Origin of the sequence: Pseudomonas sp. OF001 (assembly GCF_904426495.1) — a bacterium.
Lineage (GTDB): Bacteria > Pseudomonadota > Gammaproteobacteria > Pseudomonadales > Pseudomonadaceae > Geopseudomonas.
In genome coordinates this window covers 1-55,065 of record NZ_CAJGBM010000063.1, presented here as the reverse complement: position 1 = coordinate 55,065, position 55,065 = coordinate 1, and the positions used below count along the sequence as shown (strand labels likewise).

51 protein-coding genes and 1 pseudogene (1 of these 52 only partly in view) are annotated in these 55,065 nt (G+C 70.0%); 19 read left to right on the top strand and 33 right to left on the bottom strand.

Annotation, left to right across the window (positions count from 1 at the left end):
* The 3 genes in view from RA210_RS19735 to RA210_RS19725 are tightly spaced (each overlapping or abutting the next) and all read left to right on the top strand, a layout consistent with a single transcriptional unit that may run on beyond the window.
* Positions 1-62, top strand: partial view of a VOC family protein gene (locus RA210_RS19735; protein ID WP_201487756.1) — the end only. The gene continues 898 nt to the left of window position 1, outside the view; only the last 62 of its 960 coding nucleotides appear in the window; its start codon lies off the left edge, out of view; it ends in the stop codon at positions 60-62.
* The gene (locus tag RA210_RS19730; protein ID WP_201487755.1) at positions 59-916 is read left to right on the top strand and encodes an alpha/beta fold hydrolase; all 858 of its coding nucleotides are present in this window, start codon (positions 59-61) and stop codon (positions 914-916) included. The genes RA210_RS19735 and RA210_RS19730 overlap by 4 nt, the downstream gene beginning before the upstream one ends.
* A complete protein-coding gene (locus tag RA210_RS19725) occupies positions 913-1,350 on the top strand; it encodes a lipocalin-like domain-containing protein (RefSeq protein WP_201487754.1) in 438 nt (145 codons plus the stop codon). Before RA210_RS19730 ends, RA210_RS19725 begins: the two co-directional genes overlap by 4 nt.
* A 1-nt stretch (position 1,351) precedes the next feature.
* Here RA210_RS19725 and RA210_RS19720 read toward each other — a convergent pair whose 3' ends face one another.
* The 6 genes from RA210_RS19720 to groL are packed head-to-tail and all read right to left on the bottom strand — an operon-like array spanning position 1,352 to position 8,125.
* A complete protein-coding gene (locus tag RA210_RS19720; RefSeq protein WP_201487753.1) occupies positions 1,352-1,600 on the bottom strand; it encodes an acyl carrier protein in 249 nt (82 codons plus the stop codon).
* 14 nt (positions 1,601-1,614) lie between these two features.
* On the bottom strand, positions 1,615-2,790 hold the full coding sequence (locus RA210_RS19715) for a dihydrolipoamide acetyltransferase family protein (protein WP_201487752.1): 1,176 nt from the start codon (positions 2,788-2,790) through the stop codon (positions 1,615-1,617).
* Complete coding sequence (locus tag RA210_RS19710; RefSeq protein ID WP_201487751.1) at positions 2,787-3,758, bottom strand: alpha-ketoacid dehydrogenase subunit beta; 972 nt, start codon at positions 3,756-3,758, stop codon at positions 2,787-2,789. The genes RA210_RS19715 and RA210_RS19710 overlap by 4 nt, the downstream gene beginning before the upstream one ends.
* Complete coding sequence (pdhA, locus tag RA210_RS19705; protein ID WP_201487750.1) at positions 3,755-4,738, bottom strand: pyruvate dehydrogenase (acetyl-transferring) E1 component subunit alpha; 984 nt, start codon at positions 4,736-4,738, stop codon at positions 3,755-3,757. The genes RA210_RS19710 and pdhA overlap by 4 nt, the downstream gene beginning before the upstream one ends.
* Positions 4,735-6,495: an acetate--CoA ligase gene (gene acsA, locus RA210_RS19700; protein WP_201487749.1), complete on the bottom strand. Its 1,761-nt coding sequence runs from the start codon at positions 6,493-6,495 to the stop codon at positions 4,735-4,737. The genes pdhA and acsA overlap by 4 nt, the downstream gene beginning before the upstream one ends.
* 4 nt (positions 6,496-6,499) lie before the next feature.
* Entirely contained in the window at positions 6,500-8,125 is a 1,626-nt protein-coding gene (gene groL / locus RA210_RS19695) for a chaperonin GroEL (protein WP_201487748.1), read from the bottom strand.
* 140 nt (positions 8,126-8,265) lie between these two features.
* Between groL and rloA3 the strand changes: the two genes are divergently transcribed.
* Positions 8,266-8,796, top strand: coding sequence for an ATP-dependent zinc protease family protein (rloA3, locus tag RA210_RS19690; RefSeq protein ID WP_442963412.1), 531 nt, complete (start codon positions 8,266-8,268; stop codon positions 8,794-8,796).
* Positions 8,797-8,808: 12 nt separating this feature from the next.
* On the opposite strand, the gene RA210_RS19685 is transcribed toward rloA3, so the two are convergent.
* The 4 genes from RA210_RS19685 to ppk2 form a co-directional block, all read right to left on the bottom strand.
* Entirely contained in the window at positions 8,809-9,222 is a 414-nt protein-coding gene (locus RA210_RS19685; protein ID WP_201487747.1) for an archease, read from the bottom strand.
* A gap of 54 nt (positions 9,223-9,276) precedes the next feature.
* Positions 9,277-10,605, bottom strand: a complete 1,329-nt coding sequence (locus RA210_RS19680) for a hemolysin family protein (RefSeq protein ID WP_201487746.1) — start codon at positions 10,603-10,605, stop codon at positions 9,277-9,279.
* Between the two features lie 137 nt (positions 10,606-10,742).
* Positions 10,743-12,464 (bottom strand): SulP family inorganic anion transporter, encoded by a 1,722-nt coding sequence (locus RA210_RS19675; RefSeq protein ID WP_201487745.1) that lies wholly within the window; start codon positions 12,462-12,464, stop codon positions 10,743-10,745.
* A 40-nt stretch (positions 12,465-12,504) separates the two neighbouring features.
* On the bottom strand, positions 12,505-13,311 hold the full coding sequence (ppk2, locus tag RA210_RS19670; protein ID WP_136488669.1) for a polyphosphate kinase 2: 807 nt from the start codon (positions 13,309-13,311) through the stop codon (positions 12,505-12,507).
* Between the two features lie 229 nt (positions 13,312-13,540).
* Here ppk2 and RA210_RS19665 point away from each other — a divergent pair, with 229 nt between their 5' ends.
* On the top strand, positions 13,541-13,897 hold the full coding sequence (locus RA210_RS19665; RefSeq protein WP_136488668.1) for a diacylglycerol kinase: 357 nt from the start codon (positions 13,541-13,543) through the stop codon (positions 13,895-13,897).
* 261 nt (positions 13,898-14,158) lie between these two features.
* On the opposite strand, the gene paaZ is transcribed toward RA210_RS19665, so the two are convergent.
* From paaZ to paaF, 12 genes are all read right to left on the bottom strand, one after another.
* Positions 14,159-16,195 carry a phenylacetic acid degradation bifunctional protein PaaZ gene (gene paaZ / locus RA210_RS19660; protein ID WP_201487744.1) on the bottom strand — a complete coding sequence of 679 codons (2,037 nt, stop codon included), beginning with the start codon at positions 16,193-16,195 and terminating at the stop codon, positions 14,159-14,161.
* A gap of 99 nt (positions 16,196-16,294) precedes the next feature.
* Positions 16,295-17,380 (bottom strand): 1,2-phenylacetyl-CoA epoxidase subunit PaaE, encoded by a 1,086-nt coding sequence (gene paaE, locus RA210_RS19655; RefSeq protein WP_201487743.1) that lies wholly within the window; start codon positions 17,378-17,380, stop codon positions 16,295-16,297.
* Between the two features lie 43 nt (positions 17,381-17,423).
* Positions 17,424-17,969 (bottom strand): 1,2-phenylacetyl-CoA epoxidase subunit PaaD, encoded by a 546-nt coding sequence (gene paaD, locus RA210_RS19650; RefSeq protein ID WP_201487809.1) that lies wholly within the window; start codon positions 17,967-17,969, stop codon positions 17,424-17,426.
* Positions 17,970-18,057: 88 nt separating this feature from the next.
* Entirely contained in the window at positions 18,058-18,822 is a 765-nt protein-coding gene (gene paaC, locus RA210_RS19645) for a 1,2-phenylacetyl-CoA epoxidase subunit PaaC (RefSeq protein ID WP_201487742.1), read from the bottom strand.
* A gap of 11 nt (positions 18,823-18,833) precedes the next feature.
* Complete coding sequence (paaB, locus tag RA210_RS19640; RefSeq protein ID WP_090351251.1) at positions 18,834-19,115, bottom strand: 1,2-phenylacetyl-CoA epoxidase subunit PaaB; 282 nt, start codon at positions 19,113-19,115, stop codon at positions 18,834-18,836.
* Positions 19,116-19,142: 27 nt separating this feature from the next.
* Entirely contained in the window at positions 19,143-20,135 is a 993-nt protein-coding gene (gene paaA, locus RA210_RS19635) for a 1,2-phenylacetyl-CoA epoxidase subunit PaaA (protein ID WP_201487741.1), read from the bottom strand.
* 322 nt (positions 20,136-20,457) lie between these two features.
* Positions 20,458-21,783, bottom strand: a complete 1,326-nt coding sequence (gene paaK, locus RA210_RS19630; protein ID WP_201487740.1) for a phenylacetate--CoA ligase PaaK — start codon at positions 21,781-21,783, stop codon at positions 20,458-20,460.
* Between the two features lie 122 nt (positions 21,784-21,905).
* The gene (pcaF, locus tag RA210_RS19625; protein ID WP_201487739.1) at positions 21,906-23,111 is read right to left on the bottom strand and encodes a 3-oxoadipyl-CoA thiolase; all 1,206 of its coding nucleotides are present in this window, start codon (positions 23,109-23,111) and stop codon (positions 21,906-21,908) included.
* Complete coding sequence (gene paaI / locus RA210_RS19620; protein WP_201487738.1) at positions 23,108-23,572, bottom strand: hydroxyphenylacetyl-CoA thioesterase PaaI; 465 nt, start codon at positions 23,570-23,572, stop codon at positions 23,108-23,110. Before paaI ends, pcaF begins: the two co-directional genes overlap by 4 nt.
* Entirely contained in the window at positions 23,565-25,082 is a 1,518-nt protein-coding gene (gene paaH, locus RA210_RS19615) for a 3-hydroxyacyl-CoA dehydrogenase PaaH (protein ID WP_201487737.1), read from the bottom strand. Before paaH ends, paaI begins: the two co-directional genes overlap by 8 nt.
* 1 nt (position 25,083) lies before the next feature.
* On the bottom strand, positions 25,084-25,875 hold the full coding sequence (gene paaG / locus RA210_RS19610; RefSeq protein WP_201487736.1) for a 2-(1,2-epoxy-1,2-dihydrophenyl)acetyl-CoA isomerase PaaG: 792 nt from the start codon (positions 25,873-25,875) through the stop codon (positions 25,084-25,086).
* Between the two features lie 101 nt (positions 25,876-25,976).
* Positions 25,977-26,750, bottom strand: coding sequence for a 2,3-dehydroadipyl-CoA hydratase PaaF (gene paaF, locus RA210_RS19605; RefSeq protein ID WP_201487735.1), 774 nt, complete (start codon positions 26,748-26,750; stop codon positions 25,977-25,979).
* A gap of 421 nt (positions 26,751-27,171) precedes the next feature.
* On the opposite strand from paaF, the gene paaN reads away from it, so the two are divergent.
* The 4 genes from paaN (at position 27,172) to RA210_RS19585 (ending at position 32,215) form a co-directional block, all read left to right on the top strand.
* Entirely contained in the window at positions 27,172-28,854 is a 1,683-nt protein-coding gene (paaN, locus tag RA210_RS19600; protein WP_136488657.1) for a phenylacetic acid degradation protein PaaN, read from the top strand.
* 68 nt (positions 28,855-28,922) lie between these two features.
* The gene (gene paaY / locus RA210_RS19595) at positions 28,923-29,516 is read left to right on the top strand and encodes a phenylacetic acid degradation protein PaaY (protein ID WP_136488656.1); all 594 of its coding nucleotides are present in this window, start codon (positions 28,923-28,925) and stop codon (positions 29,514-29,516) included.
* Positions 29,517-29,564: 48 nt separating this feature from the next.
* A complete protein-coding gene (feaR, locus tag RA210_RS19590) occupies positions 29,565-30,479 on the top strand; it encodes a transcriptional regulator FeaR (RefSeq protein ID WP_201487734.1) in 915 nt (304 codons plus the stop codon).
* Positions 30,480-30,724: 245 nt separating this feature from the next.
* Entirely contained in the window at positions 30,725-32,215 is a 1,491-nt protein-coding gene (locus RA210_RS19585; RefSeq protein ID WP_201487733.1) for an aldehyde dehydrogenase family protein, read from the top strand.
* 49 nt (positions 32,216-32,264) lie between these two features.
* On the opposite strand, the gene RA210_RS19580 is transcribed toward RA210_RS19585, so the two are convergent.
* Positions 32,265-32,993 carry a DUF4198 domain-containing protein gene (locus tag RA210_RS19580; RefSeq protein ID WP_201487732.1) on the bottom strand — a complete coding sequence of 243 codons (729 nt, stop codon included), beginning with the start codon at positions 32,991-32,993 and terminating at the stop codon, positions 32,265-32,267.
* A gap of 13 nt (positions 32,994-33,006) precedes the next feature.
* Positions 33,007-35,100 (bottom strand): TonB-dependent siderophore receptor, encoded by a 2,094-nt coding sequence (locus RA210_RS19575; protein ID WP_201487731.1) that lies wholly within the window; start codon positions 35,098-35,100, stop codon positions 33,007-33,009.
* 350 nt (positions 35,101-35,450) lie between these two features.
* Between RA210_RS19575 and RA210_RS19570 the strand changes: the two genes are divergently transcribed.
* Genes RA210_RS19570 through qhpG form a run of 4 tightly spaced genes read left to right on the top strand, consistent with a single transcriptional unit; the run spans position 35,451 to position 41,071 of the window.
* Positions 35,451-37,367, top strand: a complete 1,917-nt coding sequence (locus tag RA210_RS19570; protein WP_201487730.1) for a sigma-54-dependent Fis family transcriptional regulator — start codon at positions 35,451-35,453, stop codon at positions 37,365-37,367.
* Positions 37,361-39,094, top strand: a complete 1,734-nt coding sequence (locus RA210_RS19565; protein WP_201487729.1) for an ABC transporter ATP-binding protein — start codon at positions 37,361-37,363, stop codon at positions 39,092-39,094. The genes RA210_RS19570 and RA210_RS19565 overlap by 7 nt, the downstream gene beginning before the upstream one ends.
* Complete coding sequence (gene qhpE, locus RA210_RS19560) at positions 39,084-39,758, top strand: subtilisin-like serine protease QhpE (RefSeq protein ID WP_201487728.1); 675 nt, start codon at positions 39,084-39,086, stop codon at positions 39,756-39,758. Before RA210_RS19565 ends, qhpE begins: the two co-directional genes overlap by 11 nt.
* Entirely contained in the window at positions 39,755-41,071 is a 1,317-nt protein-coding gene (gene qhpG / locus RA210_RS19555) for a flavin-dependent monooxygenase QhpG (RefSeq protein WP_201487727.1), read from the top strand. Before qhpE ends, qhpG begins: the two co-directional genes overlap by 4 nt.
* Positions 41,072-41,229: 158 nt before the next feature.
* Here qhpG and RA210_RS19550 read toward each other — a convergent pair whose 3' ends face one another.
* Both RA210_RS19550 and RA210_RS19545 read right to left on the bottom strand, forming a co-directional pair.
* Entirely contained in the window at positions 41,230-42,576 is a 1,347-nt protein-coding gene (locus RA210_RS19550) for a hypothetical protein (RefSeq protein WP_442963411.1), read from the bottom strand.
* A gap of 55 nt (positions 42,577-42,631) precedes the next feature.
* Entirely contained in the window at positions 42,632-44,125 is a 1,494-nt protein-coding gene (locus RA210_RS19545) for an aldehyde dehydrogenase family protein (RefSeq protein WP_201487726.1), read from the bottom strand.
* A gap of 398 nt (positions 44,126-44,523) precedes the next feature.
* On the opposite strand from RA210_RS19545, the gene peaA reads away from it, so the two are divergent.
* From peaA to peaD, 4 genes are all read left to right on the top strand, one after another.
* The gene (peaA, locus tag RA210_RS19540) at positions 44,524-46,098 is read left to right on the top strand and encodes a quinohemoprotein amine dehydrogenase subunit alpha (RefSeq protein ID WP_136491519.1); all 1,575 of its coding nucleotides are present in this window, start codon (positions 44,524-44,526) and stop codon (positions 46,096-46,098) included.
* Between the two features lie 70 nt (positions 46,099-46,168).
* Complete coding sequence (peaB, locus tag RA210_RS19535) at positions 46,169-47,599, top strand: quinohemoprotein amine dehydrogenase maturation protein (protein WP_136491520.1); 1,431 nt, start codon at positions 46,169-46,171, stop codon at positions 47,597-47,599.
* A gap of 1 nt (position 47,600) precedes the next feature.
* Positions 47,601-47,924: a quinohemoprotein amine dehydrogenase subunit gamma gene (qhpC, locus tag RA210_RS19530; protein ID WP_136491521.1), complete on the top strand. Its 324-nt coding sequence runs from the start codon at positions 47,601-47,603 to the stop codon at positions 47,922-47,924.
* Between the two features lie 28 nt (positions 47,925-47,952).
* The gene (peaD, locus tag RA210_RS19525) at positions 47,953-49,077 is read left to right on the top strand and encodes a quinohemoprotein amine dehydrogenase subunit beta (RefSeq protein WP_201487725.1); all 1,125 of its coding nucleotides are present in this window, start codon (positions 47,953-47,955) and stop codon (positions 49,075-49,077) included.
* A 259-nt stretch (positions 49,078-49,336) separates the two neighbouring features.
* Here the strand turns inward: peaD and RA210_RS19520 are convergent, their stop codons facing one another.
* Genes RA210_RS19520 through RA210_RS19500 form a run of 5 tightly spaced genes read right to left on the bottom strand, consistent with a single transcriptional unit; the run spans position 49,337 to position 52,751 of the window.
* A complete protein-coding gene (locus tag RA210_RS19520; RefSeq protein WP_201487724.1) occupies positions 49,337-49,876 on the bottom strand; it encodes a cytochrome C in 540 nt (179 codons plus the stop codon).
* 14 nt (positions 49,877-49,890) lie between these two features.
* Positions 49,891-50,415, bottom strand: coding sequence for a methylamine dehydrogenase light chain (locus RA210_RS19515; RefSeq protein WP_136491524.1), 525 nt, complete (start codon positions 50,413-50,415; stop codon positions 49,891-49,893).
* Positions 50,416-50,436: 21 nt separating this feature from the next.
* Positions 50,437-51,054 carry a methylamine dehydrogenase accessory protein MauD gene (gene mauD, locus RA210_RS19510; protein ID WP_136491525.1) on the bottom strand — a complete coding sequence of 206 codons (618 nt, stop codon included), beginning with the start codon at positions 51,052-51,054 and terminating at the stop codon, positions 50,437-50,439.
* A 4-nt stretch (positions 51,055-51,058) separates the two neighbouring features.
* Positions 51,059-51,598: a MauE/DoxX family redox-associated membrane protein gene (locus tag RA210_RS19505; protein ID WP_201487723.1), complete on the bottom strand. Its 540-nt coding sequence runs from the start codon at positions 51,596-51,598 to the stop codon at positions 51,059-51,061.
* A gap of 10 nt (positions 51,599-51,608) precedes the next feature.
* The gene (locus tag RA210_RS19500; protein WP_201487722.1) at positions 51,609-52,751 is read right to left on the bottom strand and encodes an amine dehydrogenase large subunit; all 1,143 of its coding nucleotides are present in this window, start codon (positions 52,749-52,751) and stop codon (positions 51,609-51,611) included.
* 227 nt (positions 52,752-52,978) lie between these two features.
* On the opposite strand from RA210_RS19500, the gene paaX reads away from it, so the two are divergent.
* Positions 52,979-53,905, top strand: a complete 927-nt coding sequence (paaX, locus tag RA210_RS19495; RefSeq protein ID WP_136491747.1) for a phenylacetic acid degradation operon negative regulatory protein PaaX — start codon at positions 52,979-52,981, stop codon at positions 53,903-53,905.
* Positions 53,906-53,963: 58 nt separating this feature from the next.
* Here paaX and RA210_RS19490 read toward each other — a convergent pair whose 3' ends face one another.
* Positions 53,964-54,461 (bottom strand): calcium-binding protein, encoded by a 498-nt coding sequence (locus tag RA210_RS19490; protein WP_136491746.1) that lies wholly within the window; start codon positions 54,459-54,461, stop codon positions 53,964-53,966.
* Here RA210_RS19490 and RA210_RS19485 point away from each other — a divergent pair.
* Positions 54,378-54,731: pseudogene (locus tag RA210_RS19485) on the top strand (IS30 family transposase); the annotation flags it as partial. The gene RA210_RS19490 and the pseudogene RA210_RS19485 overlap by 84 nt on opposite strands.
* 210 nt (positions 54,732-54,941) lie before the next feature.
* Here the strand turns inward: RA210_RS19485 and RA210_RS19480 are convergent.
* A partial coding sequence (locus RA210_RS19480) for a transposase (RefSeq protein ID WP_201485414.1) occupies positions 54,942-55,065 on the bottom strand: 124 nt, incomplete at its 5' end.

The following is a 55,065-nucleotide window of genomic DNA, read 5'->3' as shown; positions in this document are numbered from 1 at the left end:
CCAAGCGCGGCCTGCGCGCCCCCGTAGTAACCAACAGCCAAACCGCCAAGGTGAGCCAATGACGACCCTCAACACCGGCGCCTCTCCGGAGGTGGCCAACAGCCTCCAGGTCGGCGACTGCACGATCAACTACCACGACCGCGGCCAGGGCGAAGCCATCCTGCTGATCCACGGCTCCGGTCCCGGCGTCACCGCCTGGGCCAACTGGCGCGGGGTGATCCCGGCGCTCGCCGAGAAGGCGCGGGTGATCGCCCCGGACATGCTCGGCTTCGGCTACACCCGCTGCCCGATGGACCGCCCGCTCGACCCGCAGGCCTGGGTGGCGCAACTGGTCGGCCTGCTCGATGCGCTGGACATCCCCAGGGTGGCGGTGGTCGGCAACTCCTTCGGCGGCGCCATCGCCCTGGCCTTCGCCCTGCGCCATCCCGAGCGGGTCAGCCGCCTGGTGCTGATGGGCTCGGCGGGCCTGTCGTTCCAGCTCACCGAAGGGCTGGACAAGGTGTGGGGCTACCAGCCGTCGCTGCAGGCGATGCGCGAGCTGATGCAGGTGTTCGCCTGGGACCACGGCATCATCACCGACGACCTGGTGCGCATGCGCTATGAGGCGAGCATCCGTGACGACGTGCAGAGCCGCTTCGCCCAGCTGTTCCCGGCGCCGCGCCAGCAGGGCATCGAGATGCTCGCGGTGGACGAGGCCGCGCTGCGCCAGCTGCCGCAGCCGACCCTGATCATCCATGGCCGCGACGACCAGGTGATCCCGCTGGAGGCTTCCGAGCGACTGCTCCGCCTGATCCCCCACGCCCAGCTGCACGTGTTCGGCGAGTGCGGCCACTGGGTGCAGATCGAGAAGGCCGCCGACTTCACCCGACTGCTCATCGACTTTTTGTGTTCCGGCCGCGAGGAGAACCAGGCATGAACAAGGAAACCATCCGCGGACGCTGGAACATCCTGTCCTGGGAACAGCTGTACGACGACGGCCGCGTGGTCCATCCGATGGGCACCGAGCTGGAGGGCTTCATCGAGTACGGCCCCTACGGCATGTTCTGCGTGATCGCCAGGAAGGACCGCGAAGCCTTCACCACCGGCGGCCAGTGGTCGGCCAGCGACGCCGAGAAGGCCGCCGCCTACGGCAGCTACCTGACCTACGCCGGGCCCTACGACGTCGAGGGCGACACCGTCCGCCACCACGTGCGCCACAGCCTGTTCCCCAACTGGGAAGGTGGCTCGCAGAAGCGCGTCGCGGTACTGGACGGCGGCGTGCTGTCGCTCACCGCGCGCCTGGAGGAGGGCACCCCGGAGGCGCGCACCGCCAAGCTGGTGTGGACCCGCGCGCTGCCGGCGCAGGGCTGAGTCACTCCGCCAGACGCCGGTACAGGTAGGCCAGCAGCACATCCAGGGTGGTGAGCTGCTGGTAGTCGGCCTCGGGGATGTTCACCCCGAGGCGCTGGTGCAGGGCGGCGAGGAAGCGCAGCCAGTCCATCGAGTCGAGGTCGACCTCGTCGCGCAGCGGGCGGTCGCCGCGCAGCGTTTCCGGTTCCACCTCCGGGGCGATGCCCTGCAGGGCTTCGAGCACCTCGCGGCGCAGCTGGGCGTCATCCATCGGTTTTTCCCTCCTCACAGGCTGTCGGGCTCCTGCAGGCGGCGGCGCACCTCGGCGAGAAAGCGCGCGCCGTAGTGGCCGTCGCTGGCGCGGTGGTCGGCGGCCAGGCTGAACTGCGCGGTGGCCAGCGCGCGCACCTTGCCGTCTGCCACCCAGGGCCGTTCGGCGATGCGGCCGACGCCGACCAGCGCCACCTGCGGCGGGTAGATCACGCCGAACACGCCATCCACGCCCTGGTCGCCGAGCTGGGTGACGGTGAGGGTGGCCTCGGACAGCTCCGAGCTGCGCAGCGAGTAGCTGCGCGCGCGCTGCACCAGATCGCCCAGCTCGGCCATCAGCTGGTCGAGCGGCTTGGCGGCGACGTCGTGCAGCGCCGGGGCGATCAGCCCGCCCTGGCGCAGCGCCACCGCCACGCCGAGGTGGATGCCCGGCCCCGGCTGGAAGGCGCCGTCGATCCAGTGGCCGTTGAGCTGCGGATAGTCGCGCAGGGCCAGGGCGACCGCCTTGAGCACCAGCACGCCGGACAGCAGGCGCCGCTCGAGCGGCAGCTCGGCGTTGTAGGCGGCGAGCCAGTCCAGCGCCGTGCCCATGGGCACCGTCTCGCTCAGGTAGTAGTGCGGAATCTCGCGCTTGGAACGGCTCATCGCCGCGGCGATGGCCTGGCGCATGGCGGCGTGGCGCTGCTGCGCCGTGGCCGGCACTGCTGCGGGCCGGCTCGCCGCCGCGGCCTCGACGTCGGCGAGGGTCACCGAATCCTGCGGACCCGTGCCGCTCAGCGCGCTGGCATCGAGGCCCAGCTCGGCGGCGCGCCGGCGTGCGGCGGGGCTGATGCGCGGGCGGCCGGTCGGCGCCGTGCCGGTCGTGGCCGCTGCCGGTGCTGGTTGCGGTTGGGCGGGTTTCGGCGTTGCGGCAATGGTGGGACGCGGGGTGCGCGGCGCGGTTTCCGCCGACTCGCCGGCTTCCAGCAGGGTGGCGATGGGCGTGCCCACCGCCACCTTGTCGCCGGGCTGGATCAGCAGCTCGAACAGCGTGCCTTCCTGCCAGCACTCGATCTCCACCGCCGCCTTGGCGGTGTCGACCACGGCGACCACCTGGCCGCGCCTAACCGAATCGCCCGGCGCCACCTGCCATTCGAGCAGGGTGCCGGCGTCCATGTCGGCGCCGAGGGCGGGCATGCGGAATTCGATCATCCCAGCAGGCCCTTGGCTGCCGCCACGATGGCCGGCACCTGCGGCAGCGCCGCGTCCTCCAGATGTTTCGCATAGGGCGTCGGCACCTCGGCACTGCACACCCGCGCGGGCGGGGCGTCGAGGTCGAAGAAGGCCTGCTCGACGATGCGCGCCATCACCTCGGCGGCCAGGCTGCCGCTGCGCCAGCCCTCGTCGACCACCAGGGCGCGGCGGGTGCGGCGCACCGATTCCATCAGCGTGGCGTCGTCCAGCGGGCGCAGCACGCGCAGGTCGAGCACCTCGGCGGCGATGCCGTCGCCGGCCAGCTGTTCGGCGGCCTCCAGCGCCTTGCCCAGGGTGCCGCCGTAGGCGATCAGGGTCAGATCCGAGCCCGGCCGGCGCACCCGCGCCGAGCGGATGTCGACCACCATCGTCTCGTCCAGCTCGCCCTCCATGTTGTACAGCGCACCCTGCTCGAACAGCAGCACCGGGTCGGGGTCCTCGAGCGCCGGCCAGAGCATGCCGCGGGCGTCCTCCAGGGTGGCCGGGGCGAGGATCTTCAGGCCGGGGATGTGCGCCAGCCAGCCCTCCAGGCTGTGCGAGTGCTGCGCCGCCAGCTGGCGCCCGGCGCCGGTGGTCATGCGCACCACCAGCGGCACCGAGAACTGCCCGCCGGACATGTGGCGCAGGGTGGCGGCGGTGTTCACCAGCTGGTCGAGGGCCAGCAGGCTGAAGTTCACCGTCATCACCTCGACGATCGGCCGCAGGCCGCCGAGCGCCGCGCCGATGCCGGCGCCGACGAAGGCCAGCTCGGACAGCGGCGTGTCGCGTACCCGCTGCTCGCCGAACTCGTCGACCAGGCCCTTGCTCACCGCGAAGGTGCCGCCGTAGCGGCCGACGTCCTCGCCCATCAGGAACACCCGCGGATCGCGGGCCAGCGCCTCGCGCATCGCTTCGCGCAGCGCCTCGCGGTAGCTGGTGCGGCTCATGGCTGCTGCTCCGGGGTGTACACGTCGGTCAGCAGCGACTCGACTGGCTCCAGCGTGCCGGCCTCGGCGCAGGCCACCGCCGCTTCCACCTCGGCGGCCGCCTCGGCCTCCAGCGCCGCCACGCCGGCGGTATCGAGCAGGCCGTCGGCGATCAGCCGCGCGCTGTAAGTGGCGATCGGGTCGCGCTGCCGCCAGGCCTCGACCTCGGCCTTGTCGCGGTACAGCTCGGGGTCGAACATCGAGTGGGCGCGGAAGCGGTAGGTCCGGTATTCGAGGAACACCGGGCCGTGGCCGGCGCGCACCTGCTTGGCGGCCAGGCGGGTGGCCTGGTGCACGGCGACCACGTCCATGCCGTCCACCGCGCGCGCCGGCACGCCGAAGGCCGCGGCCTTGGCGGCCAGGTCGGTCTGCGCCTGGGAGCGGGCCAGCGCGGTGCCCATGGCGTAGAGGTTGTTCTCGCAGCAGAACAGCACCGGCAGTCGCCACAGCGCGGCCAGATTCAGCGACTCGGCGGCGGCGCCCTCGGCCATGGCGCCGTCGCCGAAGAAGCAGGCAGTGATGCGCTTGCCGCCCTGCATGCGTTCGGCCAGCGCCAGGCCCACCGCCAGCGGGATGCCGCCGGCGACTATGGCGTTGCCGCCGAAGAAGCGCCGGGCGGCGTCGAACAGGTGCATGGAGCCGCCGCGCCCCCGGCAGCAGCCCTCCAGCCGGCCGTACATCTCGGCCATGATCGCCGCCATCGGCACGCCCCACAGCAGGGCGTGGCCGTGCTCGCGGTAGGTGGCGACCACGGCGTCCCCGGCCTCCAGCGCGTGCAGCGCGCCGGTGGCCACCGCCTCCTCGCCGATGTACAGGTGCAGGAAGCCGCGGATCTTGCTCTCTCCGTACAGCTCGGCGCAGCGCTCCTCCAGGCGGCGGATGCGCAGCATGTCGCGCAGCAGGCTGACGGCGAACTCGGCCGGGTAGGGCACCGAACTCATGTCGGGTTCTCCACGGTCGAGGTGTCGCCCTCGGGCAGGCCCAGCTCGCGGGCCTTGAGCAGGCGGCGCATCAGCTTGCCGCTGCGGGTGCGCGGAAGACTCTCCAGGATATCCAGCTCCTTGGGCGCCACCGCCGCGCCGAGGCGCTTGCGCGCGTGACCGAGCAGCTCGTCGTGCAGCTCGGCGCTGGCGGTGAAGTCGCCCTTGAGCGAGACGAAGGCCTTCACCGTCTCGCCGAGGATCGGGTCGGGCTTGCCGATCACTGCCGCCTCGGCCACCGCCGGGTGTTCGAGCAGCGCGCTCTCCACCTCGAACGGGCCGATCAGGTGGCCGGCCGACTTGATCACGTCGTCGCTGCGGCCGACGAACCAGTAGTAGCCGTCGGCGTCGCGGCGGGCCAGGTCGCCGCTCAGGTACCAGTCGCCGGCGAAGCAGCGCCGGTAGCGTTCCTCCTGGCCGAGATAGGCGCGGAACATCCCCGGCCACGGCTGCCTGAGCGCCAGCTCGCCGATGGCGTCATCACCGAGCATTTCCAGCGTGCCGTCATCTCTTTTATGGACGATGGCCGCCTCGATGCCCGGCAGCGGCTGGCCCATCGAGCCCGGCTTGATCGGCATGGCCGCGGTGTTGGCCAGCATGATCCCGCCGGTCTCGGTCTGCCACCAGTTGTCGTGGATCGGCAGGCCGAGCACTTCCTGGCCCCACCACACCGCCTCCGGGTTGAGCGGCTCGCCGACGCTGGCGACGAAGCGCAGCGCCGGATACTTGTGCGCGCGGGCCAGTTCGTCGCCGGCCTTGATCAGCAGGCGGATGGCGGTCGGCGCGGTGTACCAGACGCTGACGGCTTCGCTTCTGAGGATGCCGTACCAGCGCACCGCGTCGAAGTCGGCGCAGTCGACCACGCTGGTGACGCCGAGCAGCAGCGGGGCGAGGATGCCGTAGGAAGTGCCGGTGACCCAGCCGGGATCGGCGGTGCACCAGAACACGTCGTCCGGGTGCAGGTCGAGGGCGTAGCGGCCGGTGACCAGGTGGGTGAGCGCCGCGCCGTGCACGTGCAGCGCGCCCTTGGGCGTGCCGGTGGTGCCGCTGGTGAAGTGCAGCAGCGAGGGGCTGTCGGCGCTGGTCGGCGCCACGCTGAACTCGTCCGCAGCGGCGCTCATCAACTGGCGCAGGTCGTGGCTGCCGGCGATCTGCACGCTGCCGCCGTTGTCGTCGAACAGCAGCACGTGCCTGAGCAGCGGCAGCCGCTCGCGGATCGCCGCCACCTTGCGCCGGTACAGCGACTCGCTGGTCAGCAGCACGCTGCCTTCGCCCAGGCGCAGGCGGGTCTCCAGCGGCTCGGGGCCGAAGGCGGAGAACAGCGGCGACACCACGCAGCCGGCCTTGAGGCCACCGAGCACGCCGAGATACAGCTCCAGGCCGCGGTTGCACAGCACGAACAGCCGCGCGCCGGGCGGCACGCCGAGGTCGTGCAGCACATTGGCGAAGCGGCTGGTCTGCCGCGCCAGCTCGCCGTAGCTGACCTCGCGGCGGCAGCCGTCGCGCAGCAGCAGGCGCAGCGCGCAGTGCTCGCGCAGCGGCCCGGCGGCATGCCGGTCGACCGCCTCGAAGGCCAGATTCAGGCCGCCGCCGGGCAGGCCGCTGAGGCCCCTGGCTTCCTCCGCCCAGGAAAAGGCGGCGCGCGCCTGCGGCGTGGCCGGCCAGTTGGGCGTCACCCGCAGCGCGGCGGGCGTCTTGTCGATGCGGTCCGGGCGCATGGCGTCACTCCATGCCCGGCATGGGCGGCTCGTGTTCGTGCTCGTCCTTGCCGGGCACCTCGGTCAGGGTCGCCTCGGTGAGCAGCAGCACGCTGGCCACCGACACCGCGTTCTCCAGGGCGATGCGCACCACCTTGGTCGGGTCGACGATGCCGGCGTCGTACATGTCGACATACTGGTTGGTCGCCGCGTCGAAGCCCACCGGCCCGACCTCGCCTAGGATGCGCGCCACCACCACGCCGGCGTCCACCGCCGAGTTCTCGGCGATGGTGCGGGTCGGCGCCTCGAGGGCGCGACGGAGGATCTGCACGCCGGTCTTCTCGTCGCCGGCGCACTGCTCCTCCAGCGCGGTGAGCGCCGGCACCGCGCGCAGCAGGGCCATGCCGCCGCCGGGCACTATGCCTTCCTCGATGGCCGCGCGGGTGGCGGCGATGGCGTCGTCGAGGGCATCTTTTTTCGTCTTCATCTCCGCCTCGGTGGGCGCGCCGACGCGGATCACCCCGACCCCGCCGGCCAGCCGCGCCAGGCGCTCCTGCAGCTTCTCGCGGTCGTAGTCGCTGCTCGCCGCCTCGATCTGCGTGCGGATCTGCGCGATGCGCGCCTCGATGGCCTCCTTGCGCCCGCCGCCGCCGATCAGCGTGGTGCTCTCCTTGTCGACCACCACCCGCTTGGCGCGGCCGAGCTGGCGCAGCTCGGCCTGCTCCAGGCGCAGGCCCAGCTCGCTGGAGATCACCTGGCCGGCGGTGAGCACGGCGATGTCCTGGAGCATCTCCTTGCGCCGGTCGCCGAAGCCCGGCGCCTTGACCGCCACCGCGCGCAGCACGCCGCGGATCTGGTTGACGATCAGGGTGGCCAGCGCCTCGCCCTCGATGTCCTCGGCGATGAACAGCAGCGGCCGGCCGCTCTTGGCGATCTGCTCGAGCAGCGGCACCAGCTCCTTGAGCAGGCCGACCTTGTGGTCGCAGAGCAGCAGGAAGGGGTCTTCCAGAACCGCCTGCATCTTGTCGGCGTCGGTGATGAAGTAGGGCGAGATGTAGCCGCGGTCGAAGCGCATGCCCTCGACCACATCGACCACCGTCTCGGTGGTCTTCGATTCCTCGACGGTGATCACCCCCTCGCCGCCGACCCGCTCCAGGGCGTCGGCCACCAGTTCACCGATGGGCGCGTCGTTGTGCGCCGAGATGGCCGCCACCTGGGCCTTCTCCTTGCGCGTCTGCACGGTGCGCGACTGCGCCTTCAGCGACGCCACCGCCGCCTGCAGGCCGCGGTCCAGGCCGCGCTTGAGGTCGATGGCGCTGGCCCCGGCGACCACGTTGCGCACGCCGTCGGCGAGGATGGCGTGGGCCAGCACGGTGGCGGTGCTGGTGCCGTCGCCGACCGCCTCGCCGGTGCGCTCGGCGGCCTGGCGCAGCATCTGCGCGCCGAGGTTCTCCTCGGGGTCCTCCAGCTCGACCTGCTTGGCGATGGTCACCCCGTCGTTGCACACCGTCGGCGTGCCCCACTTCCTCTGGATCAGCACCGACTTGGATTTGGGCCCCAGGGTCACGCGGATCGCGTCGGCCAGCTGGGTGGCGCCGCGCAGCACCTTCTCGCGCGCGGCGTTGCGGAACAGCAGCTTGGTGTGGGGCATGGGCGGACCCTCCCTCATCGTGGTGCGGCGGCGAAGTCCTATCAGCGTAGCGAGGGGCCGGGGAGTTCGCCGGCCGGCTTGACGGATCGTTCACGCCGGACGGTCCATACTGGAGCCATCTCATCTCCGGAGGATTCGCCGTGCCTTGCAGACTGACAGGTTCGTTCGCCGCCGCAGCACTGGTGCTGCTGGCCGGCATGCCCATCGCGCAGGCGGGGACGCCGGAGATCTATGGCTGGGTCGAGGAGAGCCGGCTGCTGCCGGAGAACGTCACGGTGAAGAGCAAGCTCGACACCGGCGCGCTGACCTCGTCGCTGGACGCCCGGGCGCTGGAGCGCTTCGACAGGAACGGCGAGCCGTGGGTGCGCTTCAAGGTCGAGGTCAAGGACAGCGACACCGGCCAGCAGGTGAGCATCCCCTTCGAGCGCCGCGTCGAGCGCGACGTCAAGGTGCGCGGCGCCGGCGGTGCCGAGCGGCGCCCGGTGGTGCTGATGCGGATGTGCATCGGCAACCAGCTGCTCGACGAGCAGTTCTCCCTCAACGACCGCGGCGACATGCTCTACCCGGTGCTGATCGGCCGGCGCACCCTGGAGCACCTCGGCGCGGTGGACGTCTCGCGCACCTTCACCCACAAGCCGGACTGCCCGGCAACCAAGGCTCAGGGCAGGTAGCGCCGCGCGGCCTCAGACATCCACCACCGCCTGCGCCAGCCACTGGCCGTTCGCCTGTCGGCACACCTTCAGCTCGCAGTACGACACGCCCTTGGCCTCCGCCGCCGGCTGGTGGCGCGCCACGTCCACCGGCTCGCCCCAGGCGGTGGCGTGCAGGCGCGTGCCGTCGATCCTTACCTCGAAGCGCGAGAACAGCAGGTGGCGGGTGGCCATGCGGTAGATCAGCGCGTTGAGCCAGTCGACCAGCAGCAGCTCCAGGTCCGGGGCGGCGCAGTCGATGGTCAACGACTGCTTCGGCAGCACGGTGGCCGGGTCGCAGATCGCCGAGGTCAAGGCCAGCGCCGCGCCGGCGAACGCCTCCTCCAGCGTGGCGCCGCTGCCGCGTACGCCGATGTCGGCTTCGTGGGGGAAGGTCTGGGAGGGCATGGGCGGCTCCGTGATCGACAGGGAAATGGGCTCGCTACCTATGGAGTAGCCCAATCAGCCCTTGTGCGCCGGGCCGGCAGCCTCCGCGCCAGCCTGCGGTGTGGTGCGGGTGACCATCACCTGGTCGATGCGGTAGCTGTCGACGTCCATCACCTCGAAGGTGTAGCCGCCCCAGGTCACGCTGTCGGTGCGCTTGGGTACGCGGCGCAGCATGGTCATCAGGAAGCCGGCGAGGGTTTCGTACTCGTCCTCGTGGGGCACGCTGTCGATATCCAGCGCGCGGCGCACGTCCTGGATCGGGGTGACGCCGTCGATCAGCCAGGAGTTCTCGTCGCGGCGGACGATCTGCTCCTCGTACCAGGGCGAGACCATGTCGCCCATGACGATGCTCATCACGTCGTTGAGGCTGATCAGGCCGACCACCAGGCTGTATTCGTTGACGATCAGGGCGAAGGTTTCGCCGGCCTGGCGGAACTGCCTGAGCACTTCGGCCAGGGTCAGGCGATCCGGCACCACCAGCGGCTTGCGGATCAGCGCGGGGTCTTCGAGGGAGATCGGCTGGTTGTGCAGCACCCGCTGGAACAGGTCCTTGATGGTGACGTAGCCGACGATGTGGTCGATGTCGCCGTCGCAGACCGGGTAGGCGGAGTAGGGCTCGTCGGCGATCCGCGAGCGGATCAGCGCATCGGGGTCGTCGCGCAGGAAGAAGACGATGCCTTCGCGGTGGGTCATGGCGCTGGGCAGGGTGCGGGTTTCCAGCTCGAAGATGTTCTCGATGACCTGGTGCTCGCTGGCCGCCAGGGTGCCGGACTGGGCGCCGGCCTGGGTCATGGCCATGATGTCCTCGGGGGTGACGCTGTCGTCGCGCTGCTTGGGCAGCTTGAGCAGGTTGATCAGGCTGCCGACCAGCCAGGCGTAGACCAGCACCAGCGGCTTGAGCAGCGTGGAGAGTACGCGCATCGGGCCGATGACGCGGATGGCGAGCTGTTCGGGAACCGCCATGGCGACCTGCTTGGGAATCAGGTCGGTGATGACGATGAACAGCGAGGTGGTGAGGATGAAGGACACCACGAAGCCCAGGGTGGCCGCCTGCTGCGCCTCCAGACGCAGGGCGAACAGCTCGGTGAACAGCGGACTGAACATGCCCTCGCCGACGATGCCGCCGAGGATGGCCAGCGCATTCATGCCGATCTGTACCACGGTGAAGTAGTGGCCGGGCTTTTCCTGGACCTGCATGACCCGCAGGGCATTGACGCTGCCTTCATCGGCCATCTGCCGCAGTCGCACCGGGCGCGAGGCGGCCAGGGCGATTTCGGCGAGGGAGAAGAACGCGCTGACCAGGATGAGCAGCGCGAGGAGCAGCAGGCTTTGACTGAAGTTCATGGGGAGTGCATGCCATTACGCATGAAGAATGGATACCCGCTGGAGGGTAGCATGCGCGCCTGACGGGGACATGACCCGAGCCGGGATGCCGCTGTCGGCCTCGTCGGCGCAGGTTGGGGCACGGCCCCGCGCGGCGATCATGTCTCCCCGGCATCGCCATCCGCCTGGTGGTCGAGAAAGGCCTTCACCGCCTTGCGCATGGTCGGGAAGTACAGGGTGTCGTCCTTCTCCAGCGCATGCGCCCTGCGCCATTCGGCGATCTCCCGGTAGCGCCCGGCGACCACCAGCTGCACGCCCTTCTCGCGCAGCGTCGCCTTCAGGCTCTCGACCGCGAAGTAGCCGGTGACATCCGACTGGGTGATCGGCATGGCGTCCACCACCAGCCAGCGCAGGCCATCGCCGGCGCGCTCGACGGCGCGTTCCACCTGCTGGCGGAAGTAGTTGGCATTGAAGAACACCAGCGGCGCATTGAAGCGCAGCAGCAGCAGGCCGGGCCAGGTGGTCGCCCCCGGATGGTTGGCCAGCGGGTGGAATCCGGAGATGCCCGCCACCTTGCCGAGCACATCGATGCGCGGCCGCGAGGAGAGCATGACGAAGCGGATCAGCGAGAGGACGAGCACCACCAGGATCGCCTTGATGGCGCCCACCCAGATCACCCCGAGGGTGGCCAGCATGGCGAAGGCGAACTCGATGCGGCTGAAGCGGTACAGGCGCAGCAGGCCGCGCAGGTCCAGCAACGATATCGAGGCCATGACCAGCACCGCGGCCAGCGCGGCGATCGGCACGAAGCGCAGGGGCTCGCTGAGGAACAGCAGCACCAGGCCGATCGACAGCGCGGCGATGATTCCGGTCAGCTGGCTGCGGCCGCCGGCGGCGTCGCTCACCGCGGTGCGCGAGTCGGCGCCGCTGATGGCGAAGCTCTGGGTCAGGGCGGCGGCCAGGTTGGCTGCGCCCAGGGCGGCGAATTCGCGGTCGGCATCGATGTCGTAGTGGTTCTTGGCGGCGAAGCTGCGCGCCGTCAGCATCATGCTGGAGAAGCTGACCAGCGCCAGGCCCAGGGCGGCCGCCACCAGCTCGTCGAGCATGTCCCAGGGTACGCTCGGCAGCTTCAGCTCCGGCAGGCCGGCCGGTACCGCGCCGACCACCGCCACGCCGTGCTGGTCGAGGCCCAGGCCGGCCACCACCACCGCGCTGACCACCAGCGCCAGCAGCGCGGCCGGCAGGCGCGGCAGCAGGCGCGGCGCGAGCAGCAGCACGGCGAAGGCTCCCAGACCGACCAGCAGGGTCGGCCAGTGGTAGTCGGCATGCTGGCGGAGCAGCTGCAGGGTCGCCGGCACCACGCCGGGCGCATCGACGGGCACCCCGGCCAGCTTGCCCAGCTGGCCGGCGAGGATGTGCACGGAAACCCCGTTGAGGAAGCCGACCAGGATCGGCTTGGAGAGGAAGTCGGCCAGCGCGCCGAGGCGGATGAAGCTGGCCAGGATGCAGAACAGCCCGGCCAGCGCAGCGAGGGCGACCGACAGCGACAGGTAGAGTGCGCCGTCGCCGGCGGCGAGCGGCGCCACTGCCGAGGCGACCAGCGCGCAGGTCGCCGCGTCGGGGCCGACGATCAGCTGGCGCGAGGTGCCGAACAGGGCATAGACCAGCAGCGGCAGGATGCTGGCATACAGGCCGACCACCGGGCTGAAGCCGGCGAGCTGGGCATAGGCGACGCCGACCGGCAGGGCGACCGCGGCCACCGACACGCCGGCGACCAGGTCGCGCGGCAGATCGCTGCGTCGGTAGGCGAGCAGCGCGGCCAGCCCGGGAGCCAGGCGCTGCAGCCAGCGGGAGGAGCCTGTGCGTTGCGCTTTGCCCATGCTGCGTCTCTCTGCCAGTGGCCGGCAGGCGAGCCCCGGGTCAGGGCTCCAGCTGGCCGTCGCCGATGTTCGAGTAGGCGTAAGTGAAGACGATCCCCGGGTCGGCGCGCAGCAGGCGCTCATCCTTGCCGGCGTAGTGCAGCCGGCTGAGCAGGTCCTTGATCAGGTTGAGCCGGGTCAGGCGCTTGCTGTCGGCGCGCACCAGGGTCCAGGGCGCCGTGAGGGTATGGGTGCGCGCCAGCATCTCGTTGCGGGCCTGGCTGTAGGCCTTCCACTGCTTGAGCGCCTGGTCGTCGATCGGGCTGGACTTCCATTGCTTGAGCGGGTTCGCCTTGCGCTCCGCCAGGCGCCTCTTCTGCTCCTCCTTGCTGATGTCGAGGTAGTACTTGAACAGCTTGATCCCGGAGCGGACCAGCATGCTCTCGAACTCCTGCACCGAGCCCATGAACTCCTCGTATTCGGCCTCGCTGCAGAAGCCCATCACCCGCTCTACGCCGGCGCGGTTGTACCAGCTGCGGTTGAACAGCACGAGTTCCTGGGCGGACGGCAGGTGCGGCGCGAAGCGCTGGAAATACCACGACGAGCGGTCGCGGTCCGAGGGCCGACCGAGGGCGACCACGCGCGTCTCGCGTGGGCTGAGGTGCTGGATGATGCGCTTGATGGTGCCGTCCTTGCCGGCCGCATCGCGGCCCTCGAGGATGATCAGGATCTTGTCGTCGCATGCGATGAAGTGGTGCTGTAGCTTGACCAGTTCGACCTGCAGCTTGCGCAGGGCCTTCTTGTAGGCCTTCTTCGAGACCGGCGGCAGAGCACCGCCCGGCTTCGGCTGATCGCCTTGCCTGCCCATATCGGCGTCCTCATCCACTACGGCCAGCAGCCGCTGCCCGTCATGCCAGTTAAGCCCAGGATGCCCGCTCGTGGAAATGGGCGCCGGAGAGAGGGCGGCTGCTTGTCGCCTGCCGCGGTCCATCGGGAAGGGCCCTGCCGCTGGGTGCCCGGGCACCTGCATTGAACTGGCCACAGGGGCTGCCACGGCTTGGCTACCCTGAAATTCAGGGACATGGGGAGGAATGGGGATGAAGGGACAGCCGTTCATCAGGCGCGTGGGCTTCGCCCTGCACGGGCTGCGCCTGGCGGTGCAGCGCGAGGGCAGCCTGCGCAGCCACCTGCTGGCCGCCGCGGCGGTGCTGGCGGTGCTGCTGGCGACGCGACCGGCGCCGCTGTGGTGGGCGCTGCTGGCGCTGGCGGTGGGCCTGGTGCTGGTGGCCGAGCTGGTCAACAGCGCGCTGGAAACCCTGATCGACCACCTGCACCCTGAACGCCATCCGGAGATCGGTGCGGCCAAGGACATCGCCGCCGGGGCGGCGCTGGTGGCCAGCGGTATCGCCGTGGTGGTTGGGGTGGCCTTTGCGCTGGACTGGCTGGCGGGCTGAGGCGCGCGCAGGGCTTCCTGAATTCAGGAAGCCGAACGAGGTGTCAGGCGGGCGGCGCGGACAAAAAGACGCCGGCACGGGGCCGGCGCGGAGAGACGGATCTGGAGTCCAACCGAAACGCCGCCGGGAGGCAGCGCGAGGGGCTTGGGGCGGGTCGAGGAACGGGCCCCGCTTGTGGCGGAACGCCGGCCCTGGGCCGCGCCGCAAACCGTCCTGGGGTGACGCCGCGCCGGTGGGGCGCGGCGAAGTCTTGCGAAGGGCTCAGCCGCGCTTGGCCACCAGGGTCAGGATGTCGTAGCTGGCCACCAGCTCGCCGTTCTGGTTGGTGACTTCCACGTCCCAGGCCACCACGCCCTGCGGGGTGCCGAGGCTGGACTGCTTGCCCTGGTCGATCTTGCGCTTGCAGGTCAGGCGCGCCTGGATGGTGTCGCCGATGCCCACCGGGCTGACGAAGCGCAGGGTGTCGAGGCCGTAGTTGGCCAGCACCGGGCCGACGCCCGGGGAGACGAACAGGCCGGCGGCCGCCGACAGCACGAAGTAGCCGTGGGCGATGCGCTTGCCGAACTGCGATTCCTTGGCGGCGATCTCGTCGAAGTGCATGTAGAAGTGGTCGCCCGACAGGCAGCCGAAGTTGACCAGGTCGGCCTCGGTGACGGTGCGGCGGTGGGTCAGCAGCGACTCGCCGATCTGCAGGTCCTCGAAGTGGCGACGGAACGGGTGCACTTCGGTCTCGATGACCTTGGCGCCGCGCACGTACTCGCCGGTGATGGCGCTGAGCATGGTCGGCGAACCCTGCACCGCGGTGCGCTGCAGGTAGTGCTTGACCGCGCGGATGCCGCCCAGCTCCTCGCCGCCGCCGGCGCGGCCGGGGCCGCCGTGCTTGAGCATCGGCAGCGGCGAGCCGTGGCCGGTGGATTCCTTGGCGGCCTCGGCGTCCAGCACGTGCACGCGGCCGTGCCAAGCGGCGGCGGCCGGCACCACCTTCGCGGCGACGCGCGGGTCGCGGGTGACCAGGGTGGACACCAGGCTGCCCTTGCCGCGGGCGGCCAGGGCCAGGGCCTCGTCGATCTCGGCGTAGCCCATCAGGGTGCTGACCGGGCCGAAGGCCTCGATGTCGTGGGCGCCGCCGGCGGCATGCGGGTCGCGGCTCTTGAGCAGGGTCGGGGCGAAGAACGCGCCCTCGGCGACGTTGTCACCGACGAACTGCGCCTCGCCGCGGAACAGCAGCTCGCTGCTGGCCAGCAGGGCCTCGACCCGGCCGGAGACGTCCTCGAACTGGTCGTGGGAGGCCAGCGCGCCCATCTTCACGCCTTCCTTGCTCGGGTCGCCGACCACCACCTTGGCCAGGCGCGCGGCCAGGCGCTCGGCGACGGCGTCGATGCGGCTCTCGGGGACGATGATGCGGCGGATCGCGGTGCACTTCTGGCCGGCCTTGACCGTCATCTCGCGGGCGACTTCCTTGACGAACAGCTCGAACTCCTCGTCGTCCGGGGTCACGTCCGGGGCGAGGATCGCGCAGTTCAGCGAGTCGGCCTCGGCGTTGAACGGGATCGAGTTGCGGATCAGGTTGGGGTGCACGCGCAGCTTGGCGGCGGTGTCGGCCGAGCCGGTGAAGGTCACCACGTCCGGGCCTTCCAGACGGTCGAGCAGGTCGCCGGTGCTGCCGACGATCAGCTGCAGGCTGCCCTCGGGCAGCAGGCCGGATTCGTGCATCAGGCGCACGCAGGCCTCGGTGACGTAGCTGGTCGCGGTGGCCGGCTTGATGATGCACGGCATGCCGGCGAGGAAGGTCGGCGCGAACTTCTCCAGCATGCCCCAGATCGGGAAGTTGAAGGCGTTGATGTGCACGGCCAGGCCGCCGCGCGGCACCAGGATGTGGGTGCCGGCGAAGTGGTTCTGCTTGCCCAGCGGGATGGCCGGACCTTCGTGGACCAGGTTGCCGGAGGGCAGCTCGCGGGTGCCCATGCTGGCGTAGGCGAACAGGGTGCCGGCGCCGCCCTCGATGTCGATCCAGCTGTCCATGCGGGTCGCACCGCTGTGGTGGCTGATCGCGTAGAGCTGCTCCTTGCGCTCCATCAGGTACTTGCCGAGCGCCTTGAGGATCTGCGCGCGGCTCTGGAAGTCCAGCTTCAGCAGCGCCGGGGTGCCGCTCTGGCGGGCGAAGCTCACCGCCTCGGCGAAGTCGAGCTTGTCGGCGTGGGTGTGGGCGACGATGTGGCCGTCGATGGCGCTCTTCAGCGCCTGGGCGGCGTCGGCGCCGATCCAGCGGCCGCCGATGAAACTTTGCAGGGTGGTCATCAGGGAATCTCCTGAAGCAAGGCAGAACGGGCGGTCATGGCCGCCCGTGATTGTTCTGTCCCGCGGCGCCACGCTGGCGCCGCGGGAGTGCACGAGGAATCAGAGCTGGTCGAAGTCCAGCACCACCTCGTCGCTGACCGGGAAGGCCTGGCAGGACAGCACGTAGCCGGCGGCCACCTCGTAGTCCTCCAGCGCGAAGTTGGCATCCATCTCCACCTCGCCCTTGACCACCTTGCACTTGCAGGTGGAGCACACGCCGGCCTTGCACGAGTAGGGCAGCTCCATGCCGTGGGCGTTGCCGGCGTCGAGCAGGCTCTGGGTGTTGCGCGCCAGGTCGAAGCTCATGCTGCGGCCGTCGCTGGTCACGGTGACGTGGCTGACCGCGCCGCCGGTCTTGGCCGCGGCCTCGCGGGCGGCACGCTTCTCGGCGGCGGCGCCCGGGGTGCCGGCGGTGAACAGCTCGAAGTGGATGCGCTCGTTGATCAGGTCGTGGCGGCGCAGGGCGTCGCGCACGCACTCGGTCATCTCCACCGGGCCGCAGATGAAGGCGGCGTCGAGGTTCGGCACGTCCAGCCAGCGGGAGAACAGCGCGTCGCACTTGGCGGCGTCGATGCGGCCGTTGTACAGGTCGATGTCCTGCTGCTCGCGGCTGAACACGAAGATCAGGTTGAGGCGGTCGAGGTACTGGTTCTTCAGGTCCTCGAGCTGCTCGCGGAAGATGGTGCTGGCGCTGGAACGGTTGCCGTAGATCAGGGTGAAGCGGCTGTCCGGCTCGACCTCCAGGGTGGTCTTGACGATCGACATGATCGGCGTGATGCCGCTGCCAGCGGCCACCGCCAGGTAGTTGCCGGCGCGCGCCGGATCCAGCGGGATCGAGAAGTGGCCGGCCGGCGGCATCACTTCCAGGGTCGCGCCGGCCTTGAGCTGGTCGTTGGCGAAGTTGGAGAACAGGCCGCCGTCCACGCGCTTGATCGCCACGCGCAGGTCGTCCTCGCTCACCGCGCTGCAGATCGAGTAGGTGCGGCGCACTTCCTCGCCGTCGATCTGGGTGCGCATCACCAGGTGCTGGCCCTGGGTGTAGTGGAAGCTGTCCCTGAGCTCGGCGGGCACGGTGAAGGCCACGGACACCGTGTCGCGGGTTTCCGGGCGCACTTCGCGGATGGTCAGCGTATGGAACTTGCTCATCTTGTTATTCTCCAGGCCCGCGTCGCGGCGGTGGGCGAGCCGTTCAGATGCACTTGAAATAGTCGAAGGGCTCCAGGCAGGAGCGGCAACGGTACAGGGCCTTGCAGGCGGTGGAACCGAACTGGCTGACCACCTCGGTGTCGTGGCTGCCGCAGTGCGGGCAGCTGATCTCGTCCTTCTCGCCGAGCAGGCTGCGCTTGCTGGTGCTGCCGGACGGCGGGGCGATGCCGAAGGCGCGCAGGCGCTCGCGGCCCTGCTCGCTGATCCAGTCGGTGGTCCAGGCCGGCGCCAGGCGGCGCTCGATGCGCGGGGCGCGGAAGCCGGCGCGCTCCAGGGCCTTGCTCACCTCGTTCTCGATCAGCTCGGTGGCCGGGCAGCCGGAGTAGGTCGGCGTCACGGCCACCTGCAGGTGGCCGTCGACCCAGGCGACGTCGCGGATGATGCCGAGGTCGATCACGCTGACCACCGGCACCTCCGGGTCCATCACCTGCTCCAGCACCTGCCAGGCGCGCGGCAGGTCGGACTCGTCCGCCTCGCGGGCGCCGCCGTCGGAGGCGATCAGCCCGGAGGGCTGATCGCTGCTGCCCATGCCGGCGACGGGGCTGCCGCCGAACAGGGCGTCGAGCTCGGAATCTTTGCTCATGGCTCCTCCGCGGGTCATCGGTTGCGGACCGGGCTTACCAGGTCGCACCGGGGTAGGCGCGCTGCAGGAACTGCATCTCCGCCAGCAGGATGCCCAGGTGCTCGGTGTGCAGGCCGCGCTTGCCGTCCAGGTAGAAGTAGCTGGCCGGCTGCGGCACCGGCAGGCTGGCGGCGCCGAACACCTGCTCGACGGTGGCCTGCCAGGCGCTCGCCACGGCCTCGGCGTCGGCGGCGATGCCGGCAGTGGCCAGGCGCTGCTGGATGGCGTCGCCGGCCAGCAGGTCGCCGGTGAAGCGCCACAGCTCGTCGATGGCGGCGAGCATGCGCTGGCGGCTTTCCTCGGTGCCGTCGCCCAGGCGCTCGACCCACTCGCCGGAGCGGCGCAGGTGGTAGGTCGCTTCCTTGAGGGCCTTGGCGGCGATGGCGGCGATGCGCTCGTCCTTGGAGGCGGACAGCGCCTGCAGGGTGTGCAGGTGCCAGGCGTCGAACAGGAACAGCTTGGCGGTGGTCACCGCGTAGTCGCCGTTGGGCTGCTCGACCAGCAGGGTGTTGCGGAAGTCGCGCTCGTCGCGGGTGAAGGCCAGCTGGTCGGCGTCGCGGCCGTCGGCCAGCAGCTCGGCGGCGTACTCGTACCAGTTGCGGGCCTGGCCGACCAGGTCGAGGGCGACGTTCATCAGCGCCATTTCCTCTTCCAGGGCCGGCGCGTGGCCGCACCACTCGCACAGACGCTGGCCGTTGATCATGGCGTTGTCGCCGAGGCGCAGCAGGTATTCGATCAGGTCGTTCTTGTTGTCAGTCATGACCGGCATCCTCACATGTGCCCGACTTCTTCGGGCAGCTCGTAGAAGCTGGCGTGACGGTAGACCTTGTCCTGCGACGGGTCGAAGAACGGCTCTTTCTCGTCGCCGGCGGTGGCGGTGATCTGCGCCGAGGGCACGACCCAGATGCTCACGCCTTCGTTGCGGCGGGTGTACAGGTCGCGGGCGCTCTCCAAGGCCATGTTGGCATCGGCGGCATGCACGCTGCCGACGTGCTTGTGGTTCAGGCCGTGCTTGGAGCGGACGAAGACTTCAAAAAGGATCCATTCGGACATGGCGGGGTTCTCCGATTCAGGCGCCGATCAGGCAGCGTTTTGTTTTTGTTGGCGTTTGGCGGCGTGGGCGACGGCGGCTTCGCGGACCCACTTGCCATCCTCGAGCGCCTTGCGGCGGGTGGCGATGCGTTCGCGGTTGCACGGGCCGTTGCCCTTGAGCACGTCGTAGAACTCCTGCCAGTTGATCTGGCCGAAGTCGTAGTGGCCGCGCTCCTCGTTCCACTTGAGGTCCGGGTCGGGAGCGGTGCAGCCGAGGAATTCGAGTTGCGGTACGGTCTGGTCGATGAAGCGCTGGCGCAGGTCGTCGTTGCTCATGCGCTTGATCTTCCAGGCCATCGACTGGGCGCTGTTCGGCGAGTCGGCGTCGCTCGGGCCGAACATCATCAGCGCCGGCCACCACAGGCGGTTGATGGCGTCCTGGACCATGTCCTTCTGGGCCTGGTTGCCGTGGCGCATCATGGTCAGGAGGATTTCGTAGCCCTGGCGCTGGTGGAAGCTCTCTTCCTTGCAGATGCGGATCATCGCGCGCGAGTAGGGGCCGTAGCTGGTGCGCTGCAGCACCACCTGGTTGACGATGGCGGCGCCGTCGACCAGCCAGCCCACCGCACCCATGTCGGCCCAGTTCAGGGTCGGGTAGTTGAAGATGCTCGAGTACTTGGCCTTGCCGGCGTGCAGCTTCTCGATCTCCTCGTCGCGGTCGGCACCGAGGGTCTCCATGGCGCTGTACAGGTACATGCCGTGGCCGGCCTCGTCCTGGATCTTGGCCATCAGCTGCAGCTTGCGCTTGAGGGTCGGGGCGCGGGTGACCCAGTTGCCTTCCGGCAGCATGCCGACGATTTCCGAGTGGGCGTGCTGGGAGATCTGGCGGATCAGGGTCTGGCGATAGGCGTCCGGCATCCAGTTCTTCGGCTCGATCTTGATCTCGGCATCGATGCGTTCCTGGAAGGCGCGCTCCTCGGGAGTCATCTCCTCGAGGCTCTTGACGCGCTTGACTCCGGTTTCGACGAGTTGTGCGTACATTTTCTTGTTTTCTCCAGCCGGGGTTGCAGGCAGGGCAGGGCCTGGGCGTTGAGTATTTTTATATGATACACAAATCACATGCAAGAAAATATTTTCAGTGTCGCTTTGTGCTTTTTGGCGATGAGTGGAGGGGTTTTCAGAGCCGCTGAGCCTGATGGCTCCCACGCTCCGGCGTGGGAGCCCGGGACGGGACGCTCCGCGTCCCTGGGCGCTGGAGCGCCCGTGGCGGCGTGCCCACGCAGAGCGTGGGCACGATCGGCGCAGCGGGCTTCCTGCAGGCGAAAAAAAGCCCCGCCGAAGCGGGGCTCTGGGGTGTCGCGGATCAGGCGCTCTTGCGCTTGTCGTAGACGTGGCAGGCCTTGCCTTCCGAGCGCTTGAGGGCGAACGGCGCCTTGAGCTCGATGCGCGTGCTGATGCCGACGCTGCTCTTGATGTGGTGGGCCAGCTCGCGGCTCACCGCGTTGCGCTCGGCGTCGCCCAGCTGCTCGAACTCGGGCTTGAGCTCGACGTGCACGTCCATGCCGTCGAGGTTGCCGTTGCGATACACGTGCAGCTCGTACTGGGCGGAAAGCTGTTTGACTTTCAGCACCTGCTCCTCGATCTGGGTCGGGAACACGTTGACGCCGCGGATGATCAGCATGTCGTCGCTGCGCCCGGTGATCTTGTCGATGCGGCGCATGGCACGGGTGGTGCCCGGCAGCAGGCGGGTCAGGTCGCGGGTGCGGTAGCGGATCATCGGCAGCGCTTCCTTGGACAGCGAGGTGAACACCAGCTCGCCCATCTGGCCGTCCGGCAGCACCTCGCCGGTCACCGGATCGATGATCTCCGGGTAGAAGTGGTCTTCCCAGATGGTCGGACCGTCCTTGCAGTCGGCGCACTCCATGGCCACGCCCGGGCCCATCACCTCGGACAGGCCGTAGATGTCCATGGCCTGGATGCCCAGGCGGCTCTCCAGCTCGCCGCGCAGCTGGCCGGTCCACGGCTCGGCGCCGAAGATGCCCAGGCGCAGCGGCAGCTTGTGCGGGTCGATGCCCTGGCGCTCCATCTCGTCGGCGATGTTCAGCATGTACGACGGGGTGACCATGATGATGTCCGGCTGGAAGTCCTTGATCAGCTGGACCTGCTTCTCGGTCTGGCCGCCGGACATCGGGATCACGGTGCAGCCCAGACGCTCGGCGCCGTAGTGGGCGCCCAGGCCGCCGGTGAACAGGCCGTAGCCGTAGGCGACGTGGATGCGGTCGCCCGGGCGGCCGCCGGCGGCGCGGATCGAGCGCGCCACCAGGTTGGCCCAGGTGTCGATGTCGTTGGCGGTGTAGCCGACCACTGTGGGCTGGCCGGTGGTGCCGCTGGAGGCGTGGATGCGCGACACCTGTTCCATCGGCACGGCGAACATGCCGAACGGGTAGTTCTCGCGCAGATCCGACTTGCCGGTGAAGGGGAACTTGGCCAGGTCGGCCAGCGACTTCAGGTCGCTGGGGTGTACGCCGAGGGCGTCGAACTTCTGGCGGTACACCGGCACGTTGTCGTAGGCGTGCTGCAGGGTCCAGCGCAGGCGCTCGAGCTGGTGGGCGCGCAGGTGGTCGAGGCTGGCGGTTTCCATCGGGTCGATGATGGCGGTGTGCGCAGAGGCATTGTGCATGGCGTTCATGGCGTCTCTCTTTGTTCTTGTGTGGAGCCACGGGCGACTGGCGAGGCCGCCCGTTCTTCTTGTTATTGCGAATCGTCGATCAGCGTAGCGCGCTCACGGGGCGGGGCGCGCTGCGCCGGGTATCACAGGCGTTCGATGACCATGGCGATGCCCTGGCCGACGCCGATGCACATGGTGCACAGCGCATAGCGGCCCTGGCGCTCCTCCAGCTCGTTGAGCGCGGTGGTGACCAGGCGCGCGCCGCTCATGCCCAGCGGGTGGCCGAGGGCGATGGCGCCGCCGTTGGGGTTGACGCGGGCGTCGTCGTCGGCGATGCCCAGCTCGCGCAGCACGGCCAGGCCCTGGGCGGCGAACGCCTCGTTCAGCTCGATCACGTCCATGTCGGCCAGGCTCAGGCCGGCGATCTCCAGCACCTTGCGGGTGGCCGGCACCGGGCCGATGCCCATGATGCGCGGCTCGACGCCGGCGCTGGCCATCGCCACCACGCGGCCGCGGGCCTTGAGGCCGAAGCGGGCGGCGGCCGCCGGGCTGGCCAGCAGCAGGGCGCAGGCGCCGTCGTTGACGCCGGAGGCGTTGCCGGCGGTGACGCTGCCGCCATCGCGGAACGGCGTGCCGAGCTTGGCCAGCTGCTCCAGGGTGGTGTCCGGACGCGGGTGCTCGTCCTGCGCCACGACCTTGGCCGGGCCCTTGCGCTGGGGAATCTCCACCGGGACGATCTCGCGCTCGAAGCGGCCGCGGGCCATGGCCGCGCCGGTCTTCTGCTGGCTGCGCAGGGCGAAGGCGTCCTGGTCGGCGCGCGAGACGTTGAACTGCTCGGCGACGTTCTCGGCGGTCTCCGGCATCGAGTCGATGCCGAACTCCTTCTTCATGATGGCGTTGACGAAGCGCCAGCCGATGGTGGTGTCGAACATTTCGGCCGAGCGCGAGAAGGCGCTCTCGGCCTTGCCCATCACGAACGGGGCGCGCGACATGGATTCCACGCCGCCGGCGATCATCAGCTGGGCCTCGCCGCAGCGCAGGGCGCGGGCGGCGCTGCCGATGGCGTCCATGCCCGAGCCGCACAGGCGGTTGACGGTGGTGCCCGGCACGTTGATCGGCAGGCCGGCGAGCAGCGAGGACATGCGCGCGACGTTGCGGTTGTCCTCGCCGGCCTGGTTGGCGCAGCCGAAGATCACGTCGTCGACGGCGGTCCAGTCGACCTGCGGGTTGCGCGCCATCAGTGCGCGCAGCGGCACGGCGCCGAGGTCGTCGGCACGCACGGCGGACAGCGCGCCGGCGTAGCGGCCGATCGGGGTGCGGATGGCGTCGATGATCAGGGCTTCACTCATGCCTGGTTCTCCTGCTGGCGGACGGTGCCGCGGATCTTGTAGGACTTGCCGTGGAACACGGCGATCAGCTGGCCGTGCTGGTTCTCGATGCGCACGTCGTAGTTGCCGGTGCGGCCGCTGCGGCTGACCTGGGTGGCGCGCGCGGTGAGCACGTCGCCGAGGCGGCCGGGGGCGATGTAGTCGATGCTGCAGCCGAGCGCCACGCAGGCGTCGTCGTAGCTGTTGCAGGCGTAGGCGAAGGCCGAGTCGGCGAGGGTGAACAGGTAGCCGCCGTGGCAGCTGTTGTGACCCTGGATCATGATCTCGCTGACGGTCATCTGCAGGTCGGCCTCGCCCGGGCCCATGCGCAGCACCTCGATGCCGAGGTGGCGCACGGCCAGGTCGCGCTCGTACATGGCGGCGGCGCAGGCCTCGGCCAGCTCCTGCGGCGGCAGCTGGTTGTCGTTGTGATGCTCAGCCATGGAAACGCTCTCCGGCGCAGTGCAGGCGGCGCAGCAGCAGGGACGGCCGGTAGCGGTCCTCGCCGTAGCTGCGTTGCAGGTTGTCGAGCACGCTCAGCACGGTGCCCACGCCGATGGCGTCGGCCCAGGCCAGCGGGCCCTTCGGATAGTTGACCCCGGCGCACATGGCCAGGTCGATGTCGGCGGCGGTGCCGACGCCCTGCAGCACGGCGTCGGCGGCCTCGTTGGCGAGCATCGCCACGGTGCGCAGCACCACCAGCGCCGGGCTGTCGGTCACCTCGGTGACTTCCAGGCCGGCGGCCTGCAGCAGGCCGGCGACCGCTTCGCGGGCGGCGGCGTCGCTGCCGGCGGCGAAGGCCACGGCCAGGCGGCTGGCCTTGGCGTAGTCGAGGGCCAGGTCGAACACGGCCAGGTTGCGCAGGCCCTCGTCGCGGGCGCGCTCGGCAGCCATGCGGCCGTCGCTGAGGGCCAGCACCGCCTCGCCGACGCGCAGCAGGCCGGCGCCGTCGCGGCGGATCACCTGCACGCCGGCGGCCGCGATGCGCTCGATCAGCGCGCTGGCCGGGCCGAGGTCGCCTTCCACCACCACGCACTCGGGCCTGGCGGCGGCCGGCAGGCTCTGCGCAGCCAGACGCTCGGCGCCTTCGGCGTAGTCGTAGAAGCCGCGGCCGCTCTTGCGGCCGAAGCGGCCGGCGTCGACCAGTTCCTTCTGGATCAGCGAGGGCTGGAAGCGGAAGTCGCCGTAGTAGGCGTCGAACACCGAGCAGGTCACCGCGTAGTTGACGTCGTGGCCGATCAGGTCGGTCAGCTCGAAGGCACCCATGCGGAAGCCGCCGGCGTCGCGCAGCAGGGCGTCGAGGCTGGCGCAGTCGCTGGCGCTCTCCTGCAGCAGGCGCAGGCTCTCGGCGTAGAACGGCCGCGCCACGCGGTTGACGATGAAGCCCGGGGTGGACCTGGTGTGCACCGGCTTCTTGCCCCACGCCCTGGCGGTGGCGTACAGGCAGTCGACCACCGCCTTGTCGCTGGCCAGGCCGGCGACGATCTCGACCAGCGCCATCACCGGCGCCGGGTTGAAGAAGTGCAGGCCGGCGACCCGCTCGGGGCGCTTGAGGGTGGCGGCCAGCGAGGTGATCGACAGCGAGGAGGTGTTGCTGGCGAGGATGCAGTCGTCGCCGCAGATCGCTTCCAGCTGTGCGAACAGGCCGCGCTTGACCTCCAGGTTCTCGACGATGGCCTCGACCACCAGAGCGCTGCCTTCGAGATCTTCCAGGCGGGCGGCCGGGGTCAGGCGGGCGATCACGGCGTCGCGCTCGGCGGCGTCCAGCTTGCCGGCGTCGACGCGCTTGCCGAGCTGCTTGGCGATGCCGGCGATGGCCTGGGCGGCGGCGCCTTCGCGGGTGTCGAACAGGGCGACCGGATGGCCGGCCTGGGCGGCCACCTGGGCGATGCCGGCGCCCATGGCGCCGGCGCCGATCACCGCGACGGCGGCGTCTTTATTCAGTGCGGTCATTTCAGCGGCCCTTGAACTCGGGGGTGCGTTTTTCCATGAAGGCGGCGACGCCCTCGCGATAGTCCTCGCTGCGCCCGGCCAGGCGCTGCAGGTCGCGCTCCAGGTCGAGCTGCTCGTCGAAGCTGTTGCTGGCGCTGGCGTTCAGCGCGCGCTTGATCAGCGCCAGGCCGTAGGTCGGCTGGGCGGCCAGGTGGCGGGCCAGCTTGAGCGCCTCGTCCTGCAGGGACTCGTCGTCGACGCAGCGCCAGATCATGCCCCACTGCTCGGCCTGCTCGGCGCTGAGCTTGTCGCCCAGCAGGGCGAGGGCCTTGGCGCGGGCCATGCCGACCGCGCGCGGCAGGGTCCAGGTGCCGCCGGAGTCCGGCACCAGGCCGATCTTGCAGAACGCCTGGATGAAGCTGGCCGAGCGGGCGGCGAGGGTGATGTCGCAGGCCAGGGCGATGTTGGCGCCGGCGCCGGCGGCCACGCCGTTGACCGCGCACACCACCGGCATCGGCAGGTCGCGCAGGGTGCGGATCAGCGGGTTGTAGTTCTTCTCGATCGACTCGCCCAGGTCCGGCATGGCGGCGCCCGGCGCCACGTTGCGGTCGCTGAGGTCTTGCCCTGCGCAGAAGCCGCGGCCGTTGGCGGTGATCAGCAGGCAGCGCGCCTCGGGATTCTGGCGCATCTGCTTGAGGGCCTCGCGGACTTCCTTGTGCATCTGCGCGTTGAAGCTGTTGAGCTGCGCCGGGCGGTTCAGGGTCAGGGTGGCGACGCCCTGCTCGATGGTGAAGAGGATGTGTTCGAAGCTCATGAAGGCTCTCTCTTATTAGAGGAGGGCGCGCGGCGCGCCCCGGTGCAGGTCGTGACGGGCGCGCTCAGCGACCCTTGCTGTTCATGTCGCACAAGGACCGCTCAGCGGCCCTTGTAGGCCGGCTTGCGCTTTTCCTGGAAGGCGCGGATGCCTTCGTTGCGGTCCTCGGTGCCGGCCAGCAGGGTGAAGGCGTGGCGCTCGAAGCGCAGGCCGCTGGCCAGGTCGGTGTCTTCGGCCTTGAGCAGGGCTTCCTTGGCCAGGCGCACGGCCAGCGGCGCCTTCTCGGCGATCTTGCGGGCGATGGCGACGGCGCGCTCGACGGTCAGCTCGGGCTGGGTGATTTCGCTGACCAGGCCGGCCTCGAGGGCGCGGCGGGCGCCGATCGGCTCGCCGGTGAGGACCATCTGCATGGCCAGCGACTTGCCGACCGCGCGCAGCAGGCGCTGGGTGCCGCCGGCGCCGGGCATGATCGCCAGGTTGATTTCCGGCTGGCCGAACTGGGCATCCTCGCCGGCGATGAGGATGTCGGCGTGCATGGCCAGCTCGCAGCCGCCGCCGAGGGCGAAGCCGTTGACCGCGGCGATCAGCGGCTTGGAGAAGCGGGTGATGCGCTGCCAGTGGGCCAGGCGCGGGTCCTCGAGGATGCCGACCAGATCGCGTTCGGCCATCTCCTTGATGTCGGCGCCGGCGGCGAAGGCGCGGCGGCTGCCGGTGATGACCACGGCGCGGGTGTCGGCGCAGGCTTCGGCGGCATCCAGCTCGGCGGCGAGTTCGCCGAGCAGCTGGGTGTTGAGGGCGTTCAGCGCTTCGGGGCGCTGCAGGGTGATCAGGCGCACGCCCTGTTCGGGAGGCAGGACGCTGAGGGTCTGAGGCATGGAGGCACATCCTCGCGGTGCACGCCGGCAGATGGCGCCGGGCTCGTTCTTGGAATTGTTGTCGCTGCCGGGGCCCGTTCCTGCGCTGCGGACGGGACTTTCACGGGGCAGCCGTTTGAGCCGAGTATACTCATAAAGTGATACAGATCAACTAATGCAAAGCTGCTTTCTCGTGTCTGTTTTATCGCTTTGCGTGCCCCGGCCGACGAGCGGAAGGGGTGGGCGATAGCGCCCCGTGGCGGCCCGGAATGCCGCCTGACAGGCCGGATTTACTGCCATTCCCTTGATTTGCAAGGGCTTTGCCCGGCGTATGGATTTCTCCGCCGGGCGCGGTTAAGGTGATGTGATACAAGAAAGTGGCCGCGCATTAGACAAATGTCGTGTTTGTCGGGCCGGCCCGTCACCCCACGAGGAAGCCGCCGTGCCCGCAACCGTCTCCGCACTCGACCTGTTCGCCCGCCACCAGCCGCTGCTCGAGCGCGCCACCCTGGCCATCGCCAGCCGCGACCACTGGACGCCCTATCCGGAAAGCCAGCGTCCCTACGGCGAGGAGGCCGCGGCCGCCGGCCCGGCCAACTTCGCCGCGCTGCGTGACCGCCATTTCGAGCTGCACTGTCCGGTGCCCTCGACCCGCGTCGGCGGCGAGCGCTCGCCCTACGGCTTCGACCTCGGCATCACCTACGACCAGCCGGACCTCGACGCCCTGCTGAGCCACCTGCAGGCGCAGCTGCCGAGCTGGCGCGCTGCCGGCCCCAGGGCGTGGATCGGCGTGTGCCTGGAGATCCTCCAGCGCCTCAACGCGCAGAGCTTCGACATCGCCCACGCCGCCGTGCATACCACCGGCCAGGGCCTGCCGATGGCCTTCCAGGCCGCCGGTCCGCACTCCCAGGACCGCGGCCTGGAGGCCGTGGCCCAGGCCTGGAAGCTGCTGCGCGAGGTGCCGGATACGGCGCGCTGGACCAAGCCGCAGGGCAAGCTCGACCCGCTGGTGGTGGACAAGCGCTTCCACATCGTACCGCGCGGCATCGCCCTGGTGATCGCCTGCTCGACCTTCCCGACCTGGAACACCTATCCGGGCCTGTTCGCCAGCCTGGCCACCGGCAACCCGGTGCTGGTCAAGGCGCACCCCGGCGCCATCCTGCCGGTGGCGATGACCGTGCGCGTGGCGCAAGAGGTGCTGGCCGAGGCCGGCTTCGACCCGGCGCTGGTCAGCCTGGTGCCGGATACCCTGGAGGCGCCGGTGGCCAAGCAGCTGGCCCTCGATCCGCGGGTCAAGGTGATCGACTTCACCGGCTCCAGCGCCTTCGGCAACTGGCTGGAGGACAACGCCCGCCAGGCCCAGGTGTTCACCGAGAAGTCGGGCCTCAACAGCGTGGTGATCGACAGCGTGAGCGACCTCAAGGCGGTGGCGCGCAACCTGGCGTTCAGTCTCAGCCTGTACTCCGGGCAGATGTGCACCACCCCGCAGGCCATCTACGTGCCGCGCGGCGGTATCCGCACCGCCGAGGGCGTGCTCGGCTTCGACGAGGTGGCGCAGACCCTGGCCACCGCCGTCAGCAAGTTCCTGTCTGACAACGAGCGCGCCTGCAGCGTGCTCGGCTGCATCCAGTCCGAGGCCACCCTGGCGCGCATCGACGCCTGTCGCTCGCTCGGTGAGGTGCTGCTGGACAGCGAGACGCGCGTGCATCCCGAGTACCCCGAGGCGCGCGTGTGCACCCCGCTGCTGCTCAAGGTCGACGCCAGCCAGCGCGAAGCCTATGCGGAGGAGCGCTTCGGCCCGATCAGCTTCGTCATCGCCAGCGACGACACCGCGCACAGCCTGCAGCTGGTGCGCGAGACCCTCGCCGAGAAGGGCGCGCTGACCCTGGCGGTGTACTCCACCGACGAGGCGGTGCTGGCGCAGGCCGAGGAGCTGGCGCAGGATGTCGGCGTGGCGCTGTCGGTCAATCTGGACAACGGCCTGTTCGTCAACCAGTCGGCGGCATTCAGCGACTTCCACGGCACCGGCGCCAACCCGGCGGCCAACGCCGCGCTGACCGACGCGGCCTTCGTCGCGCGGCGCTTCGTGGTGGTGCAGAGCCGCCGCCACGTCGCCGTCGAATAACCGGACCTTCCCGTAGGGGCGAATGAATTCGCCCCTACGGGGGCACAACAACAAGAAGAGGAATACCCATGCCCTGCTACCGTTACGCCGGGGTCACCCCGGTGGTCCATCCCACCGCCTTCGTCCATCCCACCGCCGTGCTGATCGGCGACGTGATCGTCGGTCCCGGCTGCTATGTCGGCCCGCTGGCCAGCCTGCGCGGCGACTTCGGCCGGATCGTCCTCGATGAGGGCGCCAACCTGCAGGACACCTGCGTGATCCACGGCTTCCCGGAAAGCGTTACCCGCGTCGCCCGCAACGGCCACATCGGCCACGGCGCGGTGCTGCACGGCTGCCAGATCGGCGAGGACGCCATGGTCGGTATGAACGCCGTGGTGATGGACGACGCGCAGATCGCGCCGCGCTCGATCGTCGCCGCCTGCGCCTTCGTCAAGGCCGGCTTCGCCTGCGAGGAGCAGTCGCTGGTGATGGGCGCGCCGGCGCGGGTCAGCCGCCAGCTCACCGACAAGGAAGTACGTTGGAAGCAGGCCGGCACCCGCGAGTACCAGGTACTGGCGCAGCGCTGCCGCGAGGCGATGGAGGAGTGCGCGCCGCTCGCCGAGCTGGAGGCCGACCGGCCGAGCCTGCCGGCCTCCGAGGTCAAGCCCAAGGGCGCATCCTGACCGGCGATTCTTGGCGCGCGATATGCTGGGCATGCCGGGAGGTGGCGAATGAACATGAAGCACATGGCGGTGGACCAGGCGCTCGACGGCTGGCTGCAGCGCGTCAACGAGCTGTGCGGGCGCTTCTGCGCCAAGGCGCTGGGCGAGGAGTTCGCCGGGCGCATCGAGCAGTACCAGGGCGGCGCGCTGAAGATGTCGTTCAACGACATCGCCCACGCGCGCCTGTACCGCACCGAGCGCGAACTGGCCGCCGGCGAGGACAAGGGCTACTTCGCGGTGTTCCAGCTCGAGGGCCGCGCGCAGATGGCCCAGGACACCCAGCGCATCGTCCTCGCCCCCGGCGACATCACCCTGATCGACGCCGCGCGGCCCAGCGAGTTCGAGTACGGCGAGGGTTCGCGCCAGCTCAGCCTGATCCTGCCGCGCGAGGTGGTCGAGCGCAGCCTGCGCTTCTCCAGCGTGCGCAGCTGCGCGCGGATCGCTGCGCACACCCCGGTGGCGGTGCTGGCCCACGGCCTGGTGCGCGAATCGGCGCGCCAGGAGGGGCTGAGCCTGGCGGAGAGCGAGGCGACCCTCGACGCGCTGGTCAGCCTGCTGCGCCCGGCGCTGGCCGGCGGCGACAGCGACGACGATCCGCATGCGCGGCTGTTCCGCCGCGCCCAGGCGTTCATCGAACGGCACATCTGCGAGGCGGAGCTGTGCCCCGAGCTGATCGCCCGCGAGATCGGCGTGTCGCTGCGCGGCCTGTACCGGCTGTTCGCCCGCCACCAGCTGGTGGTGGCGCAGTACATCCGCAACCGCCGCCTCGACCTGTGCGCCGAGGCGCTGCGCCATGGCGGCGGCGAACTCAAGCTGTCGGCGCTCGGCTACGACTTCGGCTTCTCCGACGCCAGCTACTTCTCCAGCGCCTTCAAGGCGCGCTTCGGCGTTTCCCCCGGCGAGTACCGCAAGCGCTACCAGTAGGGGCGAATTCATTCGCCATGGGCCGCAACGCGGCCCCGGAGGTTGCCAAGGGCAGGCCGGTGGCCTGCTTGGCGAATGAATTCGCCCCTGCAGCCGGCCTGGCAGCCTCGGCAATGTGCCTGGCACGCACGGACCAGCTTCGCCGCCGACGCCTGCGCACAATGGCCCGTCCATGAGGATGGGCCGGCCCGCGGCTGCCCGTCCGTTCCTGCGCGCCAGCGCATTTCCGGAATCGAGGTACCCGCATGAGTCTCGTCAACGTCCTGCCGCAGGTCGCGGCCTTCCTCCAGCGCCGCCACGGCTGCTTCATCGACGGCCAGTGGCTGGTCGACGACAGTCCGCGCAGCCCGGTGGTCAACCCGGCCACCGGCGAGCGCATCGCCGAGGTCGCCGAGGCCGACGAGGCGCTGCTCGACCGTGCCGTGCAGTCGGCGCACGCCGCGTTCAGGAACGGCGTGTGGTCCGGCCTGCGTCCGGCCGACCGCGAGCGCATCCTGCTGCGCTTCGCCGCGCTGGTCGAGGAACACGGCGAGGAGCTGGCGCAGCTGGAGACCCTCAACCAGGGCAAGTCGATCAACATCTCGCGCATGCTCGACGTCGGCGCCAGCGTCGAGTTCATGCGCTACATGGCCGGCTGGGCGACCAAGATCGAGGGCCAGACCCTCGACGTGTCCATCCCGGTGCCGCAGGGTGCGCGCTACACCGCCTTCGCCCGCCGCGAGCCGGTCGGCGTGGTGGCCGGCATCATCCCGTGGAACTTCCCGCTGATGATCAGCCTGTGGAAGGCCATGCCGGCGCTGGCCTGCGGCTGCACCGTGGTGCTCAAGCCGGCCAGCGAGACGCCGCTGTCGGCCCTGCGCCTGGTCGAGCTGGCCCATGAGGCCGGCGTGCCGGCCGGCGCGCTCAACCTGGTCACCGGCCGCGGCAGCCGCATCGGCAACGCCCTGGCCGGCCACCCGCTGGTCAGCAAGGTGTCGTTCACCGGCTCCACCGAGGTGGGCCGCGGCGTCGGCATCGCCGCCATGCAGAACATGACCCGCTTCGCCCTCGAGCTGGGCGGCAAGAACCCGATGATCGTGCTGGCCGACGCCGACCTCGACAAGGCGGTGCAGGGCGCGCTGCTCGGCGGCCTGCTCAACCAGGGCCAGGTGTGCGCCGCCGCCTCGCGCTTCTACGTGCAGCGCTCACGCTATGCCGAGTTCGTCGACAAGCTGGGCGCCGCGGTGGCCAGCCTGCCGCTCGGTTCGGGCCTCGACCCCGACGCGGCGATCAACCCGCTGGTGTCGCGCAAGCAGCAGCAGAGCGTGCTCGAGCACATCGACAGGGCGCGCGCCGAGGGCGCCCGCGTGGTCACCGGCGGCCAGGCGCCGGCGCTCGACGGCTTCTACGTGCAGCCGACCGTGCTGGCTGACGTGCGCCAGGACATGGCCATCGCCCGCGACGAGGTGTTCGGCCCGGTGCTCGCGGTGCTGCCGTTCGACGACGAGGACGAGGCCATCGCCATGGCCAACGACAGCGAATACGGCCTGGCCGCCAGCCTGTGGACCAACGACCTGAGCAAGGCGATGAACCTGGTGCCGCGCATCGAGGCCGGCACCGTGTGGGTCAACGCCCACGTGCTGCTCGACCCCAACATGCCGTTCGGCGGGGTCAAGCAGTCCGGCGTCGGTCGCGAGTTCGGCCGCGCGGCGGTCGAGGCCTACACCGAGATCAAGTCGGTGTGCATCGCGCACTGATCGGTGCTGGAGACTGCCGGCCCGTGCAGTGGCGGGCCGGCAGGCGGGCTCACTCGTGATGGGCCTGGCCGACGAAGGTCAGCGAGGCGAACAGGCCGCGTTCCTCGATGTCCTTGTCGCCCTTCACCGGCAGGCTGACTTCGGCGGCGATGACGTTGAGGCCTTCGTTGCGCACCGTCACCTCGGCGCGACCCTCGGCGTCGGTTTCCGCGCTGACGCTGTCCGGGGCGCCGCGATAGTTGCCGATCAGCTTCACGCCGGCGGCCGGCTTGCCGTCCACCAGCACGCGCACCGGCAGCCTGTGGCCAGCGCCGACGCCGAGCGGGTCGCGCTCGGGGACGATGACCATCTTCAGCGGGGCGAGGTCCGGCAGCTGCGCGCCTTCCTCGTGGATCGCCAGGCTGTACTTCCAGGTGTGCAGCGAGCGCACCGATTCCGGCACCTGGCTGCGCCCGGCATTGATCCACTTCTTCTCCGGCGTCTGCGACCAGGCGCCGTTGTCCAGCGCCACGGCGAGCACCGCCGGTGCGGCCGTGGGCTTGAGGCGGGCGTGGTCGTCGAGGCGCTGGATCTCCACGGCGAGCGGGAGACCCTGGTGGTCGAAGGCCCAGGCGCCGCTGATCTTCTCGGCCTTGAAGGCGTTGTCCTCGGCGCCGTGGCCGTAGATGGTTTCGATCTGGCCGCGGCGCTGCTCGGTCCACAGGCCGTGGGCGGCGACGGGGCCGGCGATCAGGCTGCCGAGCAGGGTGGCGAGCAGCAGGTGGCGGGTACGGGGCATGGCGGACTCCTTGTCAGAGGTCGAGTGTCAGGTTGAAGGTCAGGTTGCGCGGTGCGCCGGGGGCGACCCACAGGGCGCTGTAGGACCGCTCGTAGTACTTCTCGTCGAAGACGTTGTTGAGGTTGACGCCCAGCCGTGCGCGTTCGCCGAGCGGGTAGTGGGCGAGCAGGTCGACGGTGGTATAGGCGGGCAGCTCGAAGTCGCTGCCGCTCTGGCCGAGGCGCGTGCCGACATGGGTGAGCGCCGCGCCGAGATCGCCGCCCTTGAGCCAGCCGTCCCGGAACTCGTAGACGCCGAGCAGGCTGGCGCTGTGCTCGGGCACGCCGAGCAGGCGGCTGCCGCTGGGCAGGCTGCTGTCCTTGGTGACCTCGGCGTCGATCCAGGCCCAGGCGCCGATCAGGCGCAGGGCATCGGTCAACTGGCCGCTGAACTGCAGGTCGATACCCCGGCTGCGCGCCTCGCCGGCGGCGCGGCTGAAGCTCGGATCGGCCGGGTCGGCGGTCAGCACGTTCTCCTTGGTCAGGTGGAAGGCGGCCAGGGTGGCGCCGAGGCGGCCGTCGAACAGGTCCAGCTTGACGCCGCTCTCGTAGCCGATGCCCTCCTCGGGGTCGAAGGCGCGGCCACTGGCGTCCAGCCCGCTGTTGGGCTTGAACGAGGTCGAGGCGTTGGCGAACAGGCCGACCTGCGGGGTCAGTTGATAGAGCAGGCCGCTGCGCCAGGTGACGGTATCCTGCTGCTGGTCAGTGCTGTTGCCGCTGACCCGGTTGTCGATGGTCTGCTCGTAGCGCTCCAGGCGCACGCCGAGCAGGCCGTGCAGGCCGTTGCCGAAGTCGAGCTGATCCTGCAGGTTGAGGGCCTGGCTGGTCACCCGTTCGTGGAAGTCGCTGCCCGAGCGGGCACCATCCGGGCGCGGACGGCCGTAGACCGGCTGGTAGATGTCGATGGCGCTGCGCGGGCGGATCTCGGTGACGCGTTCGTTCTTGCGGAAGTTCTCGTACTCGCCGCCGATCAGCAGGCGGTGCTCGATGCCGGCGAGATCCAGGCGGCCGTGCAGCTCCAGCTGGCTGATGCTGTCGTGCCATGTGGTGTCGCGCTCGCGGAAGCGCCGGGTCAGGGTGCGGCCGTCGGCGGCCAGGGACTGGTTCTCCGAGGCGAAGCCGGCGATGCGTCCGGTCTTGTAGTGGCTGGCCAGGCGCAGGTGCCAGTTGTCGTCGAGCACATGTTCGAGGCTGGCCTGCAGCTGGTCGTTGTCGTTGTCGATGTGGCCGTCGCTTGGCTCGCCGAGGAAGGTCGAGCGCGACACGCTGCCCAGCCGGCCGTTCGGCGCGACGATGCCGCGGTCGAACACCACGTTGCTGCGCGAGAACTCGCCCTCGACCAACAGGCGGGTGTCGGCACCGAGCTGCCAGGCCAGGCTGGGGGCGACGAACTGGCGGCTGTTGTCGACGTGATCGCGGAAGCTGCCGTTGTCCTCCACCGCCAGGTTGAGACGGCCGAGCAGATTGCCGGCCTCGTCCAGCGGCGCGTTGGCGTCCAGGCTGGTGCGGTAGCGATCCCAGCTGCCGGCGCTGGTCTGCAGGCGGGCGAAGGTTTCGGCCTGTGGCTTCTTGGTGACGATGTTCACCGTGCCGCCCGGGTCGCCGCGGCCGTAGAGGCTGGCGGCCGGCCCCTTGAGCACTTCGATGCGCTCGATGTTGGCGGCGTCCGGGGCGCTGGGGTAGCCGCGGTTGGCGCTGAAGCCGTCCTTGTAGAACTCCGAGGTGGCGAAGCCGCGCACGCTGTACTCGTACAGGGTCAGACCGCCGAAGTTGTTCTGCCGGGCGACGCCGCCGGCGAAGTCCAGGGCGCGCTCCACGCTGGTGCTGTCGAGGTCGGCAAGCACCTGGGCGGGGATCACGCTGATCGCCTGGGGGATTTCCTCGATGGCGCTGTCGCTGCGCGTGGCGCTGGCCGAGCGGCCGGCGCGATAGCCCTGCACCGGGCCGTCGGCGGTTTCCCAGGTGTCCTCGATCGTCAGGCTGTCAAGCTCCAGTGGGGTGGCGGCGTGGACGGGGAGGGCGCTGGCGAACAGTGTCAGCAGCAGTCCGGCGCGTGGGGTGAACGGCATGGCGGTCTCTTTGGTGATGTAATAATGTATCTAATGATAAATATTATCAAATAAAAGGCAATGTCGATGTGCCGCTCCGCGCACCCTGCATCGCCGCTCTGGCGCGGAACTTGCTGCAACTCGGGCAGTCCGGACGGCTACCGGGTTGACCTTTACGTCAACGGGGTGCCGTGCAATGCTGTCCGCCCGCTCCCCTGCGCCCTGCCGGCGCCGGGGGCGCAGTGAACGACGGCCATCCGCTCCCCGGGCGATGGTTTCCCCCGGCCACACCTGGTGCGCCGGCGGGTGGTTTCCACTCACTCCGGCGCCTGCCGGGGCGGGCTTCCGAGTCGTGATTCGCTGGAGTACCCATGGCCCTGTCGACAAGAACAACAGAAGACTTCATCGGGGCTTCGCGCAGGATCCGCCAGACCTTGCGGTCCGGCGGGCGACTGCCCGAAGGCGTCCTGCGTGCCGAGATCGACGCCTCCTGGCGGCGCAGCCTCGACTTCGGCGTGAGCTGCGACGAGCCGGCGCTGGCCAGCGACGCCGCGCCCGACGCCGAGCAGGTGCTCGCCGTCAATCGCCTGCTGCTGGATGCCGCGACCCCGCAGCTCGACTACCTGACCCGCCAGCTCGGCGACAGCGGGCTGATCATCCTCGGCGACAGCGAGGCGCGCGTGCTGGCCATCGAGGGGCAGACCGCCCAACTGGCGCGCTTCGGCCTGCACGACCTGCGCGTCGGCAGCTGCTGGAGCGAGGCGCTGCGCGGCACCAACGCCCTCGGCACCGCGCTGGTCGAGGCGCGGCCGACGCTGATCGACTGCGGCGAGCACTACCTCGACCGCCTCAGCCAGTTCTCCTGCACCTCGGTGCCGATCCGCGACCCGCAGGGCGGCGTGGTCGGGGTGCTCGACCTGACCCGCGTCGGCCTGATGGCGCAGCCGCAGGACAACCTCGCCACCCTGATGCTGGCCGCCAGCCAGATCGAGAGCCGGCTGTTCGCCAGCCTGCATCCCGAGCAACTGGTGATGGCCTTCCACTGCCGCCGCCAGTACCTCGACTCGCCCTGGCAGGGCCTCTTGGCCCTCGATCTGGACGGCACGCTGCTGGCCGCCAACGACCAGGCCTGTGCGCTGCTCGAGCTGCCGCGCGAGCTGCTGCTCGGCCGGCGCTGCGCCGAGCTGCTCGGCGGCGACAGCCAGAACCTGCTGCGCCGTCTGCAGCAGGGCGCTCCGCTCAGCGTGCAGACCGCGCGCGGCGAGTTCTGCTGCCGCACCCTGCAGCTGCCGGCGGCCGCTGGCGCCGCCGCCAGCGCCGGCCTGTGGACGGGAGTGCGGCCGACGCCGGCGCGCGCCGACTGCCTGGAAGCCCTGGCCGGCGACGATCCGCGCCTGGCCCGCGCCCTGCGCATGGCCCGCCAGGGCCTGGCCGGCGGCCTGCCGGTGCTGCTGCTGGGCGAAACCGGCACCGGCAAGGAGGTGGTCGCCCAGGCGCTGCACCAGGCCAGTGCGCGCGCCGATAAGCCGTTCGTCGCGGTCAACTGCGCGGCCATCCCCGAGGGACTGATCGAATCCGAGCTGTTCGGCTACCGCGAGGGCGCCTTCACCGGCTCGCGCCGCGGCGGCATGGTCGGCCGCCTGCAGCAGGCCCACGGCGGCACCCTGTTCCTCGACGAGATCGGCGACATGCCGCTGGCCCTGCAGGCGCGCCTCTTGCGCGTGCTGCAGGAGCGCAAGGTGCTGCCGCTGGGCGGCGGCGCCGAGCAGGACATCGACGTGGCGATCGTCTGCGCCACCCACCGCGACCTGCGCACTCAGGTGCAGGACAAGGGCTTCCGCGAGGACCTCTACTACCGCATCAACGGCATCAGCCTGCGCCTGCCGGCGCTGCGCGAGCGCGAGGACCTTGCCGCGCTGATCGAGCGCCTGCTGGCCAAGCTCGGCGCGCCGCAGGTGCGCCTGGACGCCGACCTCACCGAACTGTTCGAGCAGTACGACTGGCCGGGCAACATCCGCCAGCTGGAGATGGTGCTGCGCGCCGCGCTGGCCATGCGCGAGGACGACGAGAGCCTGCTCGGCCTCGACCACCTGAGCGACAGTCTGCTCGACGAGCTGACCGCCAGCACCCGCCAGGCCAGCAGCATCCGCGAGAACGAGCTGAAACTGATCCGCGACACCCTCGACCGTCACCAGGGCAACGTCTCCGCCGCCGCCGAGGCGCTGGGCATCAGCCGGGCGACCCTGTACCGCAAGCTCAAGCAGCTGCGCGGCGGACCGGCATGCTGAGTCTGCTGGTCCGCCTGATCGACAGCCCCGACCGCGCGCTGCTGGAGCGTTCGCTGCGCTGGCTGTTTTCCTTCGTGCGCCCGCACGGGCGGGCCATCGCCGGGCTGCTCGGCCTGTCGCTGTGCGCTTCGCTGCTGGTGCTGGCGCAGCCCTGGCTGACCAAGACGCTGATCGACGAGGGCCTGCTGGCGCGCGACTTCGACCGCCTGCTGCAGGTGGCGCTGGCGATGATCGGCGTCGGCGTGCTCGGCACCCTGCTCGGCGGGATCAACCGCTACCTGTACACCCGGTTGTCCGGACGCATCCTGTTCGCCCTGCGCGACGCCCTGTACCGCCACCTGCAGGGCCTGCCGCCGACCTTCTACGCGCGCAAACGGATCGGCGACCTGCTGTCGCGCCTGGACGGCGACGTCGCCGAGATCCAGCGCTTCGCGGTCGACGCGCTGTTCTCCGCGCTGTCCAGCGTGATCGGCCTGTGTGGGGCGGTGGCGCTGATGCTGGCGCTGTCCTGGCAGCTGTCGCTGCTGCTCGCCGTGCTGGTGCCGCTGGAGGTGCTCTGGCTGCGCTGGATGCGCCGCAAGGTCGAGTGGCACAGCCGCGCGCTGCGCGAACGTTCGGCGGACGTCTCCTCGTTCCTGGTCGAGACCCTGCCGGCGATGAAGTTCATCCAGGCCGCCGGCCAGCAGGAGCGCGAGGCGCAGCGCCTGGAGCGCCTCGGCCAGGGCTACATGAGCCAGCTGCTGCGCCTGCAGCTGACCGAGTTCTTCACCCACGCGGTGCCCGGCACCCTGACCTCGCTGTCGCGTGCCGCGGCGTTCATCGTCGGCGGCTACTGGGTGGTGCAGGGCACCTGGCAGCTCGGCGCGCTGATCGCCTTCTCCACCTACCTGGGCATGGCGGTCGGGCCGGTGCAGAGCCTGCTCGGCCTGTACGTCGCCCTGCAGCGCATGACCGTCAGCCTCGGCCGGGTCATGGAGCTGCGCGCCGAGCCGCCGGCCATCGCCGCGCCGGCCGAACCGCGGCCGCTGCCAACAGGCCCCGGCGAGCTGCGCCTGGAAGAGCTGTGGTTCCGTCACGACGGCCGCCAGGACGCCGTGCTGCGCGGCGCCAGCGCCTGCCTGCCCGGCGGGCTGAAGGTGGCGCTCAGCGGCCCCTCCGGGGTCGGCAAGTCGACCCTGATCGACCTGCTGCAGCGCTTCCACGACCCCGAGCGCGGCCGCATCCGGCTCGACGGCGTCGACCTGCGCGAGCTGGAGCTGGCCGAACTGCGCCGCGCCATCGCCGTGGTCAGCCAGGACATCGTGCTGTTCCGCGGCAGCCTGGCCGACAACCTGGCCTACGCCGCGCCGCAGGCCAGCCGCGCCGAGATCGAGGAGGTCGCCCGCCTGGCGCGCCTCGACGAGCTGCTCGCCAGCCTGCCGCAGGGCCTCGACAGCCCGCTCGGCGAGCGCGGCCAGCAGCTCTCCGGCGGGCAGAAACAGCGCATCGCCATCGCCCGCGCGCTGCTGCAGCAGCCGCGCATCCTGGTCCTCGACGAGGCCACCTCGGCGGTCGACGAGGCCACCGAGCGCGAGGTGATCGCCGCCATCGACCGGCTGTTCGCCGGGCGCACGCGCCTGCTGATCAGCCACCGCGCCTCGACCCTGGCCGAGGTCGACCTGCACCTGGAACTGGCCGACGGCCAGCTGCGCGAGCGCGTGGGGCAGGGGGTGAGCCATGGGGTCTGAGCTGCTGATCGGCGTGGTCGACAGCGGCCACGCGCCACAGCAGGCTGCGCAGGTAGCAGCGGCGCGCGCCTTCCGCCTGGACGGGGAAGGGCTGCAGGAGGGTGTGGCGCAGGCCGACCGCCTCGGCCACGGCACGGCGGTGCTGGAGGCGCTGGCGCTGCAGCCGGGCGTGGTGCGCGGCTGTGTCGCCCAGGTGTTCGCCGAGCGCTGGCAGACCAGCCCGTTGCAGGTCGCCGCGGCCATCCACTGGCTCATCGACCAGGATGTGGCGCTGATCAACCTCAGCCTCGGCCTGCGCCAGGACCGCCCGCTGCTGCGCGCGGCCTGCGCGCGCGCGCTGGACGCCGGGGTGCTGCTGTGCGCCGCCAGCCCGGCGCAGGGCGAGCCGGTGTGGCCGGCCAGCTATCCGGGCGTGCTGCGCATCACCGGCGACGCGCGCTGCGCGGCGGGGCAGTGGTCGTGGCTGGACAGCGCCCAGGCCGACTTCGGCGCGCCGGTCACCGCCGGCGGCCTGGCCGGCGCCAGCCTGGCCTGCGCCAACTTCAGCGGGCTGCTCGCCCGCCATCTGCAGCAGCATCCGGGCAGCGACCGCGCGGCGCTGCTCGAACATCTGCGCCGCCAGGCGGCATACATCGGCCCGGAGCGGCGCGGGAGGCAGGCATGAATTCGCTACGCATCGCGGTGCTCGGCGCCGGCCCGGCCGGGGTGGCGGTGGCCATCGGCCTGCGCCGCCTCGGCTACGAGGTGTGCGTGGTCGGCGAGTGGCGGCGCTTCGCCGCGGTGGAGGGCGTTTCCCAACGGGTGCTCGACGGCCTGCGCCAGGCCGGCCTGACCCACGCGCTGGCCAGCGCCGACCGCGCCTCGCCGCGGCGGGTGCTGTGGAACGGCGCGGCGAGCGCGCTCAATCAGGAATTCCTCCTCGACCGCCCGCGCTTCGACGCCGCGCTGCGCGAGGACCTGCGCACCGCCGGCGTGGCGCTGCTCGAGGCGCGGGTGCGCGAGCTGCACAGCGACGCGGGCGGCCACCGCCTGCTGCTGGAAGGCAGCGGCGGCGAGCTTGAGCTGCAGGCGCAGTTCCTGGTCGAGGCGCGCGGCCGCCAGGCACCGCTCGGCAGCCGCCGCCTGCGCGGCCCGGAGACGGTGAGCCTGCTCAACCAGTGGCAGGAGGAGCCGGGGCGCGGCGGTTCGGCGGTGGAGAGCCTGCCGGACGGCTGGGCGTGGATGGCGCGCCTGGAAGACGGCCGCTGCTACTGGCAGATCACCCTGGACGCGGCCAGCGGTGCGCTGCCGGCGCGCGATACCCTGCCGCAATGGTGCGCCCAGCGCCGTGCGCAGTCGGCGCGGGTCGCCGAGCTGTTCGGCGCCGACGCGCTGCAGCCGGCCAGCCTGCACGCGCGCAGCAGCACGGCGATCCTCGCCCTGGAGACCGGCGGCGCCAACTGGCTGCGGGTCGGCGATGCGGCGATGGCGGTCGATCCGCTGTCCGGCAACGGCATCTTCCAGGCGCTGTCCTCGGCGCTGCAGGCTCCGGCGGTGATCAACACCCTGCTCACCCGTCCCGAGCGCGCCGGGCTGGCGCTGGCCTTCCACCAGCGCCGCGTCGAGCAGCTGTTCCAGCGCTTCGCCCGCACCGGCCGCGACTTCTACGCACTCGAAGAACGTTGGACGGAGCAGCCGTTCTGGGCGGCGCGGTCCAACTGGCCGGACAGGGAACCGCTGCACGCGCCGGCCGACTTCGCCAGCCTCAGGGTGGAACGCGCGCCGGTGCTGCGCGACAACCTGGTGGCCGAGGCCGAGGTGGTGGTCAGCGCCGACCAGCCATTGGGCATCTGGCACCTGCAGGGCATCGAGCTGGCGCCGCGCCTGCGCCGCCTGCAGGCCGGCGAGCCGTTCGCCCAGATGGCTGCCGACCTGCCTGCGCCGCAGCAGGCGATGCTGCGTGGCTGGTTGCACAGTCAGGGCTATTCGGGGGCGTAGGGCGGGGGCGTATGGGCAACTCGCGCAGCGATTGCCCAGCGGGCAGCTTGCACCCGCAGCGGCGGTAGAGGATCGCCGCGCGAGTCTTCTTATGCCGTCGGCAAAAAAATGCCGGGCCGCCCGTTGCCCCGGGCGGTCCGGCCAGGGAGGGTGACCGGTCAGAAGAAGGTGGCGAAGACCAGCTGGCTGTACAGGTTGGTGTCGTCGCCGCCGAGCTGGGTGCCGCCCTCGGCGGCGCTGCGCTCGGGCCGGTAGAGGCCCAGCACCGGGCTGATCAGCAGGTGGTCGTTGACCATCCACTCGATGTACAGGTCCAGCTCGCGGCCGCCGAGGTTGCCGAGGTCGGTGTCGATGCTGTCGAAGTCGAAGTACAGCGCACCGACGGTCAGGTTCTCCACGGGCGTTGCCTTGAGGCCGAGGTGGTGGACGCGGGAGTTGCTGTTGAACGGGCCGGCGTAGTTGGCCGCCACCTCGCCCTGGAACCAGGTGCCGTAGCCGCGGCTCAGGCCGTAGAACAGCGGGTCGAAGGCCTCGGAGAAGCGGCTGTAGCGGTAGGTGGCAGTCGGCGTCCAGGGCAGGGCGGCGAAGGTCCAGCTGCCTTCCAGGTACCAGGCGTTCTCGGTGCCGCTGTCCTTGTCCTGGCTGGCGTACTCGAAGGCCAGGTTGAGGTTCTCCACGCCCAGCCCGCCCGCGCCGCGCAGGCTGACGGTGTCCATGCCGTCGCGCTCGAGCTGCGCCGGGCTGGCGAAACGCTCGTTGACGTCGAGGCCGCGGATCCAGGTCAGGCCGAGGGTGCCCGCTTCGGCGACGTGCTCGAGGGTGGCGATGGCCAGCTCGGTCTCGGCCTGGGCGCGGTTGTCGGATTTCAGCCAGATCAGGTCGCCGCGCAGGCCCTGCTCGCCGCCCAGGCGCAGCACGGCGGTCTGGTCGAAGGCCTTGCGCGCCGCCAGGTAGTAGGCGCCGCCGCGGTCGTAGTCGGCGCCGAGGTCGACGTCGCCGAAGTTCAGCGAGTCGCCGTTGACCAGGAAGCCGTCGCCGACGCTGAGGTTCTGCCGGCCGAAGGAGAGGTCCACGCCGTTCTCGCCGAGCGCCGGGAACAGGTCGCCGGAGCGCCAGCCCAGGTAGGCGTCCTCGACGTCGGTCATGCGCTCGCTGCCCAGGGTGAAGCCGGCGGCGTCGCCGTCGCCCCAGGTGCCGGAGCTGAGCAGGTTGAGCGCGCCGTACAGGCTGCCGGCGCCGCCGAGGGCCTGGCTGCCGCTCAGGCCGTACTTGACGTAGCCCTCGCGCCAGCTCGAGCTGCCGGCGCTGCGGTTGCCGAAGCCGAGCTCGTAGCTCTCCTCGCTGTGCATCAGGCCGAACACCGCCTCGAGGTCGGCGTTGAGTACGCTGCCGTCCCGGTTGTACAGCTCGTAGGCGCTGGCCGGGACGGCGGCCAGGGCGGCGACGGCGCTCGCCAGCGCCACGGCCAGGGGTGCGCGTGGCGCGCGATGGATGGTTCGCTGCATGGGCAACTCCATTTGGTCAATGGAGCGGCCGGTCGGGTGCCGGCCGCCGAGGGATTCACAGGCGCATCAGCACCGACTTCAGCTCGGTGTAGTGCTCGATGGCCGCCGCGCCCATCTCGCGGCCGAGGCCGGACATCTTGTAGCCGCCGAACGGCAGCGCCGGGTCGAGGGCGCTGTGGCAGTTGACCCACACCGAGCCGGACTTGATGCGCGGCACCAGGCGGTGCACGGCGGCCAGGTCGTTGGACCAGATGCTGGCGCCCAGGCCGTAGGGGTTGTCGTTGGCCAGCTTGACCACCTCGTCGATCTCGTCGAAGGGCATCGCCACCAGCACCGGGCCGAAGATCTCCTCCTGCACCAGGCGGTGCTGCTGGTCGACGTCGACGATCACCGTCGGCTGCACGAAGAAGCCGGGGCCGAAGCGCTCGCCGCCGCAGGCGACGGTGGCGCCCAGTTCGCGGCCGAGCTGGATGTAGTCGTGCACGCGCTGCTGCTGGCGCGCCGAGATCAGCGGGCCCATGTCGACGCTGGCGTCCAGGCCGTTGCCGAGCTTCATGCCGTTGGCGATGCCGGCGATGTCGGCCACCACGTTGTCGAAGTGCTTGCGCTGCACGTACAGGCGCGAGCCGGCGCAGCACACCTGGCCCTGGTTGAAGAAGATCGCCCCGGCGGCGCCGGCGGCGGCCTGCTGCAGGTCGGCGTCGGCCAGCACGATGGTCGGCGACTTGCCGCCCAGCTCCAGGGTCACCCGGGTCATGGAGTCCATGGCGGCCTTGCCGATCTGCTTGCCGACCTCGGTGGAGCCGGTGAAGGTCAGCTTGTCGACGCCCGGATGGCGGGTCAGCGCGGCGCCGGCCTGCGCCCCCGTGCCGCTGACCACGTTGAACACCCCGGCCGGATAGCCGGCTTCGAGCACCAGTTCGGCCAGCTTGAAGGCCGACAGCGGGGTCTCGTCGGCCGGCTTGAGCACCACGGTGCAGCCGGTGGCCAGCGCCGGACCGAGCTTCCAGCAGGCCAGCAGCAGCGGGAAGTTCCACGCGACTATGGCGCCGACCACGCCCACCGCCTCGCGGCGGATGTAGCCGTGGAACTCGTCACCCGGCATCAGCGGCATCGATACGTCGACAGTGCTGCCCTCGATCTTGGTCGCCCAGCCGGCCATGTAGCGCAGGAAGTCGATGGCCAGCTGCACGTCCATCACCCGCGCCACCGCGGCGCTCTTGCCGTTGTTCAGGCACTCCAGCTCGGCGAGTACTTGGGCGTCGCGTTCCATCAGCTCGGCCAGGCGCCACAGCAGGTTCTGCCGCTCGCGCGGGCGCATGCGGCTCCACGGCGAGTCGTCGAAGGCGCGGCGGGCGGCCTGCACGGCCAGCTCGATGTCCTCGGCGCCGCCCGCCGGCACCTGGCACAGCGGCTCGCCGCTGGCCGGGTTGTACACCGGCATGCGCGCGCCGGCGACGGCGTCGACCCACTCGGCGCCGATCAGCATCTTCTGCGGGCGGTCGAGGAATTCGCGGGTTCGGGGATGGATGGGCAGGGAAGTGGGCATGGGGGGACCTCTCGGGTTGTTTGCCCATCCCGGTACAACCGCCGTGCCAACTCGCTTGTTTAACTTAAGTAACTGAAATAAATGGTTTTTTTTCAGGATTACGGCGGCAGTGGGGCATCCGCCTGTCGCAGTTTGAGACGTTGCGGCGCAGGGCTGCGACAGGCGCCGCCGGCCCTGCGGCGCTGCGTCGCGCGGCTGTCTCAGTTTGCAACCGCTGTCTCGAAATGTGACGCCGCGGCTGTTTCCCTGGCCTCGCCAGGAGGCCGAAAAAAGACGCCATCCCGTTGTTTTCAAAAGGCTTTCCGATGAATGGCACGCAATGTGTATCGGTCCGTCGCAGGGGCGCATCCGCCGTGCCGGGGTGCCGATCAGAACAACAGCGAGGAGAGCCGATATCCATGATGACAAGACTCCGCTACTACGTCGGGGCCGCCAGCCTGGCCGCGGCCGCCGCCGGTCTGGCGCAGCCGGCGCTGGCCGCCGGGCGCACCGGCGAGCAGATCCTGGGCGAGACCTGCGCGGCCTGCCACGCCAGGGAAGGCGACCAGCAGTTCAGCCGCATCAGCCACCAGCGCAAGACGCCGGAAGGCTGGCTGATGAGCATCGCGCGCATGCAGGTGATGCACGGCGTGCAGATCGACGACGCCGACCGCCGCACCCTGGTCAAGTACCTGGCCGACAAGCAGGGCCTGGCGCCCAGCGAGACCGAGGGCGTGCGCTACGCCATGGAGCGCCGCCTCAACACGGTGGAGCAGTTCGACGACCAGTTCGCCCAGATGTGCGCGCGCTGCCACTCCGGCGCGCGGGTGGCCCTGCAGCGCCGCCCGGCCAAGGAATGGGAGCACCTGGTCAACTTCCACCTCGGCCAGTGGCCGTCGCTGGAGTACCAGGCGCAGTCGCGCGACCGCGACTGGCTGCCGATCGCCCTCAACGAGATGGTGCCGAAGCTGGCCAGCCAGTATCCGCTGGACAACCCGGCCTGGAGCGACTGGCAGAAGGCCAGGCCGACGGCCGCCGCGCTGCCGGGGCAGTGGAGCTTCAGCGGCCACCTGCCGGCCCGCGGCGACGTGCGTGGGGTGATGACGGTGAGCGCCGCCGAGGGCGACAGCTTCAAGGTCAGCCTCGAGGGCCAGTACGCCGACGGCAAGCCGCTCAAGGGCAGCGGCTCGGCGATCCTCTACAACGGCTACGAGTGGCGCGGCACCCTCGAGGTCGACGGCGTGGCCATGCGCCAGGTGTTCAGCGCGCTGAACGGCGAGATGCGCGGGCGCATGTTCGAGAGCGAGCACGACGAGCGCGGCCTCGACTTCGTCGCCGCCAAGGCCGGCACGCCGCGCCTGCTCGCCGTGCAGCCGGGCTACCTGAAGGCGGGCAGCGAGGCCGAGCTGACCCTGGTGGGCAGCGACCTTTCCGGCAAGCCGGACTTCGGCCCGGGCGTCGCGGTGGTCAAGGTGCTGGAGCAGAGCCCCGAGCGGATGCGCGTCAGGGTCAGGGCCGCGGCCGATGCCGCCGCCGGCAGCCGCAAGGTCGCGCTGGGTTCGCTCGAGGGCGTGAACCTGGCGGTGTACCAGTCGGTCAGCGAGGTCAAGGTGGTGCCGGCCTTCTCGGTCGCCCGCATCGGCGACAACGGCGGCTCGACGCCCAAGGTGCAGGGCCGCTTCGACGCCGAGGCCTGGGGCCAGGACGCCGCCGGCCAGGCCTTCCGCATCGGCTACCTGCCGGCGCAGTGGTCGGTGGCGGCGTTCAACGAGCAGGCCGAGGAGGACGAGGACGTCAAGTACGCCGGGCGCATGCAGGCCGACGGTGTGTTCGTGCCGGGCGACGCCGGTCCCAACCCGGCGCGCAAGATGTCCACCAACAACGCCGGCAACCTCAAGGTGATCGCCCGGGTCGAGGACGGCGGCAAGCCGCTCGAGGGCGAGGGCCAGCTGATCGTCACCGTGCAGCGCTGGAACAACCCGCCGCTGCCGTAAGCGCCCGCGTGCCGGGCGGGTCCGTCCCGCCCGCAGGGCAACGACGAGGGCAACGAATCCGGAGGCCGCCATGGGCGCAATCTTGAATCTGGTCGAGCGCAACCTGCACGAGGTGCAGGTCAACGACGACCGTCTGCTGTTCCACATCCCGAGCAGCTCGCTGTTCGCCGCCGACGCACTCACCGGCGGCATCATCGACGCGCTGCGCGGCGCGGGCTGCTCGCCCGAGGCGCTGGCGCAGCGCCTGGCCGGGCGCTTCGATGGTGCGGAGATCGACGAAACCCTGCGCGAGCTGATCGCGCTGGAAGTGGTCAGCGACGGCTCGCCGCTGACCCCGGAGATCGCCGTGCGCCGGGTCGAGCGCACCGCGCTGAACACCGTGGTGCTCAACGTCAACACCGGCTGCAACCTGAGCTGCACCTACTGCTACAAGGAAGACCTCGACAAGCCGTCGGCCGGCAGGAAGATGCAGTACGACACCGCGATCGCCTCGGTGGAGATGCTGCTCAGGGAGTCGCCGGACGAGGCGCGCTACACCGTGGTGTTCTTCGGCGGCGAGCCGCTGTCCAACCGCGCGCTGATCGAGCAGGTGGTGGACTGGTGCGAGGCGCGCTTCGCCGAGCTGGGCAAGGCGGTCGACTTCGTGATGACCACCAACGCCACCCTGCTCACCGAGGAGATCGTCGACTGGCTCAACGCCCATCGCTTCGGCCTGTCGGTGAGCATCGACGGGCCGAAGACGGTGCACGACCGCAACCGCATCACCGTGGGCGGGCAGGGCACCTACGACGTGGTGCGCAAGAAGGTGGACATGCTGCTGGCGCGCTACGACAGCCGCCCGGTGGGTGCGCGGGTGACCCTGACCCGCGGCATCACCGACGTCGAGACGATCTGGAACCACCTGTTCAACGAGCTGGGCTTCGCCGAGGTCGGCTTCGCCCCGGTCACCTCCGGCGATGTCAGCGACTACAACCTGAGCGGCGAAGAGCTGGCTGCGGTGTTCGCCAACATGAAGGCGCTCGGCCGCCATTACCTCGCCGAGGCGCTGGTCGGGCGCAACATCGGCTTCTCCAACCTGCACCAGCTGCTCACCGACATCCACGAGGGGCAGAAGAAGGCCCTGCCGTGCGGCGCCGGGCTGAAGATGCTGGCGGTCGACCATGCCGGCGAGCTGAACCTCTGCCACCGCTTCACCGGCTCCAGCCTGCCGACCTTCGGCAACGTGCACGAGGGCGTGAAGCAGGTCGAGCTCAACGACTTCCTCTCCCAGCGCCTGGACCGCAGCGGTACCGGCTGCGACAGCTGCCGCATCCGCAACCTGTGCTCGGGCGGCTGCTACCACGAGAGCTACGCCCGCTACGGCGACCCGGCCCACCCCACCTATCACTACTGCGAACTGATGCGCGACTGGGTCGACTTCGGCATCGAGGTCTACCACCGGATCATGGCCGAGAACCCGGCCTTCTTCAGCCGCTTCATCGCACCGAGAAAGGCCCACTGACATGAAACATCTCAAGCCGCTCAACCAGAAAGCCCAGCTGCTCGACCAGGCCGCCGCGGAGGATCGCGTCGAGGAAGTCATCGCCATGAGCGCGGTGGCCGGCTGCACCGCCACCACCGACCCGGGCTGGGAGATCGACGCCTTCGGCGGCGTCGCCTCGCTGTGCCAGCCGATGGAGTCCGACCTGTACGGCTGCTCCGACCCGTGCTGGTGGCCGGCCCAGGTGCCGGACATGATGAGCACCTACCCGGACTGGAACAAGGACGCGCAGGACTCCGCACAGGACTGGCGCAACCTCGGCACCGTATTCCCGAAAGACCAGTGAACGGCCGCATACCAACAGGGGAACCGACATGAAGCTGCACACCATCAGCGGCCTGGCGGCCGCCATCGCCGGCGTCGTGCTGGGCCTGCCGGCGCACGCCGCCGGCGAAGCCGGCCCGGCGCTCAAGCCCGGCCACGAATACATGATCGCCACCAACTACCCGAACAACCTGCACGTGGTCGATCTGGCCAGCGACAAGGTCTACAAGACCTGCGTGATGCCCGATGCCTACGGCCCGGGCACCACGCAGATCGGCCCCGACCGCAAGACCGCCTACGTGCTCAACAACCACTACGGCGACCTCTACGGCATCGATCTGGACAGCTGCAGGACGGTGTTCCACGCGCGCCTGGCGCAAGGGCCGACCGAGAAGGCCCGCGCACTGTTCTCCATCGCCCTGAGTCCGGACGGCAAGGAGATCTACAGCGTCGCCAACCCGACCGACCTGAAGAGCGACCACTACGTGGTCAAGGCGCCGCGCCTGCAGGTCTACGCCACCGACGCCGGCCTCGACGCCAAGCCGCTGCGCAGCTTCGAGGTGCCGCGGCAGATCAGCATCATGCAGGCCGGTGCCGACGGCAGCCTGTACATGGCCGGCGCCGACGTCTACAAGCTCGACGTGCAGACCGGCAAGTACGAGGTGGCGCTGGCCAGCCGCAACTGGCAGCGGCCGCTGTACAGCCCGCCGGACGTGCTCTACGCCTGGCCGCAGCAGACCCACCTGGGCGACTTCTCGATGCTCTACACCGCGGCCAAGTTCAAGGACGCCAAGCAGGACCTGGCGACCGCCGACTTCGTCTACGGCTACTTCAGCATCGACCTGAAGACCGGCAAGACCACGGTGCAGGACTTCGCGCCGCTGACCGAGATCTACTTCACCGGCATGCGCTCGCCGAAGGACCCGAACCTGATGTTCGGCGTGCTCAACCGTCTGGCCAAGTACGACATCAGGGAGCAGAAGCTGCTGAAGACGGCGAAGCTCGATCACTCCTACTACTGCATCGCGCTGAACAAGGCCGGCAGCAAGGTCTACCTGGGCGGCACCTACAACGAGCTGGCGGTGTTCGACGCCGACAGTCTGGAGCCTGTCGGCAAGATCGAGCTGCCCGGCGGCGACATGGCGATCGCCACCACCCAGGTGTTCACCCGCTAAGCGCTATTCGGCTGACAGACGAGGCCGCTCTCCGCTCCGGTGGGGAGCGGCCTTCTTGCGTCTGCACGTCGGTGCAGGAGTCGCTTTCGCTGACGCGCAACGGCTGCGCGGCTTGCGGGATTCGGGCATGTCGGGGGCGCCAGGCGGGTACCCGGGCGTGGGGCAGGGGGCGTTCTGGGGGCTGGCGGGCAGGGCGGGCGGCTGGCCGGAAAAGAAACGGGCCGGCATCGCTGCCGGCCCGCGCATCGGCCCTTGGCGGTCAGGGCTGGCCCATGCCGTCGTCGATGGCGATGCCCTGCGCGCGCATCCGCGCGATCAGCCCGGCGCGGGTGCCGGGCAGGTTGAGCAGGGCGTTGTGGCGTACCCGGGCGACCTCCTCGGCGGTGTACGGCTGGAAGCCGGCCGGGGTGCTGGCGCCGGCCATGCCGTGCTGCGGATCGAGGATCCAGTTGAGCAGTTCGGCGATCTGCGCGTCACTGAGCGCGGCCTGGGCCACGCCGGGGACGCGGACGAGGAACTCGCGGCCGCCCTCGACGCGCAGGAAGTTGCCGACGAAACCGCTCATCTTCGGCGTGTCGTTGCGCGCCGAGCCCTCGCCGCTGCCCAGGTGGCAGCCGGCGCACTGCAGCTGGTAGTTGGTGGCCACGCTGTAGCCGGCCTGGGCGATGGGCGTCTGTGGCGCCTCGTTGCCCGGCGCCGGCTTCTGGTGCGGGTCGGGGAAGGCGCGGGCCAGGGCCGGGGGAGCCGCCAGTACGGCGGACAGTGCGGTGGCCAGTCCGGCGAGGATCAGCAGGCGCATGACGGCTCTCTCCTTCACTGGGCGACGCCGCGGATCACCGAGATGGTGCAGTTGTAGACGCTGTTGGACTTGGCGCCCAGGCACCAGTTGACGTCGTTGTTGTTGAACGGCCGGTACATCGGCTCCTCGCTGTCGTTGCGGGTACAGGCGCACTGGCCGCAGGCCTGCTTACCGCAGCAGTCGTTGTAGGAAATGATGTAGTTCTTGCCGTCGGCCGGGTTGCGGCAGGTGCCGATCCAGGTCACCTGGGAGACCTCGGTGCCGGGCGGGCACTTGGTGGTGGTGCCGCCGCAGCAGCTGCACAGGAAGCCGTCTACCGAGCAGTGACGCCAGTAGTCGCAGCTGTTCGGGTCGCCCGGATCGCCGGGGTTGCCGGTTTCGCCGGCGTGCGCCTTGGAGGCGCGGTCGATGGGCAGCAGCAGCGGCAGGGCGGCGCCGGCCACCAGCCAGGAGCCGATGCGGGAAAGTGCCTGGCGGCGCGAGGTGACGTCGGCGATCCGGCGGGCGGAGCGTTCGAACAGGATGTCCAGCAGTTTCATGGGGTGTCTCCTCGGACCTTGTTATTGGTGGATCTTCACGGCGCTGTCGTGCGCGTGGGCAGGGGTGTGCAGGTAGTCCTGCAGGGAGGCGATGCCCATGCGTTCGGCCTCGAACAGGCTGTCCAGGTGCTCGCGGGAGTTGACCAGGCCCTTGGCGCGCAGGATGCCGGCGGCATCGATCAGCGCGGCGTAGGGCAGCTTGCCGATCTGGTAGGTCATGCCGACCTCCGGGCCGACCACATAGCGCGCGTCCTCCAGCTTGAACTCGCGGATCAGCGCGGCCTGGGCCTCCGGCTCGCCGTCGCTGACGTAGATCACCTCGAGGTCGGGGCGCTCCTTGGCCACCGCCTTGATCGCCGGCAGCAGCGACTTGCACACCGGGCAGCTGGGGGCGAGGAAGAACAGCAGCTGGCCCTTGTCGGCCGGGTAGCCGAAGTTCACCGGACGGCCGTTGCGGTCGGCGGCGGTGACCCTGGGCGCCGGTTCGTTGACCGCCACGCCCTTGTCGATCATCAGTGCGCCGGCCGGCGCGAGGCGGCCGTGCAGCACGCCGATCTGGCGCACCAGGCCCATGAGGACGAAGGCCAGGGCGATGAGGAGCAGCCAGAGCAGGATGTTGGAAACGATCAGAGCTTCCATGGTTTCACCTTCCAGTCAGTTTGAGCAGGCGCGGGGCGTTGGTCAGCAGACCGTCGGCCGCCGCGTAGAGCAGCAGGAGTACCGCGGCGGCGGCGATGGCGACGAAGCCGTCGAAGGCACCGAGTTCACGGGCCAGCGGCGGCAGCGCGGCGAGCACGGCGAGGCCGAGCAGCGCGGCGTTGCGCAGCAGCAGCAGCGGGCGCAGCGGCTGGCTTTCGCCGGGGCCGGCGCAGCCGCAGTCGATGTCGCGGCGGCCGCGCCACAGGTTGACGGCGATGGCGCCGGCGTAGAGCGCCATCAGCGCGCCGGCGGCCACTGCCGCGCCGCCACGGCTGAACGGCAGCAGCAGGCCGAGGGCGACGGCGCCCTCGAGCAGCGGCAGGGCGCGCGCCGCCGGCCTGATCAGCGCCGTCGGCAGCAGGGCGTAGGCCTCCAGCTGCGCGGCGAACCAGCGCGGCGCGCGCAGCTTGTGGGTCGCCGCGGTCGCCAGGATCGCCGCCAGCGCCAGGGCGCAGGCGTAGATCAGGATCGGATCGAGTGGCATGGCAACCTCCTCAGTGGCTCTGCACCAGGGTCGGCGTCTTGGCGATCCCGGTCATGGTGCCGGTGTGCTTGCCGCTGTTCAGGTCGAACACCTCAAGGTCGCCGGTGACGGTGCTGGCCAGCAGCAGCGGCTTGTCGTCGCTGGTGGCGTGCAGGCTCCACATCAGGCCGGGCGCTTCCAGGGTACCGATCTTCTTGCCGGTCTTCAGGTCGAAGACCCACACGGTGTTGCTCGGATCTTCCCAGTTGAGCGGCTTGTGGTCCGGGTGCATCAGCACGTACAGGCGGTCGAGCTTGGGCGCCAGTGCCATGGTCTGCCAGCCGCCGGGGGCCCAGCCGGCCTTCTTCTCTTCCGCGCTGACCAGCGACCAGGTCGGCAGGAACTTCGGCTTGTCGCCGGACAGGTCGACCGGATGGATCTCGCCTTCGGTGGTGGTGAAGTAGTAGACGTCGCTCTTGGCCACCGCGCGCTCGACCATCTTGACCTGGTTGGGGTCGAACATCGGCGTCTGGTGGCGGCCGATCTCCTTGCCCTCGTCGTTGAGGGTGACCACCTGCAGGCTGCCGTCGCCGCACAGCGAGGCGAAGCGCCGCGCGCCCACCGGGTAGTTGAGGATGCAGCCGCCGATGGCGATCTCGTTGACCGTCTTGCGTGCCTTGGCATCGACCACGGTGACCGAGGTCGACGGGGTGAAGTTGTAGATGTAGACGAAGCGGTCGTCGCTGCTGGTGTTCAGCGCGTAGCGCTCGGTGATGCTGTTGGTGCGCTTGGGCGGAATCTCCACCTCCCACAGCGGCGACAGGGTCGAGCTGTCCCAGGCGGTCAGCATGTCGGTACGGGTGCCGCGCACGTAGCGCGACCAGTAGGTGTCGGCGGTGTAGAGGGTCTTCTGGTCGTGCGCCGGCACCATCGGCGCCATGCCGCCGGTGCTGAGCATGCCGAGCATGCGCTTGGCATCCGGATCGACCACCACCACGCGGGTAGCGATCATGTTGGTGAACTCGACGTCGACGATGTAGGCGCGGTGCGGCTCCGGCGGGAAGGGCAGGGTGACCTGGCCTTCCTTTTCCACCGGCAGCTCGGCCTGGGCCGCACCGGCCAGGGCGATGCCGAGGGCCAGCGTGGTGCGTGCAAGGAGGTGTGTTATTCGCATGGGATGGCTCCCTTGTTCTGGGTATTGGGCCGCGATGGCGAGCGCAGCGGTTGGCGTCCCCGAGTCTGCCGGGGCTGCCGTCGACCTGCATGGCTGTGCCTGCCAAGCACTTGTCTGCCAGTGCCATGCGCGGCGTGTCGGCCGAATGCCCGAGTGGCATGGTAGGACGGTAGCCTTACGCCCGATCCCCTAGGTATAGTCGCGATTTTCCGGCCAATCCCGTATCCATGACTTCCCTCGCTCCTCTGGCAAACCTGATCCAGCGCTTCCAGGAACAGACCCCCATCCGCGCCAGCTCGCTGATCGTCACCGTCTACGGCGACGCCATCGAGCCGCATGGCGGCGCCGTGTGGCTGGGCAGCCTGATCCAGCTGCTCGAGCCGATGGGCATCAACCAGCGGCTGATCCGCACCTCGGTGTTCCGCCTGACCAAGGACGGCTGGCTGAAGGCCGACAAGGTCGGCCGGCGCAGCTACTACAGCCTGACCGGTCCCGGCCGGCGGCGCTTCGAGAAGGCCTTCAAGCGGGTCTACAGCAGCAGCGTGCCGGCCTGGGACGGCGCCTGGTGCCTGGCGGTGCTGTCGCAGCTGGAGGCGGACAAGCGCAAGCAGGTGCGCGAGGAGCTGGAGTGGCAGGGCTTCGGCGCGCTGGCGCCGACCGTGCTGGCCAGCCCGCGCTGCGACCGCGCCGACGTGGCGGCGACCCTGCAGGAGCTGGAAGCGCTGGACGACACCATCCTGTTCGAGACCACCGCCCAGGAGGTGCTGGCCTCGCGGGCGCTGCGCCTGCAGGTCAAGGAGAGCTGGAAGATCGACGTGCTCGGCCAGCACTACAGCGAGTTCATCCAGCTGTTCCGCCCGCTGTGGCAGGCGCTGCGCGAGCAGGAGCGGCTCGAGCCGCAGGACTGCTTCCTCGCCCGCACCCTCTTGATCCACGAATACCGCAAGCTGCTGCTGCGCGACCCGCAGCTGCCCGACGAACTGCTCCCCGGCGACTGGGAAGGTCGCGCCGCGCGCCAGCTGTGCCGCAACATCTACCGGCTGATCTGCGCGCCGGCCGAGCAGTGGCTGAACCAGGTGCTGGAAACCGCCGACGGCCCGCTGCCGGAAGCCGGCGAGAGCTTCTATCGGCGTTTTGGCGGGTTGCAGGGCTGAAACGGAACGGCCGGGGCATTCGCAGCGAATGCCCCGGCCGCTGTTCAGATCGGAACGATCACTGCCAGTTGGCGGCGATCACCGTCTCCAGCTGAAGCTTCTGCTCGGCACCGAGGTTGCCCTCGCCGCCGGCCGGCACGCCGAAGGCGGCCATGGCGTCGACCAGGCTCTGCACCTGGCCTTCCAGCAGGGTCTTGCCATCGGCGGTCTTGAACTGGTCCAGGTGGTAGCTGCCGCCCGAATACCAGTTGCTGATGGTGGCCTTGTCGCCTGAGCCGATGATGCTCACCTCCAGGTTCGAGCCACTGCGGCGGAACCAGATGTCCTCCACGCCCACGTCACCGCCGAACAGCAGGGTATCCAGGCTGTCCGGGCTGGTGTCGTAGTCGTTGCCTTCGCCGCCGACGAACAGGTTGTCCTGCGCCGAGCCGCTGACGGAGAGGCGATCGTTGCCGGAGCCGCCGTACAGGCGGGCTTCAGCGCGGCGTTGAATCGCATGCCGCTGGCGGCGCGCAAGAGCATGACCTACGACCAGGGACGGGAGATGGCACGCCATGCGGAGCTCACCCAGAAGACGGGTGTGGCGATCTACTTCTGCGACCCGCACAGCCCTTGGCAGCGCGGTAGCAACGAAAACATCAACGGACTGATCCGGCAGTACCTGCCCAAGGGCACGGACCTGTCGGTATACAGCCAAGAGCAGTTGGATGCGATCGCCTACGAACTGAACATCCGACCGCGTAAGCGCTTCGGCTTCAAGTGCCCCATCGAGGTCATGACCGAGTTGATGGCCAAGCATCATGAGGCACCCGCCTCAATCCAGTAACCGTGTTGCACTCAGATCCTGCAACCGCCCTTTTCCACGGAGGCAGTCATTGCATCAAAATAATCATCCATGCTTGCCATATCAATCTCCATTTAAGTATTTAAAGAGCTTCAAAGTAGCTCCGTACACCACAAGGCAGCAGGCGCCAAATGCCCACCAAAAAGCAAAAACCATCAACAAATACAAAAAATCATACTTAATAAAAATGGTTCATCGCATTTTCCCGGGGAAGGCGGCCTTGATTTTCAGGAAAAAGTAATCGGCGTCCCTGAAGCCATAGGCCATGCGCTTGATCACCTTGATCCGGTTGTTCACCCCCTCCAGCAGGCTGGTG

What these genes read in the sequence shown, in the direction of transcription:
- RA210_RS19730 (WP_201487755.1), top strand. Translation starts at nt 59, where the DNA reads ATGACGACCCTCAACACCGGCGCCTCTCCGGAGGTGGCCAACAGCCTC.
- RA210_RS19725 (WP_201487754.1), top strand. Translation starts at nt 913, where the DNA reads ATGAACAAGGAAACCATCCGCGGACGCTGGAACATCCTGTCCTGGGAA.
- RA210_RS19720 (WP_201487753.1), bottom strand. Translation starts at nt 1,600, where the DNA reads ATGGATGACGCCCAGCTGCGCCGCGAGGTGCTCGAAGCCCTGCAGGGC.
- RA210_RS19715 (WP_201487752.1), bottom strand. Translation starts at nt 2,790, where the DNA reads ATGATCGAATTCCGCATGCCCGCCCTCGGCGCCGACATGGACGCCGGC.
- RA210_RS19710 (WP_201487751.1), bottom strand. Translation starts at nt 3,758, where the DNA reads ATGAGCCGCACCAGCTACCGCGAGGCGCTGCGCGAAGCGATGCGCGAG.
- pdhA (WP_201487750.1), bottom strand. Translation starts at nt 4,738, where the DNA reads ATGAGTTCGGTGCCCTACCCGGCCGAGTTCGCCGTCAGCCTGCTGCGC.
- acsA (WP_201487749.1), bottom strand. Translation starts at nt 6,495, where the DNA reads ATGCGCCCGGACCGCATCGACAAGACGCCCGCCGCGCTGCGGGTGACG.
- groL (WP_201487748.1), bottom strand. Translation starts at nt 8,125, where the DNA reads ATGCCCCACACCAAGCTGCTGTTCCGCAACGCCGCGCGCGAGAAGGTG.
- RA210_RS19685 (WP_201487747.1), bottom strand. Translation starts at nt 9,222, where the DNA reads ATGCCCTCCCAGACCTTCCCCCACGAAGCCGACATCGGCGTACGCGGC.
- RA210_RS19680 (WP_201487746.1), bottom strand. Translation starts at nt 10,605, where the DNA reads ATGAACTTCAGTCAAAGCCTGCTGCTCCTCGCGCTGCTCATCCTGGTC.
- RA210_RS19675 (WP_201487745.1), bottom strand. Translation starts at nt 12,464, where the DNA reads ATGGGCAAAGCGCAACGCACAGGCTCCTCCCGCTGGCTGCAGCGCCTG.
- ppk2 (WP_136488669.1), bottom strand. Translation starts at nt 13,311, where the DNA reads ATGGGCAGGCAAGGCGATCAGCCGAAGCCGGGCGGTGCTCTGCCGCCG.
- RA210_RS19665 (WP_136488668.1), top strand. Translation starts at nt 13,541, where the DNA reads ATGAAGGGACAGCCGTTCATCAGGCGCGTGGGCTTCGCCCTGCACGGG.
- paaZ (WP_201487744.1), bottom strand. Translation starts at nt 16,195, where the DNA reads ATGACCACCCTGCAAAGTTTCATCGGCGGCCGCTGGATCGGCGCCGAC.
- paaE (WP_201487743.1), bottom strand. Translation starts at nt 17,380, where the DNA reads ATGAGCAAGTTCCATACGCTGACCATCCGCGAAGTGCGCCCGGAAACC.
- paaD (WP_201487809.1), bottom strand. Translation starts at nt 17,969, where the DNA reads ATGGGCAGCAGCGATCAGCCCTCCGGGCTGATCGCCTCCGACGGCGGC.
- paaC (WP_201487742.1), bottom strand. Translation starts at nt 18,822, where the DNA reads ATGACTGACAACAAGAACGACCTGATCGAATACCTGCTGCGCCTCGGC.
- paaB (WP_090351251.1), bottom strand. Translation starts at nt 19,115, where the DNA reads ATGTCCGAATGGATCCTTTTTGAAGTCTTCGTCCGCTCCAAGCACGGC.
- paaA (WP_201487741.1), bottom strand. Translation starts at nt 20,135, where the DNA reads ATGTACGCACAACTCGTCGAAACCGGAGTCAAGCGCGTCAAGAGCCTC.
- paaK (WP_201487740.1), bottom strand. Translation starts at nt 21,783, where the DNA reads ATGAACGCCATGCACAATGCCTCTGCGCACACCGCCATCATCGACCCG.
- pcaF (WP_201487739.1), bottom strand. Translation starts at nt 23,111, where the DNA reads ATGAGTGAAGCCCTGATCATCGACGCCATCCGCACCCCGATCGGCCGC.
- paaI (WP_201487738.1), bottom strand. Translation starts at nt 23,572, where the DNA reads ATGGCTGAGCATCACAACGACAACCAGCTGCCGCCGCAGGAGCTGGCC.
- paaH (WP_201487737.1), bottom strand. Translation starts at nt 25,082, where the DNA reads ATGACCGCACTGAATAAAGACGCCGCCGTCGCGGTGATCGGCGCCGGC.
- paaG (WP_201487736.1), bottom strand. Translation starts at nt 25,875, where the DNA reads ATGAGCTTCGAACACATCCTCTTCACCATCGAGCAGGGCGTCGCCACC.
- paaF (WP_201487735.1), bottom strand. Translation starts at nt 26,750, where the DNA reads ATGCCTCAGACCCTCAGCGTCCTGCCTCCCGAACAGGGCGTGCGCCTG.
- paaY (WP_136488656.1), top strand. Translation starts at nt 28,923, where the DNA reads ATGCCCTGCTACCGTTACGCCGGGGTCACCCCGGTGGTCCATCCCACC.
- feaR (WP_201487734.1), top strand. Translation starts at nt 29,565, where the DNA reads ATGAACATGAAGCACATGGCGGTGGACCAGGCGCTCGACGGCTGGCTG.
- RA210_RS19585 (WP_201487733.1), top strand. Translation starts at nt 30,725, where the DNA reads ATGAGTCTCGTCAACGTCCTGCCGCAGGTCGCGGCCTTCCTCCAGCGC.
- RA210_RS19580 (WP_201487732.1), bottom strand. Translation starts at nt 32,993, where the DNA reads ATGCCCCGTACCCGCCACCTGCTGCTCGCCACCCTGCTCGGCAGCCTG.
- RA210_RS19575 (WP_201487731.1), bottom strand. Translation starts at nt 35,100, where the DNA reads ATGCCGTTCACCCCACGCGCCGGACTGCTGCTGACACTGTTCGCCAGC.
- RA210_RS19570 (WP_201487730.1), top strand. Translation starts at nt 35,451, where the DNA reads ATGGCCCTGTCGACAAGAACAACAGAAGACTTCATCGGGGCTTCGCGC.
- RA210_RS19565 (WP_201487729.1), top strand. Translation starts at nt 37,361, where the DNA reads ATGCTGAGTCTGCTGGTCCGCCTGATCGACAGCCCCGACCGCGCGCTG.
- qhpE (WP_201487728.1), top strand. Translation starts at nt 39,084, where the DNA reads ATGGGGTCTGAGCTGCTGATCGGCGTGGTCGACAGCGGCCACGCGCCA.
- qhpG (WP_201487727.1), top strand. Translation starts at nt 39,755, where the DNA reads ATGAATTCGCTACGCATCGCGGTGCTCGGCGCCGGCCCGGCCGGGGTG.
- RA210_RS19550 (WP_442963411.1), bottom strand. Translation starts at nt 42,576, where the DNA reads ATGCAGCGAACCATCCATCGCGCGCCACGCGCACCCCTGGCCGTGGCG.
- RA210_RS19545 (WP_201487726.1), bottom strand. Translation starts at nt 44,125, where the DNA reads ATGCCCACTTCCCTGCCCATCCATCCCCGAACCCGCGAATTCCTCGAC.
- peaA (WP_136491519.1), top strand. Translation starts at nt 44,524, where the DNA reads ATGATGACAAGACTCCGCTACTACGTCGGGGCCGCCAGCCTGGCCGCG.
- peaB (WP_136491520.1), top strand. Translation starts at nt 46,169, where the DNA reads ATGGGCGCAATCTTGAATCTGGTCGAGCGCAACCTGCACGAGGTGCAG.
- qhpC (WP_136491521.1), top strand. Translation starts at nt 47,601, where the DNA reads ATGAAACATCTCAAGCCGCTCAACCAGAAAGCCCAGCTGCTCGACCAG.
- peaD (WP_201487725.1), top strand. Translation starts at nt 47,953, where the DNA reads ATGAAGCTGCACACCATCAGCGGCCTGGCGGCCGCCATCGCCGGCGTC.
- RA210_RS19520 (WP_201487724.1), bottom strand. Translation starts at nt 49,876, where the DNA reads ATGCGCCTGCTGATCCTCGCCGGACTGGCCACCGCACTGTCCGCCGTA.
- RA210_RS19515 (WP_136491524.1), bottom strand. Translation starts at nt 50,415, where the DNA reads ATGAAACTGCTGGACATCCTGTTCGAACGCTCCGCCCGCCGGATCGCC.
- mauD (WP_136491525.1), bottom strand. Translation starts at nt 51,054, where the DNA reads ATGGAAGCTCTGATCGTTTCCAACATCCTGCTCTGGCTGCTCCTCATC.
- RA210_RS19505 (WP_201487723.1), bottom strand. Translation starts at nt 51,598, where the DNA reads ATGCCACTCGATCCGATCCTGATCTACGCCTGCGCCCTGGCGCTGGCG.
- RA210_RS19500 (WP_201487722.1), bottom strand. Translation starts at nt 52,751, where the DNA reads ATGCGAATAACACACCTCCTTGCACGCACCACGCTGGCCCTCGGCATC.
- paaX (WP_136491747.1), top strand. Translation starts at nt 52,979, where the DNA reads ATGACTTCCCTCGCTCCTCTGGCAAACCTGATCCAGCGCTTCCAGGAA.
- RA210_RS19490 (WP_136491746.1), bottom strand. Translation starts at nt 54,461, where the DNA reads ATGGCGTGCCATCTCCCGTCCCTGGTCGTAGGTCATGCTCTTGCGCGC.